General features: G+C 51.6%; 56 protein-coding genes (1 of these 56 only partly in view). 25 read left to right on the top strand and 31 right to left on the bottom strand.

Translation table 11 applies throughout. The features are described from left to right. Positions 1-12 precede the first annotated feature (12 nt). The 6 genes from OGY71_RS16140 (at position 13) to OGY71_RS16165 (ending at position 6,196) form a co-directional block, all read left to right on the top strand. A complete protein-coding gene (locus OGY71_RS16140) occupies positions 13-240 on the top strand; it encodes a hypothetical protein (RefSeq protein WP_001216599.1) in 228 nt (75 codons plus the stop codon). After that, positions 237-479: a DUF5375 family protein gene (locus OGY71_RS16145; RefSeq protein ID WP_286613469.1), complete on the top strand. Its 243-nt coding sequence runs from the start codon at positions 237-239 to the stop codon at positions 477-479. Before OGY71_RS16140 ends, OGY71_RS16145 begins: the two co-directional genes overlap by 4 nt. Before the next feature lie 14 nt (positions 480-493). Beyond that, entirely contained in the window at positions 494-2,827 is a 2,334-nt protein-coding gene (locus tag OGY71_RS16150; protein WP_286613470.1) for a primase-helicase zinc-binding domain-containing protein, read from the top strand. A 492-nt stretch (positions 2,828-3,319) separates the two neighbouring features. Then, complete coding sequence (locus OGY71_RS16155; protein ID WP_003844494.1) at positions 3,320-4,132, top strand: hypothetical protein; 813 nt, start codon at positions 3,320-3,322, stop codon at positions 4,130-4,132. Positions 4,133-4,335: 203 nt separating this feature from the next. After that, positions 4,336-5,046 (top strand): pentapeptide repeat-containing protein, encoded by a 711-nt coding sequence (locus tag OGY71_RS16160; protein ID WP_286613471.1) that lies wholly within the window; start codon positions 4,336-4,338, stop codon positions 5,044-5,046. A 463-nt stretch (positions 5,047-5,509) separates the two neighbouring features. Further along, positions 5,510-6,196, top strand: coding sequence for a nucleotidyltransferase domain-containing protein (locus OGY71_RS16165; RefSeq protein WP_286605689.1), 687 nt, complete (start codon positions 5,510-5,512; stop codon positions 6,194-6,196). 5 nt (positions 6,197-6,201) lie between these two features. Here OGY71_RS16165 and OGY71_RS16170 read toward each other — a convergent pair whose 3' ends face one another. Beyond that, positions 6,202-6,372 carry a YlcI/YnfO family protein gene (locus OGY71_RS16170; RefSeq protein WP_286605687.1) on the bottom strand — a complete coding sequence of 57 codons (171 nt, stop codon included), beginning with the start codon at positions 6,370-6,372 and terminating at the stop codon, positions 6,202-6,204. A 128-nt stretch (positions 6,373-6,500) separates the two neighbouring features. Between OGY71_RS16170 and OGY71_RS16175 the strand changes: the two genes are divergently transcribed. Beyond that, on the top strand, positions 6,501-6,791 hold the full coding sequence (locus OGY71_RS16175) for a SymE family type I addiction module toxin (protein ID WP_286605685.1): 291 nt from the start codon (positions 6,501-6,503) through the stop codon (positions 6,789-6,791). Positions 6,792-7,443: 652 nt separating this feature from the next. Then, positions 7,444-7,860 (top strand): Rap1a family protein, encoded by a 417-nt coding sequence (locus tag OGY71_RS16180; protein WP_286605681.1) that lies wholly within the window; start codon positions 7,444-7,446, stop codon positions 7,858-7,860. A 115-nt stretch (positions 7,861-7,975) separates the two neighbouring features. On the opposite strand, the gene misL is transcribed toward OGY71_RS16180, so the two are convergent. Both misL and OGY71_RS16190 read right to left on the bottom strand, forming a co-directional pair. Next, on the bottom strand, positions 7,976-10,756 hold the full coding sequence (gene misL, locus OGY71_RS16185; RefSeq protein ID WP_267440997.1) for an intestinal colonization autotransporter adhesin MisL: 2,781 nt from the start codon (positions 10,754-10,756) through the stop codon (positions 7,976-7,978). A 75-nt stretch (positions 10,757-10,831) separates the two neighbouring features. Then, entirely contained in the window at positions 10,832-11,449 is a 618-nt protein-coding gene (locus OGY71_RS16190; protein WP_193134855.1) for a helix-turn-helix transcriptional regulator, read from the bottom strand. Between the two features lie 577 nt (positions 11,450-12,026). On the opposite strand from OGY71_RS16190, the gene OGY71_RS16195 reads away from it, so the two are divergent. The 3 genes from OGY71_RS16195 to OGY71_RS16205 all read left to right on the top strand — a co-directional run bounded on the left by OGY71_RS16195 (position 12,027) and on the right by OGY71_RS16205 (position 15,100). After that, positions 12,027-12,800 (top strand): winged helix-turn-helix domain-containing protein, encoded by a 774-nt coding sequence (locus OGY71_RS16195; protein ID WP_063941178.1) that lies wholly within the window; start codon positions 12,027-12,029, stop codon positions 12,798-12,800. Next, entirely contained in the window at positions 12,797-13,261 is a 465-nt protein-coding gene (locus tag OGY71_RS16200) for a YqeJ family protein (RefSeq protein ID WP_003827183.1), read from the top strand. The genes OGY71_RS16195 and OGY71_RS16200 overlap by 4 nt, the downstream gene beginning before the upstream one ends. A gap of 342 nt (positions 13,262-13,603) precedes the next feature. Then, positions 13,604-15,100, top strand: coding sequence for a C69 family dipeptidase (locus OGY71_RS16205; protein WP_003827181.1), 1,497 nt, complete (start codon positions 13,604-13,606; stop codon positions 15,098-15,100). Between the two features lie 36 nt (positions 15,101-15,136). Here the strand turns inward: OGY71_RS16205 and OGY71_RS16210 are convergent, their stop codons facing one another. Further along, positions 15,137-16,039: a LysR family transcriptional regulator gene (locus OGY71_RS16210; protein ID WP_148361308.1), complete on the bottom strand. Its 903-nt coding sequence runs from the start codon at positions 16,037-16,039 to the stop codon at positions 15,137-15,139. 104 nt (positions 16,040-16,143) lie between these two features. Between OGY71_RS16210 and OGY71_RS16215 the strand changes: the two genes are divergently transcribed. The 3 genes from OGY71_RS16215 (at position 16,144) to OGY71_RS16225 (ending at position 18,639) form a co-directional block, all read left to right on the top strand. Next, positions 16,144-17,151 (top strand): zinc-binding alcohol dehydrogenase family protein, encoded by a 1,008-nt coding sequence (locus OGY71_RS16215; protein WP_193134856.1) that lies wholly within the window; start codon positions 16,144-16,146, stop codon positions 17,149-17,151. 16 nt (positions 17,152-17,167) lie between these two features. Beyond that, positions 17,168-17,458, top strand: a complete 291-nt coding sequence (locus OGY71_RS16220) for a putative quinol monooxygenase (protein WP_231133702.1) — start codon at positions 17,168-17,170, stop codon at positions 17,456-17,458. Positions 17,459-17,958: 500 nt separating this feature from the next. Next, entirely contained in the window at positions 17,959-18,639 is a 681-nt protein-coding gene (locus OGY71_RS16225) for a hydrolase (RefSeq protein ID WP_003827172.1), read from the top strand. A gap of 70 nt (positions 18,640-18,709) precedes the next feature. On the opposite strand, the gene OGY71_RS16230 is transcribed toward OGY71_RS16225, so the two are convergent. Then, entirely contained in the window at positions 18,710-19,486 is a 777-nt protein-coding gene (locus OGY71_RS16230) for an SDR family NAD(P)-dependent oxidoreductase (protein WP_003827170.1), read from the bottom strand. 146 nt (positions 19,487-19,632) lie between these two features. Here OGY71_RS16230 and OGY71_RS16235 point away from each other — a divergent pair, with 146 nt between their 5' ends. Together OGY71_RS16235 and OGY71_RS16240 are read left to right on the top strand one after the other, a co-directional pair. Continuing rightward, positions 19,633-20,577 carry a LysR substrate-binding domain-containing protein gene (locus OGY71_RS16235; protein WP_063941261.1) on the top strand — a complete coding sequence of 315 codons (945 nt, stop codon included), beginning with the start codon at positions 19,633-19,635 and terminating at the stop codon, positions 20,575-20,577. 25 nt (positions 20,578-20,602) lie between these two features. Further along, positions 20,603-21,505, top strand: coding sequence for a carboxylate/amino acid/amine transporter (locus OGY71_RS16240; protein WP_003827166.1), 903 nt, complete (start codon positions 20,603-20,605; stop codon positions 21,503-21,505). Positions 21,506-21,533: 28 nt separating this feature from the next. Here the strand turns inward: OGY71_RS16240 and nlpA are convergent, their stop codons facing one another. From nlpA to OGY71_RS16290, 10 genes are all read right to left on the bottom strand, one after another. Continuing rightward, the gene (gene nlpA, locus OGY71_RS16245; protein WP_063941181.1) at positions 21,534-22,352 is read right to left on the bottom strand and encodes a lipoprotein NlpA; all 819 of its coding nucleotides are present in this window, start codon (positions 22,350-22,352) and stop codon (positions 21,534-21,536) included. Positions 22,353-22,475: 123 nt separating this feature from the next. After that, entirely contained in the window at positions 22,476-23,402 is a 927-nt protein-coding gene (locus OGY71_RS16250) for an Rpn family recombination-promoting nuclease/putative transposase (RefSeq protein WP_284962200.1), read from the bottom strand. A gap of 210 nt (positions 23,403-23,612) precedes the next feature. Next, positions 23,613-24,356 (bottom strand): 2-dehydro-3-deoxy-phosphogluconate aldolase, encoded by a 744-nt coding sequence (gene dagF, locus OGY71_RS16255; protein WP_003827160.1) that lies wholly within the window; start codon positions 24,354-24,356, stop codon positions 23,613-23,615. Then, positions 24,343-25,452 (bottom strand): D-glucosaminate-6-phosphate ammonia lyase, encoded by a 1,110-nt coding sequence (dgaE, locus tag OGY71_RS16260; protein ID WP_164562346.1) that lies wholly within the window; start codon positions 25,450-25,452, stop codon positions 24,343-24,345. Before dgaE ends, dagF begins: the two co-directional genes overlap by 14 nt. A 3-nt stretch (positions 25,453-25,455) precedes the next feature. Beyond that, positions 25,456-26,316, bottom strand: coding sequence for a PTS system mannose/fructose/sorbose family transporter subunit IID (locus OGY71_RS16265; RefSeq protein WP_005121522.1), 861 nt, complete (start codon positions 26,314-26,316; stop codon positions 25,456-25,458). Beyond that, on the bottom strand, positions 26,313-27,062 hold the full coding sequence (locus OGY71_RS16270; protein WP_003023960.1) for a PTS mannose/fructose/sorbose/N-acetylgalactosamine transporter subunit IIC: 750 nt from the start codon (positions 27,060-27,062) through the stop codon (positions 26,313-26,315). The genes OGY71_RS16265 and OGY71_RS16270 overlap by 4 nt, the downstream gene beginning before the upstream one ends. A gap of 25 nt (positions 27,063-27,087) precedes the next feature. Then, the gene (locus OGY71_RS16275) at positions 27,088-27,573 is read right to left on the bottom strand and encodes a PTS sugar transporter subunit IIB (RefSeq protein WP_003023959.1); all 486 of its coding nucleotides are present in this window, start codon (positions 27,571-27,573) and stop codon (positions 27,088-27,090) included. Between the two features lie 12 nt (positions 27,574-27,585). After that, entirely contained in the window at positions 27,586-28,011 is a 426-nt protein-coding gene (locus OGY71_RS16280) for a PTS sugar transporter subunit IIA (protein ID WP_003827155.1), read from the bottom strand. Between the two features lie 120 nt (positions 28,012-28,131). Further along, entirely contained in the window at positions 28,132-30,930 is a 2,799-nt protein-coding gene (dagR, locus tag OGY71_RS16285; protein ID WP_003827153.1) for a transcriptional regulator DagR, read from the bottom strand. Between the two features lie 90 nt (positions 30,931-31,020). Further along, on the bottom strand, positions 31,021-31,437 hold the full coding sequence (locus OGY71_RS16290; RefSeq protein WP_003827152.1) for a GNAT family N-acetyltransferase: 417 nt from the start codon (positions 31,435-31,437) through the stop codon (positions 31,021-31,023). A 130-nt stretch (positions 31,438-31,567) separates the two neighbouring features. Between OGY71_RS16290 and OGY71_RS16295 the strand changes: the two genes are divergently transcribed. Both OGY71_RS16295 and gmuD read left to right on the top strand, forming a co-directional pair. Beyond that, positions 31,568-31,861: a YicS family protein gene (locus OGY71_RS16295; RefSeq protein ID WP_003827149.1), complete on the top strand. Its 294-nt coding sequence runs from the start codon at positions 31,568-31,570 to the stop codon at positions 31,859-31,861. 94 nt (positions 31,862-31,955) lie between these two features. Then, positions 31,956-33,338, top strand: a complete 1,383-nt coding sequence (gene gmuD / locus OGY71_RS16300) for a 6-phospho-beta-glucosidase GmuD (RefSeq protein ID WP_003827147.1) — start codon at positions 31,956-31,958, stop codon at positions 33,336-33,338. Between the two features lie 46 nt (positions 33,339-33,384). Here the strand turns inward: gmuD and nepI are convergent, their stop codons facing one another. From nepI to OGY71_RS16315, 3 genes are all read right to left on the bottom strand, one after another. Then, the gene (gene nepI / locus OGY71_RS16305) at positions 33,385-34,578 is read right to left on the bottom strand and encodes a purine ribonucleoside efflux pump NepI (protein ID WP_003827145.1); all 1,194 of its coding nucleotides are present in this window, start codon (positions 34,576-34,578) and stop codon (positions 33,385-33,387) included. A gap of 141 nt (positions 34,579-34,719) precedes the next feature. After that, complete coding sequence (locus tag OGY71_RS16310) at positions 34,720-35,244, bottom strand: SRPBCC domain-containing protein (RefSeq protein WP_003827143.1); 525 nt, start codon at positions 35,242-35,244, stop codon at positions 34,720-34,722. Positions 35,245-35,343: 99 nt separating this feature from the next. Beyond that, entirely contained in the window at positions 35,344-35,796 is a 453-nt protein-coding gene (locus OGY71_RS16315) for a DUF1198 family protein (RefSeq protein WP_286613472.1), read from the bottom strand. A gap of 105 nt (positions 35,797-35,901) precedes the next feature. On the opposite strand from OGY71_RS16315, the gene OGY71_RS16320 reads away from it, so the two are divergent. Next, positions 35,902-36,807: a LysR family transcriptional regulator gene (locus OGY71_RS16320; protein WP_149335686.1), complete on the top strand. Its 906-nt coding sequence runs from the start codon at positions 35,902-35,904 to the stop codon at positions 36,805-36,807. Positions 36,808-36,854: 47 nt separating this feature from the next. On the opposite strand, the gene uhpT is transcribed toward OGY71_RS16320, so the two are convergent. The 7 genes from uhpT to rbsK form a co-directional block, all read right to left on the bottom strand. Continuing rightward, positions 36,855-38,246 (bottom strand): hexose-6-phosphate:phosphate antiporter UhpT, encoded by a 1,392-nt coding sequence (gene uhpT, locus OGY71_RS16325; protein WP_003827137.1) that lies wholly within the window; start codon positions 38,244-38,246, stop codon positions 36,855-36,857. A 142-nt stretch (positions 38,247-38,388) separates the two neighbouring features. Continuing rightward, positions 38,389-39,717, bottom strand: a complete 1,329-nt coding sequence (locus OGY71_RS16330; protein ID WP_003827135.1) for an MFS transporter — start codon at positions 39,715-39,717, stop codon at positions 38,389-38,391. Between the two features lie 9 nt (positions 39,718-39,726). After that, a complete protein-coding gene (gene uhpB / locus OGY71_RS16335; protein ID WP_063941188.1) occupies positions 39,727-41,229 on the bottom strand; it encodes a signal transduction histidine-protein kinase/phosphatase UhpB in 1,503 nt (500 codons plus the stop codon). Beyond that, positions 41,226-41,819, bottom strand: coding sequence for a response regulator transcription factor UhpA (gene uhpA, locus OGY71_RS16340; RefSeq protein ID WP_126317196.1), 594 nt, complete (start codon positions 41,817-41,819; stop codon positions 41,226-41,228). Before uhpA ends, uhpB begins: the two co-directional genes overlap by 4 nt. A 153-nt stretch (positions 41,820-41,972) precedes the next feature. After that, positions 41,973-42,986: an aldose 1-epimerase family protein gene (locus OGY71_RS16345; RefSeq protein ID WP_149384356.1), complete on the bottom strand. Its 1,014-nt coding sequence runs from the start codon at positions 42,984-42,986 to the stop codon at positions 41,973-41,975. 11 nt (positions 42,987-42,997) lie between these two features. After that, positions 42,998-44,314, bottom strand: a complete 1,317-nt coding sequence (fucP, locus tag OGY71_RS16350; protein ID WP_003827126.1) for an L-fucose:H+ symporter permease — start codon at positions 44,312-44,314, stop codon at positions 42,998-43,000. A gap of 27 nt (positions 44,315-44,341) precedes the next feature. Continuing rightward, positions 44,342-45,262 carry a ribokinase gene (rbsK, locus tag OGY71_RS16355; protein ID WP_149335688.1) on the bottom strand — a complete coding sequence of 307 codons (921 nt, stop codon included), beginning with the start codon at positions 45,260-45,262 and terminating at the stop codon, positions 44,342-44,344. 324 nt (positions 45,263-45,586) lie between these two features. Between rbsK and OGY71_RS16360 the strand changes: the two genes are divergently transcribed. Further along, positions 45,587-46,372, top strand: coding sequence for a DeoR family transcriptional regulator (locus OGY71_RS16360; protein WP_286613473.1), 786 nt, complete (start codon positions 45,587-45,589; stop codon positions 46,370-46,372). A gap of 1 nt (position 46,373) precedes the next feature. Here OGY71_RS16360 and ilvN read toward each other — a convergent pair whose 3' ends face one another. The 3 genes from ilvN to ivbL form a co-directional block, all read right to left on the bottom strand. Further along, on the bottom strand, positions 46,374-46,664 hold the full coding sequence (gene ilvN / locus OGY71_RS16365) for an acetolactate synthase small subunit (RefSeq protein WP_003023914.1): 291 nt from the start codon (positions 46,662-46,664) through the stop codon (positions 46,374-46,376). A gap of 3 nt (positions 46,665-46,667) precedes the next feature. Then, positions 46,668-48,356 carry an acetolactate synthase large subunit gene (ilvB, locus tag OGY71_RS16370; protein ID WP_240389501.1) on the bottom strand — a complete coding sequence of 563 codons (1,689 nt, stop codon included), beginning with the start codon at positions 48,354-48,356 and terminating at the stop codon, positions 46,668-46,670. A 107-nt stretch (positions 48,357-48,463) separates the two neighbouring features. Further along, positions 48,464-48,562, bottom strand: a complete 99-nt coding sequence (ivbL, locus tag OGY71_RS16375; RefSeq protein WP_003827118.1) for an ilvB operon leader peptide IvbL — start codon at positions 48,560-48,562, stop codon at positions 48,464-48,466. Between the two features lie 522 nt (positions 48,563-49,084). Between ivbL and tisB the strand changes: the two genes are divergently transcribed. The 3 genes from tisB (at position 49,085) to emrD (ending at position 51,507) form a co-directional block, all read left to right on the top strand. Further along, positions 49,085-49,174, top strand: coding sequence for a type I toxin-antitoxin system toxin TisB (gene tisB / locus OGY71_RS16380; RefSeq protein WP_003023909.1), 90 nt, complete (start codon positions 49,085-49,087; stop codon positions 49,172-49,174). A gap of 123 nt (positions 49,175-49,297) precedes the next feature. Then, entirely contained in the window at positions 49,298-50,131 is an 834-nt protein-coding gene (locus OGY71_RS16385) for an EamA family transporter (RefSeq protein ID WP_003827115.1), read from the top strand. Positions 50,132-50,322: 191 nt separating this feature from the next. Continuing rightward, positions 50,323-51,507 (top strand): multidrug efflux MFS transporter EmrD, encoded by a 1,185-nt coding sequence (gene emrD / locus OGY71_RS16390; RefSeq protein ID WP_218667087.1) that lies wholly within the window; start codon positions 50,323-50,325, stop codon positions 51,505-51,507. On the opposite strand, the gene OGY71_RS16395 is transcribed toward emrD, so the two are convergent. Both OGY71_RS16395 and dsdC read right to left on the bottom strand, forming a co-directional pair. Next, entirely contained in the window at positions 51,434-52,516 is a 1,083-nt protein-coding gene (locus OGY71_RS16395; protein WP_286613474.1) for a cellulase family glycosylhydrolase, read from the bottom strand. The genes emrD and OGY71_RS16395 overlap by 74 nt on opposite strands. 78 nt (positions 52,517-52,594) lie before the next feature. Beyond that, entirely contained in the window at positions 52,595-53,521 is a 927-nt protein-coding gene (gene dsdC / locus OGY71_RS16400; RefSeq protein ID WP_003827110.1) for a DNA-binding transcriptional regulator DsdC, read from the bottom strand. Positions 53,522-53,750: 229 nt separating this feature from the next. Here dsdC and dsdX point away from each other — a divergent pair, with 229 nt between their 5' ends. Beyond that, positions 53,751-55,088 carry a D-serine transporter DsdX gene (gene dsdX, locus OGY71_RS16405; protein WP_126956560.1) on the top strand — a complete coding sequence of 446 codons (1,338 nt, stop codon included), beginning with the start codon at positions 53,751-53,753 and terminating at the stop codon, positions 55,086-55,088. Positions 55,089-55,105: 17 nt separating this feature from the next. After that, positions 55,106-56,428, top strand: coding sequence for a D-serine ammonia-lyase (gene dsdA, locus OGY71_RS16410; protein WP_003827105.1), 1,323 nt, complete (start codon positions 55,106-55,108; stop codon positions 56,426-56,428). A gap of 12 nt (positions 56,429-56,440) precedes the next feature. Here dsdA and OGY71_RS16415 read toward each other — a convergent pair whose 3' ends face one another. Further along, positions 56,441-56,796: the 3' portion of a radical SAM protein gene (locus OGY71_RS16415; RefSeq protein WP_286613475.1), read on the bottom strand. Its footprint extends 157 nt past the window's final position; the window shows 356 of its 513 coding nt (coding positions 158-513); the start codon falls outside the window, past its right edge; its stop codon occupies positions 56,441-56,443.

The raw sequence follows: 56,796 nt of genomic DNA on the forward strand, positions 1-56,796 counted from the left end.
GGAGGTGCGCGCATGAGACACACCACCATTACCGCCCGTGACCTCGAATGTCTGGAGCATATGCGCAACGTCGGCCAGCTCGTCGGCGACCTGATGCAGGTGCAGGACTGCGCCACCGTTCGTCGTGACCCGGCGCAGCAGTTACAGCTCACCTCCGTGATTTACCTCATGACCGCCCAGCTCGACGGCGTGGTCGAACGCTGCAATCAGCAGTGGCTTACCGGGGAGGGTAACGTATGAAAAAGCCATTACCGCCCGTATTACGCGCCGCGCTGTATCGTCGCGCAGTGGCCTGTGCATGGCTGACCCTGTGCGAACGCCAGCACGGCGAGGAAAAAGGCCGTCAGATTGCCTGTGCACTGCTGGAAGATTTAATGGAAGCCGGACCACTGAAAGCCGCCCCGTCGCTGTCCTTTCTCGGGCTGGCCGTGATGGATGAGCTTTGCGCCCGTCATATCACGTCGCCGGTACTGCACTGAGGGAGAAAATAACCATGAAAATGAACGTAACAGAAACCGTAAAACAGGCGTGCGGCCACTGGCCGAACATTCTCCCGGCACTGGGTGTGAGGGTGATTAAAAACCGCCATCAGTCCTGCCCGGTATGCGGCGGCTCTGACCGTTTCCGCTTTGACGATAAAGAGGGGCGCGGGACGTGGTTCTGCAATCAGTGCGGTGCAGGTGACGGGCTTAAGCTGGTAGAGAAAGTATTTGGCGTGACCCCGTCAGAAGCTGCCGGAAAGATAAACGCCGTGACCGGCAACCTGCCGCCGGTTGCCCCGGAAGTGATTGCGGCCGCAGAGGCTGAAACGGAGGCCGACCGCAAAGCGGCGACCGCGCTGGCCGTCAGGCTCATGGAGAAAACCCGACCGGCCACCGGCAACGCCTACCTCACCCGCAAGGGTTTCCCCGCTCTGGAATGTCTGACGCTCACCGTCATACATAAAACCGGCGGCGTGACGTTCCGCACCGGTGATGTGGTTGTCCCGCTGTATGACGATACCGGCGCACTGGTTAACCTTCAGCTTATTAATGCTGACGGTCTCAAACGCACCCTGAAAGGCGGTCAGGTCAAAGGGGCATGTCATGTCATCGAAGGGAAAAAACAGGCCGGAAAACGCCTGTGGATTGCAGAGGGTTATGCGACCGCACTCACCGTGCATCACCTGACCGGGGAAACCGTCATGGTGGCGCTGTCCTCCGTGAACCTCCTTTCTCTGGCTAGCCTTGCCCGTCAGAAATATCCGGCCTGTCAGATTGTCCTCGCCGCCGACCGTGACCTTAACGGCGACGGCCAGAGCAAGGCCACAGCGGCCGCAGATGCCAGTGAAGGCGTTATTGCCCTGCCGCCGGTGTTCGGTGACTGGAATGATGCGTTTATACAGTACGGCGAGGAAGCCACGCGCAAAACTATTTATGACGCCATCCGGCCACCGGCGCAAAGCCCGTTCGACACCATGAGCGAGGCGGAATTTACCGCCATGAGCGCCAGCGACAAGGCTTTGCGGGTGCATGAGCATTACGGCGAAGCGCTGGCCGTGGATGCGAACGGCCAGCTCCTGTCCCGCTATGAAAACGGCATCTGGAAAAATATCCCTGCCGCCACTTTCTCACGAAATGTGGCTGACTTATTCCAGCGCTTACGCGCCCCGTTCTCATCCGGGAAAATTGCCTCGGTGGTGGAGACCCTGAAACTGATTATTCCGCAGCAGGATACACCGGCACGTCGTCTGATTGGCTTTCGCAACGGGGTACTCGATACCCAAAGCGGCATATTCAGCCCGCACCACAAATCGCACTGGCTGCGCACGCTGTGCGATGTGGATTTTACCCCGCCGGTGGACGGGGAAATGCTGGAGACGCACGCGCCGAACTTCTGGCGCTGGCTCGACCGTGCGGCCGGTAAAAATCCACAAAAACGCGACGTGATTCTGGCTGCACTGTTTATGGTGCTGGCGAACCGTTACGACTGGCAGCTCTTTCTCGAAGTCACCGGTCCCGGCGGGAGCGGCAAAAGTATTCTGGCCGAAATCGCGACCCTGCTCGCCGGGGAAGATAACGCCACGTCAGCCGATATCGACACACTGGAAGACCCGCGCAAGCGTGCCTCCCTGATTGGCTTCTCGCTTATCCGTCTGCCAGACCAGGAAAAATGGAGCGGTGACGGCGCAGGGCTTAAGGCCATCACCGGCGGCGATGCGGTCTCGGTTGACCCGAAATACCAGAACCCGTATTCAACACATATTCCGGCGGTGATTCTGGCCGTGAACAATAACCCGATGCGCTTCACCGACCGCAGCGGCGGTGTGTCACGTCGCCGGGTGATTATTCACTTCCCGGAACAGATTGCCCCGGAGGAACGCGACCCGCAGCTCAGGGATAAAATCGCCCGCGAGCTGGCCGTCATTGTGCGCCAGCTTATGCAGAAATTCAGCGACCAGATGACCGCCCGCGCACTGCTCCAGTCGCAGCAGAATTCCGACGAGGCGCTCAGTATCAAGCGCGATGCTGACCCGACATTTGATTTTTGCGGCTATCTGGAAATGCTCCCGCAGACCAACGGGATGTTTATGGGGAATGCCAGCATCATCCCGCGTAATTACCGTAAATATCTCTATCATGCGTATCTGGCCTATATGGAGGCCAACGGATACAGAAACGTGCTCAGCCTGAAAATGTTCGGGCTGGGGCTGCCCATGATGCTGAAAGAGTACGGCCTGAATTATGAGAAGCGGCACACCAAGCAGGGGATACAGACTAACCTGTCGCTGAAAGAGGAAAGCTACGGCGACTGGCTGCCGAAGTGCGACGAACCCGCAGCAACATAACCTCACTCAGACCGGCAACAGCCGGTCTTTTCCTTTCTGGCCATTGCCACAAGGTGAACAATCCACTGTTCACCCCTCACCGTATACCCACCCTGTATCACCATGAAATCATTGATAAAAAACCAGAGGTGAACAGTGTGAACAGTAAAACCTGAAAAAACTTTTTATCACCCCGCGCATCGCCCGACCGGACAGATCCAGAATGAGCAAAAATCACAAAGGTGAAGAGTCGACTGTTCACTCTTCACCAACTCATCACCACCTAACCACATGATATAAAATGATAAATAACCAAGGTGAACAGTGTGAACAGTTAAATGCAAAAAAACTTTTTGTAACCATAGTCGAAACTAGTGCTTGAATGGAAAGCACTGCGTGCCCATAGTAACTAAAATGTTAATCCTTGATAGAAATCTCAATAATCGATTCATCCTTATGTTAAACAAGCATATATTTTAAGTATTATCATGCGACATAAAAGGAATCATTTAAATGGATGATGATAATTTTGATATTATTGATTTTAGAAATGAAATAGATAGTTTAAACCCTTCTAATAAGAAAAGATTAGCAGAACAGTTCGCTCTTGCAGCATTAGGGAGCATACCTTGGATTGGAGGTTTTTTAGGTGCTATTGCAAATTTTAAAAGCGAAGAAGGCAATATAAAATTAAACTCATTACAAACAAAGTGGCTTGAAGAACATCATAAAAAACTAGAAAATTTAAATTCAACTTTAAATGTTATAGCAAAGAGATTTGAACAACTAGGCGAGGATATCAACGAAAGACTTGAGTCTGAGGAGTATCTAGATTTAGTTCGCAAAAGTTTCCGAGTATGGAATGATGCTGATACACAAGAAAAAAGACAACTAGTATCTAATATGATAACTAATGCTGTCAGTTCTAAAATATGTTCTGATGATATTATTCGTTTATTTATAGATTGGCTTAACATTTATCACGAAGTTCATTTTCAGGTTATCAGGATTATTTATCAAAATCCTGGCGTAACCCGTTATGAAATATGGATGGAATTGCATGAAATAATTCCGCGCGAAGATTCGGCTGAGGCTGATCTCTACAAAATGTTAATTAGAGATCTGTCAACAGGTGGAGTGATTAGGCAAGCACGTAATACCACAGAAGATGGTCAGTTCTTAAAACAAAGGCATGCTCCGCAAGCCAAGCGAGGCACATCAACGCTTGAGTCTGCTTTCGAGAACACAAAATCTTATGTACTGACCGAACTAGGAAAGCAATTTGTGCACTATACAATGAATGAAGTAGTGACCAAGTTGGATTGAGCCGGAGTTACATTGCTATACACTGTGCCACAGCACATGTGTATAGCAATGTGTATAAGCACATCAGAATCAAGAAAAAATAACAATATAAAACATCAGCTTATGAATCAATACGAACTCCTGTGATCTTCCGCCAAAATACTATAATTTCTGATGTTAATTATTTCATCTTTCTAATCCTTTTACTTAAACATTATTGAAAAATGACTACATCACGACTAATACAAACTAATACTGATGAAGCGCAAGCGCTATCATTTGTAGACGATCATCGACATACCTGCTATTGGGAATCTGTGTATGATTTGAATGTTAACCTTGAAAGATTCAAATTAGTCAATATCAAAGATGTAAATAGCATCAGAAATAATGGTGATCATTTAAAAAATTATGTTATCGATTTAAATACACAACCTCAAGAAACAGCAGAAAAACCTAATACAAAAAGAATAGTAATTGAAGATGCAATTTTTGAAAACTGTGATTTCAGAGGAAATAATAAAGACCAAAAAATAACATTTAAGAATTGCGAGTTTAAAAAAATATATTTTGGTCACTCTGAATTACATTATGTCAATTTTGATAATTGTATGTTTAATGAAAGTTCATTCTCACTAGCCAAATTCTATACCTGTGCTTTTAATGATTCGTGTAAATTTAGAAAAATATCCATTTCTGGTGGGAAAACTAATTTTGAAAACTGTATAATATCATCTGGAAACTTACTTCTTAACTCTTTCAAATACGCTACTTCAGAATATTGTAAAGAGCATAATTTGAATAAAGAAGACCAAGTCTATAGAATGTATCTATCTCAAGTGAACTTGCACGGAACATACTTAATTCGGTTTCTATTATTGGAGATGACGATATTTATTACAATGCAACAAAAACATTATTTAAACTACGATTAAAAGAAAGAGAATCAAAGATCAAATTAGCCGCCAGCCATTATTTCGATGCAGCCAAGAAAGGAAATAAAATCAAAAACATTTCTTTCTATTTATATAAAAAAGCACGTTCATTATTATTTCCGATCGAGAAAACAATGCTGAATTGCTTTGGCTTAATTAATGGGTGGGGTAGTAACTTTCTAAGATGTGTCTTTTTCGGCGGGATAATTTTCACAATTTTTACAGCTGTTTACTATTTCCAACTACCAATTATTCCAACATCAGATAGTCCATGGACTCAAAATCTTCTTAAAAGTATGATCCAAAGTCTAGATATTACATTTCTTGCTGGATACACAAAATATTCTCTTGCCACTGACCCACCAAATCAACAGCTTATATTATTATCAAATATGATTCTTGGTTTATTTTGGTATGGTGTCAGCTTGCCCACATTAATCAATAAAATTAGCGTAGCTCGGTTATGATATTTGAAGATGAAAATCTAAAATGCCTAATTCTCTTCGGCAGCCATGCCAGAGGAGATCAGACTATTGAATCCGACATAGATTTATTAGGCATTAACGAATCCAAAAAATTTACCGTAAGAAATATCGATAGTGTGAATTTTTCATTTTACTCCCCAACAAAAGCATTAGATATGTCATGTAATGGTGATTTATTCTTTTTACATATAATAAAAGAGGGGAAATGTTTATTTAATGAAGTATTTTTCACACAACTGAAGTCATCCTTTAGATTTAAAAATAGTTATATAGATGAGGCATCGGTTGCATTTTACTTAGCGCTAAAAATATTTGAAAATAAAGATAAAATTATTAACTGGCCAGTGGCAAATAAAAGAATATCATGGTGTGTAAGGACAATACTTATTGCTTTGAGCGCTGAAAATAAGACCCCATACTTTTCTAAATCACAGTTATCACTAGCATTGATTAATAATGGATTCTCTTTTGAAGACTCTATTTTATTGATAGATGCAAAAAATAAGAAAGAAAAAAGTGATTACATACTAAATTTACTTTTATATTTCACAGTTAAATACAGTTTTTTGAAAAGCAAAATCAAAAAAAAGGATTTCTATTCAAGTAGTATAGTCCACGTTACTCTTGATACTATCATAAACAGTATTCCAGTTAACTACGAATAATAGGATTATTTTTTTTCAAATAATTTAAGGCGTGCCAGGCACGCCTCTTTCACCCACTTACTAAAATTTCCTTTCCCCGCAGCTTTCTCGATTTGTTCCAACAGCTCATCCTCAAAACGGATGTTCTTCATGGTGCTTTTAGTGCGGTCAAAATTTGGTTTCTTTTTTTCTTGCATGGTAGGTACCAGTTAGGTTAATTTACACACATGTGGTACCTACCACATGGAATCTAAAATTAAGCAACGCCCAACAGTGCTGTCACACCAAAGGGCGTCTAACCTCACCAACTATCAAGGAGTTGATTATGGCTGATTCGCATTCTACCCCAGACACCGACCAATCCGGAACCGAACGTTCGGTAATTGTGGGATATCGCCCGAATGTTTTCGACAAATCCACACCCAAAATTATTCTTTCCGGCAAGTGGCTACGCGAAGCGGGGTTTGATACCGGCCAACAGATTACCGTAAAAGTGATGAACGGTTGTATCGTCCTGATGGTCTATGGCGAGCAGGAACAACGGTTGCTGGATGAGTTGAAAGAGGCACATCAAAAGTTGAACAGAATTGAGAGCACGCTGGCGACACTCCAGTGAAGTACGGCTGAACCTGCAAGCGGTACTTACAGGTTCACCTAGTGCCGGATGGCGCTGACGCGTATCCGGCCTACTCTCCTGGAAAATGAAGCCAAAGTGTAACGGAAACCCAAACAAATGAATCACCATGAAAAACCAGACTCAATCTTTTCGATTGACGACGATGAAAAAGTCGAAGAAATAAAAATTCAGTTACTAAAAGCCAAGATTCAATGTGCAAAATGTGACATTTATTCTGACAATATTGTTAATGGAGACAATTTCTTTGATGAATTATTGGCTCCAAATAAATAAAAATTTATTATAAACTCATGGAGAAGAACAATAATTATGATATTTGAAATTTTAGTTTATTATCCATGAATCGGCAACGCATCAGGGATTGTTCAATCACTACACGAAAAACCATAATGATAATACTATCCTGATGGCCTATGCCAAACGATAAACATGACAGCACAATAAACACCATATTATAATCCCGCTAAAAATACACGGGCATTTTTTCTTTAATCAGGAAGGGACAGCCTCATTTCTAATAAATTAATTATTGGGTTACATATGAAAAATTTATTCATGGCAATGGTTATAGCTTTCGTCACAATCACCACCTCATCCGCCGCTTTTGCATGTCCAAAAGGCGAACATCCGCATGGTGGTACAGGTTCACATCATAAGGGTGGTTGGTGCTCGTATGATCAATAAAATTTCCATTCCTGTCGTGTTATTGTTCTGCCTTTCAACATCAGCACTGGCAAAATCGACCTTGAATATCGACGGCAACTCGCTTTATCACGGCTATCAATTGTATGAAAAAGGTTTTGATTATTTGAATGTTCAGGATGAACAGATTGCTGTGATGTATATGTCTTTTGTCGCAGGAGTGGCAGGCACATTATCACAAGAGAATATCATCTGCGGTGAGAGTATAACCATTGGGCAGGAGGCCGATATTGTCGGGAATTACCTCCAAACTCATTCTAAGGAACGAACAAAATACACACCTTCAGCCCTGGCTATGATTGCGTTAGGCAAAGAACTCTCTTGTAGTAAAAAAAGTAATAGTTAGCATAATTTCCAGCTTTTGGTGCCGGATGGCGCTAACGCTTATCCGGCCTACGATTCCCCCAAAAAATAAAGCCGCTGATCGGTTAATCAGCGGCTTTCTGTTACCTGCAGTTACGTCAGAAGTTATATTTCACACCGAGCATACCGCGGGTATCGCTGTAGCCTTTGTCACCAACCTGTTGGGCCACGTTGCTCCACACATTGAGGCGCGGAGTGATTTGACCTTCAACGCCGACTTTCAGCTCGCCGATGTTTTTGGTGCCGCGCATGTCGTTGCTCACATCGTCCATTTTCACGCTGGTTGTCTGCGTATTGTGGATCCAGTTGGCTTCGACAAACGGCTGGAACTCGCGAGATTTACCGTCGTCGATGGCGTTGTGACCATTGATAAAGGCTTTTACCCCCAGACGGGTCATCAGGTTGCCATCGGTGTTGTCCTTCACGCGGGTACCGTTCGCTTCGCGGTGGCTGTCGGCCTGCACGTCCATCCATACCACCTGCGCTTTCGGTTGCAGCCAGTAGCTATTGCGTTCGTTTTCACCCAGTTTGAAGCTGTATCCGGCTTCAACAGAAGCAGTTATCCCGCTGGATTTGTATTTCTCTGCTGCCTGCTCCTGGCCCATCACTTTATTATCAAACCAGTTGTACAGCGCCCAGGTATCTACGTAGGTGCCGGTCTTGTCGGTGTCATTGGCATACCATGTGCCATACAGCCCCACGCTGTAACCAGTGACCTGGCCACGTGAATGGTAGCCGGTCAGGCTGGACTGCGTGCGGTTCTGGCTGTTGGCATAACCTGCCATCGCGCCGAGGTGCCAGCGGTCGAGACCGTCGCTACTCCACTGCGCCAGGTCGCCGCCTAACTGCATCACATAACTGTTGCTTTGGGTTTTCAACTGCCCGCTACCGTCTTTGAAGCGGGTATGTGCCCCAACGTTACGCATCCACAGGCTGGTAACTTTCTTCTCACCTGTCAGCATATCGACGTACTGCGTTTCACCCAGACGATCGTGCAGTCGGGTCATAAACAGCGTGTTAGCCGCGTAGTTGTTTGCCAGATAACTGCCTGCTTCCGGACGGTATTGCTGCTCAGTGACAGGAGGCGCAACGGGTTCTTCCGGCTCAGGGATAATCGGGTCTACAGGATCGACCGGGTCTGGATCAATAGGGTCAACCGGGTCCGGATCAACAGGGTCAGGGTCTTCCGGATCCGGCGGAGCAGGAATAAAACTGGTCAGATACCAGTTGCTGCCCTTCTGCACAACGTTATAGTCGTACGCTCCGGCAACAATACGGCCCGCTTTCTCAAAAGTACCGTCAGAATTACCGGCCACTTCGATGATCTCAATACCTTCAATGGTCTGCGCCCCGGTTCCACCAATGTTATTCACCGCCACGAACGCATTACCCGCGGTGTTGCCGAGCACTTTCAGCTTATCGGTTTCGGAGGTATCGTCATTCAGAACGGTATTGAAAACCAGTTTACCGCCGTTCCCGGTAAAATCTTCATTGATGGTAAGCGTCTGCCACGGTTCGCCGTCAGCATGCCCAAAGTTCACGACTGACCCGCCGTTCAGCGTCAGGTCGGTGAGCGTTGAGCTGTTGGTCATGTTCCAGGTCGCGTCGCTCATTTGCAGCGAGATAACGCCCGTCCCGGCAGTGGCGCTGGTGATGTATGACGCTCCGCTCCACAACGAGTTGTCGGTCATGTTGAGCTTAATGGTACTGTTTTGCTGCGGCAGACTGCTGGTTGCGGCAGTCGCGCCTGCGGCATGAAGATCGCCATCGATGAGGAAGCGCCCGCCAGTAGAACCGTCTACGATGCCACCCGTTTCGGTGCTGATGGCATAACTTTCGTTGCTGTGATCGCCCGCCATGGCAATGGCGGCACCGCCTGCCAGGTTTATCGCCCCGCGTGAAGTCGCATACAGGCCGCGTGGCGCTTTGCTGTATGACGCAGCTTTCGCCGAACTGTTCACGTTGATCGTTGCGTTTTCACCGAGATTCACGGTCGCGTTGGTGGAGTAAACCGCGTGTGCGCTGACGCCGTTGACCGTAATCGTCGCGTTGTTGCCCAGTTCCGTTTTGGACGATGAGGCGGCATAAATCCCCGTTGAAGAAGCACCCGAAGTCTCGATGGTGGCGTCATTGCCAAGCAGGATTGAGGAACCGCTCTGCCCGGTGCGAAGACCTTCTGAGCTATCACCGATCGTCACAATGTGTGCCCGGTCGCCGACCACAATTGTATTTTTGGCCTGCGTGGCGTCTTTCATCGCGTTGGCTGTGATACCACGTCCCTGGGAACCGGTGGTTTGAATATACAGATCGTCGCCGACGTAAATGCTGGCCGAGCCCTTCCAACCCTGGCTATAGGAGTTGTAACCGGCGTTAATACCGTCACCATCCTGACCGTCCACATAAATACTGGTGCGATCCCCGGTGATGATAAAGACCGGGTTATCCGGCGTATTGGCCCCGTGCGTGCGGATACCGTCAACATCTTTACCATTATTGGCGGCATTCTTCGACTGCGTACGAATCGTCAGGTCGTCCCCAAAAATAACGCCCGGACTACCCGTTGTACTGTTCTGAATAACGGTAACAGAGTGCTCAAAAGCTTCAGCACCGGGTCCATTAATCGTTAATCCATTGCCATAAACAGGAATCGTGCCCGCACTCCATTGATAAACATAATTCGGCATGGCGCTGGTTTTAGCGAAACTGGCATTTGCCTGCGCTGGAATTATTGCCTGCAATTCCGGGGGCAGACTACTAACCAGTCCGCTGGAAGGTAGACTATCAACGTCAACCCATGCCGCATGAGCTGAAAATACCATAGAGGTTAATGCGGCTGAAACCGCTATGGCAATACGAGAATAAGATTTGGGATTTGGCATATTAGCCTCCTGCTTTCAGGCGTAGAGCGTCCACCACATCGCAAGGATGTGAAAATAATAAAACTCAAAAATACGTTATAAAATGTTCGACAATATTTGATGAATACTATGGCCTAACTTATCTTCAAGTCTGAGCTTGTAGACATATATTTTCTTAATATCGATATTATCTATTTTGGTAATTTGCTGAATACTTTTCCCTGACACAAAACGCTTCAGTAATATCATTTCAGTATAGTTAAGTGAGCGTCCACGTTTGCTGTTGGCGAGATGGCCAGTAAAGAGTCGCCTGATTTTCTGATGTTGAACTTCGTCATCATCATCGGAATATATAATCCCTTGTATTTTATTGCTTTTGGACAGCCAGTAGTTGGCTAATGGCGCCAGATTCCTGTCAGCTATCAACACAATATGCATACCGCTGTAGGCCAGCCGGTCAACCCATTGCGGGTCGGAAAACAGGCGTAGATTAGGGAAAGAAAAATCCACAAAAATAAACCCACGCGACAAATGGTTCTGATTATTAAGCAGAAGCTTTTCAATAATTCCTTTTTGCAGAAAGCCATTCCCCTCAGGCCAGATAGCAAAAGCGGCACGGTGACAGTAACTGGCGCGAACCGCAGTATCTGGAAATAATTGACAGGATAATTCACAGCTTATGCAACGAACAATCTGTGACGGTGATCTCTTCATCAAAAATGACTCCTGTTATTTTTCCATAAATATTTCATTGGTAAATAAATGTGTCAATCCAACACGTAGTACGTTCCTTGTCAGTTAATAACAGTGGCGCTAATAAAATGTAATAAACTCCTGATGCACTAATATGTATGGGCTGTGAGTAATACGATTGCGCTAAGCTTATTTACACTTTATCTCAGAATAACAACCTATGCTTTAGGAATTTTATGCATAAATTCAGATTCTAAGATAAACAGTAAAAAAGCACTATTTGCTAAAAAATAACCTGCATAAAGGTTGCTTACTAATTACGTAATTCTGATAACTCAATCACCCTTGTCATGTTGTGGACAAATATAAAGATAATTCAGATAAAACTGTAATGAATTCTCATTATTTAACCTTAGGTAATTTTAACCTAAGAAATAAGATTTCTAACATGTTGTATTTAAAGGATTTTTAATAATTAAGCAAAATTCTTATCTTCAATCATGAACAAAGAGTGAGGCGTATTATCGATTTGGATGTAAAATTTAAAGGATGCGTTAGCACACGCTGTGATTCGTTTTGGTTACTGAGGGCTGGGCAATTGTACCTTATCAATCAGTTGGTCGAATTTAATCCTGATAGCAAAAGTCTGGTCAATCGTCAGACCGGGCGAGCAATTCAGCTCCAGCTCCCTGCCTCGCTCTGTTTTCTCTATTTAATTACTCACGCAAGTGACATTGTTTCCCAGAACACGTTGATGACAATTGGTTGGGGTGAAAGAAATAATGTGACCACCACCAACACATTTTACCAGGCTATTCTGACACTACGTAACGCGCTGGCGGACGTGGGGTTGCCTCGTGATACGGTGAAAACTATTTCCCGACGCGGGCTCAGATTAAATGAGAATACGCAAGTAGAGACAATAACGCTTCAACAGAGTGAAGTTTCCCCGCCGCCGGTTATTGAAGAAATCACCCCCGCAAAGATAATTCCTTCGACACCACAACAAACTACGCAGATACCCTGGTTTGAGGTTTTATTTAGCGCCAGTGTCGTGATTGCCACGTTGATCATCTGGTTGGTGTGGTATCAAACGCGCCCTGTTATGCCGTTTAGTAAATTTGTCCAGGCTTCCATGCAGACCCCATCACGGCAAAATTGCAAAATCTATTACTCACCAAATGAACACGACCAGCAAGGCTATTTCAATCTGATGCAGTTACATCCCTATCTCTGTGAAAACAACAAGCACGTGTTTCTTACCGGTTACAGCAAAGCGGAAAGGATCGTGGCATTTGTCTGTGATAAAGATGCACGGGTGGATGCTAACGCATTTTGTACTACTCATTATTACTGGATGCGCGGGCAATGAAAAAAACACGCCACCTTATAGTGCTCGTGGCCGGGCTGGTTACTGTACTCGGTTCAGGGGGATGGTTATGGCATTCACGCTATGCCGACAAACCGCTGAATTGCATCGGTAACATGGAATGGAATATTGGCAGCAACCGCTTTACCGGTACGTTATCGTTTCGGATGTACAACAGTGAAGGCCTGGCCACTATTACCGGCAAACTGTACGGGCGTAATACCTCCGACATTAGCAGGAACATCTATTTTAACTACACCCAAAAGCGCGATGCCCGAGTGCTACAGGCGATGCAGGTCGTCAAAACCTTCGCTGACACCGCTGATGAAGCGGATATTAACGACACATTACCTGGATTTTACCGCCAAAGCGGACGAAGCCTGAGCCTGGTCATGGAGGAGTATAAAGGTGCATGGATTTTTGCCAGCTCCAATGTGCCCTCGCTGTATTGCCGCAAAAGGTAACGTCATATCCGGAAACAAAAAGTACGGCCCCTCAATGAAATTCACATTTGTCATCATTAACTTACGCGACATGGGTCACTGAATCCACACATAACCCATTGCTATTCTTCATCGCGAATCAGGAAACATCCTGAATATCATAATATCCGTTGCGAAATAATTAAGCGGAATGGGCGTTATATTTTGCCCAGAAGACTTCAACCTACGGATGGATATTTGGAGAAGACGTGGGCAGGGGCGTTTATCTCTCTCGCGAGCAATGTCTGAGCATTCAGGCGTTATCGCATTTCAGGAAACGGTGTGTTTCCGGTGTATTTTTGGCGTACATATGAGGGATACGTAATGTTTACTTTTAAAAAGTGCCTGATTGCACTTTCTATAAATTTGGCCGTTGTTTCATCAGGTTTTGCTTGTACGACCCTTCTGGTCGGCAACGAAGCATCAGCGGACGGCTCCATGCTGGTCGCCCGTAGCGCAGACAGCGATGCTCTGAAAGCACAGCATTTTGTCATTCATCCGGCAAAGCAAAATCAGACCGGGGTATACAGCACCAAAGCACATAATGGTGCGAATGATTTTACCTGGCCACTGCCGAAAAACTCTCTGCGTTATACCACTGTCCCAAACTGGAAAACCCAACTGCACGGCGCGACCGGGTTTAACGAGCTGGGTGTCGGCGTGAGCGGTACAGAATCCATTTTTGCCTCACCGAAAGCACTGGCCGCCGACCCGTACGTTGAGGATAAAGGGATCACCGAAGACGATATCCCGGATATTCTGCTGTCACAAAGTAAAACCGCACGTGAAGCTGTGGCGCTGTTGGGCCATATCGTTGAGACCGTCGGCGCAGGCGAAGGTTTTGGCGTTGCCGTCGTCGACGATAACGAGATCTGGTACCTGGAAACCGGTAGCGGCCACCAGTGGATGGCGCAGCGTCTGCCGAATAACCAGTATTTTGCCACCGGTAATCAGGGCCGCTTACAGGATTACGATCCTAAAAATCCGGACATGATGGCGTCAAAAAACCTGATTCAATTTGCGACTGAAAAAGGACTGTACGATCCGGCGAAAGACGGTAAATTCAACTTCTCCAAAGCCTATACCCGTGATGACGAGCGTGACCGCACGTATAACGACCCTCGTGTATGGACCATCCAGAAAGAGTTCAATCCTTCCGTAAATCAGGATATGGCCAAAGGGCGCGAATTCCCGGTCTTCATGACGCCAGAGAAGAAAATGACGCTGGACGATGTGAAGGCCGTGTTGCGTAGTCACTATGAAGGGACCAGCCATGACCCGTACACCAACGGTCTGAACGGCAAAGAGCCATGGCGTCCGGTAAGCGTTTTCCGTACCTATGAAGCGCACGTTATGCAGGTCCGTCCGTGGTTGCCAAAAGAGATTGGTGAAACGACCTACATTGGCCTGGGCATGGCTGACCTCACCGCCTTTGTTCCGTACTACAGCGGCCTGAAAGCGTATCCGGCTAACTACACGATGGGTACCGATAAAGCGGACGATCAGTCTATCTACTGGAAATATCGTAAATTACAAACGCTGACGATGACCGATTATCCGAAGCTCGCGCCAATCGTCAAAAAAGCCTACAAAGCGTGGGAAGACAAAGTGGCGAAGGAGCAAAAAGAGGTCGAAGCAGAGTATCTGAAGATGGCGAAAACCGATAAACCCGCCGCGGATAAGATGCTGAATGACTTCAACCTGCGCATCATGGCTGACGCCGAGAAGCTGACGGAAGATCTAACCAATCAGCTATTTACCATCCGCACTAAAGACATTCAGTCTGATATTTTCTTTGCGAATGCAACGAAAAAAGACTGAGTAACGACGCGATAGTATTCTGGCGTAAAGCGCTTATTAGCTTTGCGCCAGCATTTCACACCGCGCCTTCACCGCCTCGTGCAGAAGGCGTACCGCGGTTGAAAGCTGCTTCCGATGCGGGCAAATCATATTCAGCGGGACTTTCTCTCCCTGATAATCCGACATCAGCAGTTGTAATCGACCGTCACGCACATCCTCGCTGACATCCAGCCACGACTTGTACGCCACACCTTCTCCGGCAATCGCCAGGCGCCGGATCACTTCCGCATCGTCACTCATAATGGTGCCGTTAACCTGCACACTACTGACCTCGCCGTTGCGCGTAAATGTCCAGCGATCGTGCAGGCGGCCGCGTAATACGAAAGTCATGGCGTTGAGCTGTGTTAAATCATCCAGTTTTTGCGGCGCGCCGTTTTGCTCAACCCATTCCGGTGATGCCACCAGCACGCGTCGGTTACCCGGTGCAACCGGCAGCGCAATGTAAGACGCGTCTTCGGTGTTGCCATAGCGAAACGCAACATCGACGGGGTCTTTAAAGACATCCGTTACCTGGTCGGAGAAAAAAATCCGCAGGCGCAGCGCGGGATAGCGGCGTCGAAACGACTGAAAGACCGGTAGCAGCAGGTTACGACCGAGATCGGAAGGCACGGCGATTTGCAGCGTGCCTGATACTTCATCTTCCGGGGTCTGAATTTTTTGCAACCCGGCATGCATTACATCCAGCATCTGGCGGGCATAGGGTAACCAGACTTCACCTTCTGGCGTCAGGCGCAGGCTGCGCGTGGAGCGGGCGAACAAGCGGATAGCCAACGTAGACTCCAGGCGCTTGATAGCTGAACTGACCTGAGCAGGCTGAACGCCGACTTCGCGCGCGGCATCGCTAAAACTATTCAGCGCCGCGGCGCGGACAAACAACGTGAGATCTTCAAGCCGGAACATTTTCACTCCCCGAGTATAAGTCCTGTCGCCATAGGGCTATTTTTCCCGTTCTGTTACCGGTTTACCATCGAATTATTCAACTGATTCCTGTAACCGGAGAGACCATGAAAGCCATCGCCATCACCCGCGCCGCGACCGACGGCAATAACATTGAATTTTTACAAGAGATTGACCTGCCCATGCCAGTCGCTACCGGGCACGATCTGCTGGTTGAAGTGAAAGCCATTTCCGTCAACCCCGTCGATACCAAGGTCCGCGAAGGTTTTAACGCTGATGTGCCGCGCGTACTGGGCTGGGACGCAGTTGGCGTGGTGAAGTCCGTGGGTGAAGCCGTCACCCTATTTTCACCCGGCGATGAAGTCTGGTACGCCGGAGCGCTCGGCCGCGCTGGCAGTAACAGTGAATTTCAGCTGGTTGATGAACGTATTACCGCGCTGAAGCCAAAAAAACTGGATAATGCTTCTGCTGCGGCGCTGCCACTAACCGCTATCACCGCCTGGGAAATGCTGTTCGACCGTCTGGGCGTAGAGGAAAATGGCAATGAAGATGATGTGTTATTGATTGTTGGCGCGGCTGGCGGCGTCGGTTCTATTCTGACGCAACTGGCCAGTAAGCTGACCAAAATGACCGTCATCGGTACCGCATCACGCCCGCAGAGCCAGAAATGGGTACGTGAAGCGGGCGCTCATCATGTGATTGACCACAGCAAGCCGTTGACGGAAGAGCTGGCACGGATAGGCATTAAAGAGGTGACGCACGTTGCCAGCCTGAACAATACCGAGCAGCACTATTCGCAAATTATTGCCGCACTGGCACCGCAGGGCAAACTGGCGCTGATTGACGATCCGCAAACTCTCGATGCGCGCCCGCTGAAGGCCAAAAGCATTTCGCTGCACTGGGAGTTTATGTTTACCCGTTCGATGTTTACCACCCACGACATCATTGCGCAGCATCAGTTACTGACCCGTGTGGCGCAGCTGATCGACGACAGCACCCTCCGTACCACGCTGGGCGAACATTTTGGCGCGATTACCGCGGCAAATCTGCAAAAAGCCCACACACAAATTGAAACCGGTCGCTCGGTCGGCAAGATTGTGCTGGAGGGGTTTTAACATGTCTGATTCTGACGTGATTTCAATTATTGCGGTACTGAAAGCCAAACCGGGGAAAAACGACGCACTGAAACAGGCGCTACAAGCTCTGCTGCTGCCCACGCGCCGGGAGCCGGGCAATATTGAATATGCCCTGTTCCAGTTACGCGACACGCCGGATGTGTTCTACGTACGCGAATCCTGGCGCGGTCAGGCCGGTCTGGATGAGCATATCGCTCTGCCGCATTTCCAGGCGTTCATTCTACAAATGAACGATCTGCTAGCCGAACCGCTACGGCTGGATTATCTGACGCCGATTGAGGCGTAATATTAATACCGTGCTCCTCTGATGTTCGGGGAGCACAACAAATATCAACATGAGAATTTACCTAACTCAATAATAACTTGGAAAATAAAATAGACATGATCGTTATCCTCTAGAAAACCGTAGTATTAGTCACAAAATTAACATTGAAGATATATCGTTAATATTCATTATATTTCACAATAATAATAACAATATAAAAATAAGTCAGTCAGAAACATCAACTGAATTTTTACCCCTTACTTCCAGTACATACCATAAAATAATATGAATGCAGAAATATAATTTCATAATAACAGGCATTGTTATTTTAATGCGGTGGGAAGAAACTAAGCTCACTAAGGAAATTCTTATAAGAATAACTTTAGTCTCCCCCTGAAATTAACCATGATGATGTCAATAATGGTTAATTAGCTGTAGCTCAAAAATGGATATCGCCCAAGCGATTATAGACTTTACTGCGGGTTAGATAACCCGCAAAAAGCAACAACAAGGAATGGATCATGTCTACACCCGCTAATTTTAATGGCCAACGCCCAGTGATTGATGTCAATGACGCAGTTATGTTGCTTATCGATCATCAAAGCGGCCTGTTCCAGACCGTTGGCGATATGCCAATGACTGAACTGCGTGCAAGAGCAACAGCGCTGGCAAAAATCGCCACCTTATGCAAAATGCCGGTGATTACCACCGCCTCTGTGCCGCAGGGGCCAAACGGTCCGCTTATCCCGGAAATTCATGAAAATGCCCCTCATGCACATTATGTCGCGCGCAAAGGTGAAATTAACGCCTGGGATAACAAAGAGTTTGTTGCTGCGGTAAAAGCGACAGGCCGTAAGACGCTGATTATTGCTGGTACCATCACCAGTGTATGCATGGCATTCCCGGCCATCAGCGCGGTAGCAGAAGGATTTAAAGTCTTTGCCGTCATCGATGCTTCCGGTACTTACAGCAAAATGGCACAGGAGATCACCATGGCCCGCGTCGTACAGGCTGGTGTCGTGCCGATGGATACTGCCGCGGTTGCGTCTGAACTGCAGAAAACCTGGAATCGGGAAGACGCAGCGGAATGGGCTGAAGTCTATACCAAAATCTTCCCGACTTATCAGTTACTGATTGAAAGCTATACCAAAGCCCAGGATGTTGTGAAAAATAACGAGCAGTTGGACTCTCAGCGCGCTTAACTTTTCCAATCTTTCACAAACGCCTGTTTAGTATAAGCAGGCGTTTTGTAATACGCAGCATCAGCCTCTGTCAGCCATTACGTCCGGCCATTACACCGCCATCCACATCCCAGATGGCGCCAGTTACCCATTGCGCTTTATCTGACAACAGGAACGCGACGGATTCAGCCACATCACACGGCGTACCGACCCGACCAATCGGATGGAAGCTGTCAAAGCTGCTCATCACACCTTGTACGTCTTCTTTCGGGATAAATCCTTCGTAGATAGGTGTATGCACGACTGCTGGCGAAACGGCGTTGACGCGAATCCCATTCGCCCCCAGCTCAATGGCCAGATTTTTAGTTAATGCATGCAGGCCCGCTTTTGCCATTGAGTACGCTGAAGAAGGTGTTGCGCCAATTGCCTGTTGTGCCCACATCGAACCAATATTCACGATGGCACCCTGGATGTTAGCCGCCACCATATTACGCACGACATCGCGAGTGATAAAAAACGTCGCGCGGTTGAGGCTCATGTACAGTTCATAATCTTCAACTTCATGATCAGTGAAAGGTTTTGGGAAGAAAACCCCAGCTGCATTTACTAACAGGTTGATGTCTTTGTGCTCAGCATTCACCGTTGCCATCACCTGCTTAACGCCCGCTTCTGACATCAGATCCGCCACAATGACAGAGACGTCACCCAGCTCCGCCAATGCCTGACGGGCCCGTTCTGCTTTCTCGGCACGATTGCCAACCAGCACCACTCGACCACCACCCTGGAGGATCAGTTTTGCGGTTTCAAATCCGATACCACTGGTGCCGCCCACCACTAACAGTTTTTTGCCGACAAATAATGTGTTCATCGCTAGCCTCGTTTCACGTATTCGTTAATGTGCTAACAATGCCACTCCCCTGAGGTGCTGACGAATGAGAAGAAATAGCGAACCGAGAAAGAAAATCTATCTCGATGGCATATACTGAAGATATTCACAAAACGGGAAATGACCTGATGCGCTCGCTTAATCGGCTTAAATGGTTACACGCTTTTGAGGCCACAGCCCGCCACGGCAGTTTTACTGGTGCGGCGCAAGAACTGGGGGTCACTCCGGCTGCCGTTGGGCAATTGGTTCGTGCGCTGGAAGACTGGGTTGGCCACCCGCTGCTGCATCGTACTCGTTCAGGCAAAGAGCGTCTCACGCTGGTCAGCGAAGCACAGGACGCGTTGCGCGAGATAACCCAGGGACTGGATAGTCTGGAATCTGGGCTGAACAAGTTACGCGGTCGGCGAGCACGCTCGGTGGTGATTATCACGGCCTCTCAGGTACTGGTGATGAACTGGCTGATGAGCCGCCTCAATCGTTTCTCACAAGCGCATGAAAACATAGAATTACGCCTGAACGTGACGGAAAAGCTGATGGATGTTGCTCATGGCGAAGCGGATTTGGGCGTGCGTTGCGGCAAAGGCGACTGGCCTGGGGTAAATAAAACCTGGCTGATGGATGAAGAAGCGGTTCTGGTTTGTAGCCCACGTATTGTGCCAGTAGATAAAATATCCTGTAGAGAATGGTTGGCCGCACAGAAGCTTATCCATGATGACACTCCCCACCCCGGCGCCAATTTCCCGGACTGGAATGATGTCCTGACCGCCACCCAGGCACCTGTCGTTCGCGACAGTGGATTGCACATCAACTCTACCTCTGCGGTGATTCTGGCGGCGCTCAGTGGTCAAGGTGTCGCCATTGTGCGTAGGGCATTGGTGCAGCAGCTACTGACAGACGGGCAACTGGTTCAGCTTCATCCCAACACCCGCTGGCCTCTGGCGTGGTCTTACTACATTGTTACGCCACAGCACGCGGTAATGCGTCCGGAGGTAAAAGTCTTTAATGACTGGCTGATTGCGGATGTGCTGGCAGAAATCACAACCATCTCTGCTATGATGCCTGCACACAAATAAAACAAAACAACATGCCGAGGGAAAGATGAGTTCCACCAGAAGAGGGATGATGAACGTCCTGATTGCCGCCGTATTGTGGGGAAGTTCAGGCGTTTGCGCGCAATACATCATGGAGCAAAGCCAGATGTCGTCGCAGTTTCTGACCATGACGCGCCTGATTTTCGCCGGGCTCATTCTGCTGATGCTCTCTTTCGTTCACGGCGACAAAGTGTTCTCCATTATCAAAAACCGCAAAGACGCCATCAGCCTGCTGATTTTTTCCGTGGTTGGGGCGCTCACCGTACAGCTAACCTTTCTGCTGACTATTGAAAAATCCAACGCCGCCACCGCGACGGTGCTGCAATTTTTGTCACCGACCATAATCGTGGCGTGGTTTTCCGTGGTGCGCAAAGCACGACCGGGGATTTTAGTGCTGACTGCGATCTTCACATCGCTTATCGGCACCTTCTTGCTGGTCACCCACGGTAACCCGACGTCGCTGTCTATCTCACCTGCCGCGCTGTTCTGGGGAATTGCCTCGGCGTTTGCCGCCGCGTTCTACACCACCTACCCCTCAACGCTTATCGCGCGCTACGGCACGCTGCCGGTCGTCGGCTGGAGTATGTTGATCGGCGGCATGATCCTGCTGCCGTTTTATGCCGGACAGGGCACTAATTTCGTGGTGAATGGCAGTTTGATTCTGGCGTTTTTCTATCTGGTGGTCATCGGCACATCGCTGACGTTTAGCCTATACCTGAAAGGCGCACAGATGATTGGCGGACCGAAAGCGAGCATTTTAAGCTGCGCGGAACCGTTGAGCAGCGCGTTGCTGTCCCTGCTGCTGTTAGGTATTACCTTTACCCTGCCAGACTGGCTGGGCACGCTTTTGATCCTCTCTTCGGTAATACTTATCTCAATGGATTCACGTCGCCGCGCCAGAGCGGTTTAACACCAACCGGCGCGGCAAAAGGTCATGATTACCAGCCCGGAACCGCGCCACCGTTAAAGATAGTTTCGGCCGCCTTCGCCACTTCAGGTGATTGATAAGATTGCAGGAACTCTTTCACATTCTCGGCATCTTTGTTGTCTTCTCGCGCCACCAGAATGTTCACATACGGTGAGTTTTTGTCTTCAATAAATACGCTATCATGTACCGGGGAAAGCCCGGTTTGCTGGATGTAGGTGGTACTGATAATCGCCACATCCACTTTCTGATCGTCCAATACGCGCGGCAACTGTGCGCCTTCCAGTTCCATAATTTTCAGATGCCGCGGATTATCAGTGATATCCAACGCTGTTGGCAGCAGGCCGGTATCCGCTTTCAACGTAATTAACTTCTCTTTTTGCAGCAGCAACAGCGCCCGACCCAGGTTGGTCGGGTCGTTAGGTATCGCAATCGTTGCACCGTCTTTTAGTTCAGCAACAGTTTTGATTTTCTTCGAATACCCTGCCATCGGGAACACAAAGGTATTGCCCACCGCAACCAGCTTATAGCCGTGTGCTTTATTATCTTGTTCGAGGAACGGACGATGCTGGAAGACGTTGGCATCCAGCTCACCATGATTGGTGGCATCGTTGGGCAGCAGAGAACCGCTAAACCCCACCAGCTCCACCTCAAGGCCATATTTTTCTTTAGCGACTTTCTTCGCGACCTCCGCCACATCCTGCTCAGCACCGTTAATTACACCCACTTTGATGTGCTTTGCATCACTGCTCTGTTGATCGCATCCTGCCAGCAATAATCCCGCCAGTAATACCGCCGCCCCGGTCCCGAAATAAGGTATCTTCAGCTTCACGTTTTATCCTTTTGCAATAACCGCCTGATGAGTAATGAAATGACTATAGCGGGAAGGTCGCTGCGGTTTAAAAAACGAAAAAGCATCAGCAAGAAGAAAAAAGCATAATGGGGCTAAGATAAATTAGTCGGAAGATACCGTTAGTTCATCAATTGCAAGCCCGGTAATAATTAGCACCAGTTCACGATCGATCCCCTTCTCAAGCATGGCATGGGCTATCCGCAACGCTTCGTCCTTTTTGCCTTCTAGCAAACCCTTTTGCAGTCCCTCCTGCAGGCCACTGCGATGACCCGACTCACGTAAGCATTCTGCAATCGTCATTAATCTCTCCTTATGTTGGGGAACGCGCAGGGCAACCTGTCGAATAAACGCCTCAAAACGCGGTGCGCTGCCAGACTGCACCAGGTAATTAAATAGCGTTTCTACCTGACTGTCATTAGCGTATCCCTTAATCAACAGGGCAACCAGTTTATCGACCAACACCATCAAATCACGCTCGCGTATATGCTTCTGGACAAGTTCCAGGAGCGCCACTCGCCGGTGCTGCATAATCTCATCATCAGAGACCACCGTGATATCGACCAGCGGGAAGGCAGCGCCATAAAGCTGCCGCGCAGTTTCTGGATCGTCAAATTCATCCAGCCAGCACAGTGAAAAAGGGTACGGGCTGGCGATGCCATGATAAAAAAGTATCGGAACCACCAGCGGCAGTGTTTTGTGGCCGGCATCAAGGTGATTCTGCATCGCGGCAATGGCATAACGCATCATCCGAAATGCCATATGGGCATCCGGTGAACTCTGGTGTTCAATCAACGCGTAGATATAGCCTTTACCGGTTCTCGTTTTTAGCGACCACAGAATATCGGAATAACTGGCACGCAGGTCTTCCTCAATAAAACTCCCTGGCTCCAGCTTCAGTGTGTTCAGATCGCAAAGTTCACGTAATGGTGCGGGGAGATAGCTATCAAGAAAATCTCGTGCCGTTTCTGGGTGGCTTAAGAATTTTTTAAATACCGCATCATGCGGCGTAGAAGTTGTTGGTTTTTTCATGGCGGTCCGTCACCAGAAGAACAAGATGACGGAACCTTACCCGCCAGTCGCACACACAACATCTGGGAACTTTTCTATCTGCGAGGCGGCTTGGCGGATAAATACATACTTTTGCAATGTATTCATTTTCAGGGAATAGCGTTCGCAAAAATGCCCGGTAGGCGCACTCACCTCCGGGCATTTTTTATGGGCCATCCGGCGATAGCAACATCACACCAGGGCTTTGACTATCTCCATCAGCCTGATGACATCTGCAGGCCGGGTATTACCGGTCTGTGGGTCGATAATCGAGCTGTAAACATGCGGCATGACGCGCGGTACTCCCGCCTCCAGACAGGATTGCAGGATAACGCCGAAGTTATCGAGATCGATACCGCCGGTCGGCTCAATCAATGTCATGCCGTTTCGTGCCGCTGTCGTCGCCAGTGCGTACAGCTCAGGCAGTGACTGCTCACCGCCCATTGGGAAGAACTTCGCCGCATGGGCTCCTGAATCCAACATCATACGGACCGCTGCATCGCAGGAAACGCGGGCTGGCGTGCCCTGGCTGCTGCTGACGCCGGTCGAGATCAACACGTCCCCCGGCGTGCCAGTGGGACTGACTAACGCGTTGATATGGGTCTGTTCACCACCCGTTGCCGCCAAGGCGCCTGCCGCAAACCCGCAACCGGTAAAGGTCTGGTTGACGTGTGCTGGATGTACCTGCGAGGCAATCATCGCCGCTTTGTAATACTGCGCCGGGTCACCGGCCCCCAACCCCACAGAAATCGACGGCACGTCGTTCATCCAACGTTTTACTTCCAGAACCCCTTCCTCAACCGAGGAAAACTGCGCAGAAAGAATGCCAATCACCGCGTGGCCTTCGGCAGCATCATAGATTTCCCGCGCATTGGCGATATCCTTCGCCAGCACGTTAATAGCCACTTTATTACGATAAAAATTAATGTGCTGCATGTTCTGCAATCTCCTTTAATCGGGCCACGATCAGCGCCATTTCCCCTTCTGCGACCGTGCGCGGGTCAAGGCTAAAGACACCCTGATGAAGGTTGTAACGGCGAGCATAGATCGCGATATCACCCTCTCGCAGTTGCGCTTCTACGGCGTAGGCATCCATTCCCAGCACCTGCGCATTCACCCGAATTCGAATCCGCCAGATGGCGCGTCCGGCCTCATCCTGCTCGATATCCGCATCCAGTCCGCGAATCTCTGAAATCGCCTGCGCCACGGGGCGGAGCGCTTCAGCAGTGACTACGGTTTGTCCCTGATGGTAGTTTTCCAGGGCATAAACCAACCCAACCATATTCTCTTTGCCGATTTTCATCGCCCGGGCAATGCCGTGGTGCTGCGCTTTACACGCGGCAATCCACTGTTTCTTCCCGGTGATAAATCCGGAGGTCGGCGCGTTAAAAGCTTTTGCCCCGCTGTAGACCACCATATCCGCTCCGCTTGCTACCCAGGCTTGCAAATCTTCCTCGGCGGCGGCATCGACAATCAGCGGCAGGTTGTGAACCTGCGCGACCTGCACAAAATCCGCGATGCTCAACATGCCTTTCTGCACGCAGTGGTGCGATTTCACGTACAGCAGCGCGGCGGTGCTATCGGTAATCGCGCTCTCCAGCTGCCAGCGGGCCGCCAGATTACTTGAGCCAACCTCCACCACCCGCCCGCCGCCCAAACGGATGGCGCTGGTGATGGGCGCACCGTAGTCAACGTTATGCCCGCGCAGCATGACCACTTCATTGGCCATTCCTGCGCTGTCCGGCATCAGCGTGACTCGCGCCTGGTCACCACGGGTAATGGCGGCGGCAACAGCGATAGCAATGCCCGCCGATGCACAGGAGGTGACGTAGCTGTCTTCGGCCCCGGTGTAGCGGGAAACCAGTTCTCCAGTTCTGTCCACCAGCCGATCAATTTCAACAAAGGCTGAAGCAGCCCGTGCGGTGGCCTGCATTACTTCCGGCGCTACGCTGGAAACACCCAGAATCGTCATCTTGCCGCAGGCGTTAATGACCTGTTTTAGCCCCAATTGTTGGTAGATATTCTGTGTCATGGCTTACAGCACTCCCAGCAGCGAACAGACCACGCTGAGCGCGACAATCGACAGTAAAATCGTTGTGTAACGCGGCCCTTTCTTCACCAGATAGAAATAGATGGCGAACACCGCCGCCAGCGGCAACAGGCCGGGTGCAATAGAGTCGAGGATTTGCTGGACCACCACTTCAGAGCCTTTCAGGGCGCTAAGTTTTAACGGCGTGGTGATCTTGACGTAGCTTGCAGAAAGCGCGCCCATCATGATCAAACCCAGCACGTTAGCGCCGTAGATAAGTTCCTTTATTCGCCCTCCCTGCAGCAGGCCAATTATCGAGTCACGCCCCAGCGTATAGCCTTTGTGAACCATGCCATAGCTGATTGCCAGCGTAATAGCAGGATAGAGAATTAACGGTACAATTCCGCCCATCGCGCTGCCATTCGCCGCAAACGGGATGAATATAGCAATTAACAGCGGCATCACGGCGGCCCAGATGATGGAGTCCCCCATCCCGGCCAGTGGTCCCATCAACCCGGTTTTAATCCCGGTAATTGAGGCGTCGCTGATCGGCTCGCCGCGGGTTTTCTGTTCCTCCATCGCAATGGAGATCCCCTGAATCACCGCCCCGAACGTCTGCTCCGAGTTGAAGAAGTTCAAATGGCGTTTCAGCGCTTCAACCTGCTCCTCTTTTTGCGGGTAGAGTTTTTTGATGATCGGCGTCATTGAGGCGCAGAAAATAAGGCTTTGCAAACGCTCATAGGAGCTGGAAACTTCCGCGCCTAGCCAGTAGATAAACCATGCTTTGGTGATGTCTGCTTTGGTCAACGTGCCGCTTTCACGCGCGCGCTCCACCAGTTCATGCTGCATTACGTCGCTGCTCATCATGCTGCTCCTTCATTTTTCGCCAGACCTTTAATGAGGAAGGCCACGCAGGTACCAAAGATTGCCATCGCCATGATGTCTACCTTTAGGTACAGCACCGCAAAGAAACCGCCGATAAACCATGGCAGCAGGCTCTTTTTACCGATCACCATAATGGTGATGGCGAAGCCCAGCGCCGGCAGAATGCCGCCCATAATTTCAAAGGAGTGCGTCAGCCAGTGCGGCATCAGCTTAAGGAAGCTTTCCACAACGTCCTGACCAAAATAGTTGGCGGCGAAGACCACCGGGAAACGCAGTACCAGTCCGAGCAACGCCGGGTAGAGGAACGCACAGCGCATAATGCCCGCCATGTTTGCCGTTTCCGCATGCTTGTCGGCCATATGTACCCACGCTGCGTTTAGCGTGCGGCGCAACTGGTCGAGGAACACGCCGATAACGCCAAAAGGGATCGCCAGTGCGATAGCCAGGTTCGGGTCCATTCCGGCCTTCACGGCGATCGGAATTGAAATGCAGGCAGCCAGCGCCGGATCCGACGGGACGTTGCCGCCTGGCGTGGAGGTCACGCCGAGATAAACCAACTGCATACCTGCACCGATGATCATCGCCGTTTCCATGTTGCCTAACAGCAGACCAACGAATACGGCAATCACCACTGGCTGTAGCAGCATGGCGGAGAAGGTGTAGCCAAGGCGTAATCGGGCAAACCAGTAATACAACCCCATCAGGCTTGCGAAGACTAAAGTATCCATAATTAAGTACCCTGTTATCAAAGAATTAGAATTTTTTCAGGATATCGTCCAGCGACTGCGGCTTATCTTCCGGGATAGTCTGGAAGAACACCTGAATCCCACGATTTTTCAGGTCGCTCAGAATGCCGACGTCTTTTTCATCCAGCGTAATGTTCTGGAATACCGCTTTGCGGTTTGGCCCACCGCCCAGCCCACCGACCTGAATGGTGGTGACATCAAAACCCAACTGGACCGCTTCCTGAACCGCCGCCAGAGAGGGGAACAGCACCAGCACTTTGCCGTCACCAAGCTGGTTTTCTTTCCAGGCAGCCGCAAAACTTTGGTTACCGAAACAATCCACTTTGATGTTCGGCGGCGCGGCCATCAGGTAGATATTTTTCATAAACGGATCGGCATCCAGCTCATCGCTGACCACTGCAATCCGATTTGCCTGAGATTGCCCAACCCATTTGGTCACCACTTGTCCATGAATCAGACGGCTATCGATACGACATAAAACGATGTTTGCCATGATGTTTATTCCTTATTGTGATTGTTGTAATTGACGTACGTGGGCAACAACGTCCAGGCAGCTACTACGCCCGGCCTCGACCAGATCGGCCACGCAGGTGGTCAGTTGGCCATGCTCGCGTTTGTCGAGCGCCTCCAGTAACAAAGAGGCGTTGAGCCCGGAAATCACTGCCACCGGGTAATCGGCGCTCAGCCGTGCCGCCACGTTAGACGTGGTGCCGCCAATAAAATCAGTCAGGATCAGTGAGCCTTCCGGCATAGCTTTCACTACGGCTTCGACGCGCTGATAAAATTCGCCGAGCGTATCAACGGGCATTAGCGGAATTTCCGTCACGCCTTTGATTTCACCCATCACCATGCGCAGGCTGTTGCAAAGCTGTTGCCCCCAGCCGCCATGGGTCAGCAGCAGGATCTGGGGCAAGGATTCAGTGGTAGTCAAAATGGCCTCCTGGCTCGATTACATAGACATAGGTAAACAGAGCAAAGGCTGTGCCAGAATTTGTGTCACGCGGGGGAATTGTGGGTGTTGGCGGGGCGCAAAGCCCCACCAGACAAGGGATTAGCTATACAACAGTTCGTAGATATAAAAATATTCCGCGTCCGATAACCGAATGGCATAGGCCTCTTCGATCGGCAGGAAAGCCGATTTAATGACACTAAACGCACGAATATCCAGATCCGGCTTGTTCTCCAGCGCCATCTGTAACGGTTTGCGGTTAATCACGATACGCTCGACCATACAGCAGCAGTGGATCAGGAAGCGCAGTGTCACCTGGCGGCTCGGTTTCAGCGAAAGCGCAGTGGTCAGATGATTCAACACACCTTCCATCTCTTTCAGAATACGCTGTGGGTTGAGCACCGAAATATGGTTAATGATGCTCTCCATGGTCAACGCGCTGATAAAGCGCATCGCGCTGCGCTCCATCTCCAGTCGGCGTTCGCTGCTGGAGAGATCTGGCGTCAGCAGGCTGAGCACCAGCTCGGGGCCTTGCTCAGAGAACAACTCTTCGAGCGAGATAAACGGAATATCCGGCAGTCCCGGCTGGAAAGTACCCACGATTCCCGCCAGACGTTCACTGGCGTTAATCGCCTGCTGAACACGTTCCAGGCTGCGAACTTCGTTGTAATCGAGGATCACCATCCGCGTATCCTGCGACATCAGTTCGCCGAAGCTCTCTTCCAGCACCTTTTTGATTTTTTCTGCCGTTCCCATCCCGGTGATGCAGGAGATAACCAGCACTTTACCGCTGTTTTCCTGCTGCGGCGTACAGAGCTGACAGGGAATATTTTTGCTCTGCATCAACGCCGCCAGCTGCGGTAAGTCACTGGTTTCGTAGCTTAAATCCAGCCCTATCTCCAGCAGACTGGTGAGCGTGATATTGGGCATCAGCAGAACGTCTATCTGGAATAATTTGCTGATCGTACTGCCAAAATGGACCAGCGAGCCAATATCCACCATCAGGATCAATCGGCGATATTGCCGGGTCTGGATCATCTGCGTCAGGGCCTCCAGCGTGTCATGCACCGACTGCTCGAAAGGCATATCAATAGCGCTGAACACCTCGCGCTCCAGCACGCGATTCACGTACTGCGCCTGGCTTGTGGCGGTCGTCGCGCCGTGGGCAATCAAAATCACCCCGCAGTCAGGACTGGCGTCAATCCGTTGGCGGTAATGGCGGCACTCTTTGAGGAACAGGCACAGCCAGACCACCTCCGTCGCCGGACACTGAATATGCAGCAGTTCATTGATTTTTCGGCATAACAGCGTGGCGTTTTCATATTCATCTTTGCAGCGATCGAGGATCAGGCTGGAAGAATAAAGTTGCGGAATAAGGCCGCGCTGCACGTAGCCAATCAGCGCCAGAAAGTGTTTGCGCAGCGGGTTAACCAGATTTTCCGGCAGCGTAAAACCAAGCACCTGCTCAACGCAACCGATCAGCAGCGTGACCCGCTCTTCAATCTGATCGCCATAGCGCGGGGGATGCGCCACGCTGTCGCGGCTGTAGAGACCATATTCAAAAATCGAGCTGAGCTTGTTTTTGAGGATTGCCAGCGTTTCGGCTGGCGGTACGTTGCTGTTACGCAGGTTGATGTATTCCCGGGTCAGGAAGCTGTAAAAGAGATCGCTCTCTTCAATTTCGGCTCCGGTGGCCAGCGAATTTTTCAGTGCCGGCAACGTGCGGGCATCGATGCTCAGGTGTTCTTTGCCTTCGAACAGCGCCCCAACCAACAGACGTTGTTCAGGCGTGGCGTTAAAGGGGATCTCGGTCAGACGTTTATCCAGCTGTAGCGTATCACTGTGCTCCGTCATCCCCGAGGCCCAGGCCTGGGCGCAGAGAAACTGAATGTCGCTCTTGAGCTGACCAATATTGCCTTCCAGCGGCTTGTTCAGCAGCCAGAGCAGCAGGGTACGGTCGATGCTTATCGTACGCTCGATTTTGCGGCTCTCACGCTGTAAGAAACCAACGATCAGCTCAACCTGCTCTTCCACCGAACGCTGGCGAATGCCGGGGAGATCGATACATACCTGAATACGTCGCTGGAAAGTGCGCAGCAACGCCGAACTTACCGGTTCGGTGGTCGCACATATCAGGCGAACCGAGATTGAACGCGCCACGGCGCTTGAACCCAGCGGCCGGTATTCACCTTTGTCGAGAATAGAGAACAGCTTTTCCTGACCTTCATACGGCAGACGATGCACTTCATCGAGCAGGAGATAGCCGCCATCAGCCTGTTCGACCAGACCGGGTTTATTCTCGTTTGCACCGGTAAACGCTCCCTGTCGATGACCAAACAGGTGCGATGAGAGCAGCTCCGGGTTATGCGCGTATTCCGCGCAGTTGAAATAGACCAGCGGTGGAGGCGTTCCCGCTGCACGTTCGCAGGCGAAACGGTGCATCAGTTCGGCAAAAAAGGTTTTACCCACGCCGGAGGGACCGGTCAGCAGAACATGTAGCCCGTGGGGATACAGCACCGCCGCGCGGCCTTTTTCCACCGCATCGCGCAGGCTGCGATCGTAACCAATCAGGCTGGAAAAGGGATCGTCAGTCGCCTGGTTTTCCTGAACAGGCAACAGGTCGGCAACGGTTTGCACTTCACGCTCGGACTCATCCAGTTTGCGCCCCAGCAGCGTTTCAATCGCCTGACGATGCAGAAAGAATACCGGACGCCCGCGGCTTTTAATCGCCAGGCCGTCGTTCCAGAGCTGATTGAGATCTTTACTGACTGAGTTGCGCGCCAGCCCGAGGTTAAAGCCGATGGCCTCCGCTGTGAACGCGGTTTCCTGCGCCAGATGGGCAAGATTCAGGCCTCGCGTCAGCCGTTCCAGCTCTCCCAGTATTATCTCAATCCGTCTCATCTCTTTACCGCTTAAGAAATAAATGATTGTTCAGAACATACACTATTCTGCTGCTCAAGAAAGTGAGGCGGCATCCAGACCTTCCGGTCATCAAAACGTTTTCGACAAATAATGGCGCGCGGAACCGGTTTCCGGGAAGTTATCGAGGGTCATTTGCAGCTGATAGCCGTTTTTCTGATAAAACGGCAGCGCCTGGAAACTCATGGTATCCACCAGCGCATGCAGGCATCCTCTCTCACGCGCCGTCTGTTCTGCGGCCTGCATCAATTTTGTGCCGTAACCGCCTTTGCGCAGCGAGTCATGCATCCACAGAAAATCAATGCACAGCCATTCGCCTTTGATTTTGCCGATCAGCCCACCCAGAATGTCATTGCGCTCATCGCGCCAGTACACCGCCAGGTCGCCAAAATTGGTGGTTCTAAGAAACTGCCGGTTGTAAGCGCGCAATCCGGCAAGTAGGGCATTTTGATCGTCTTCGGTAATCGTATCTGTAATCTGTATTTGCATCCTATCCTCCTGAAATAACTACAACTTCTGGCTGATTTATTTTTAGACATTAACACAGGGTGATGAGTGAGTCGTATGCCGTCTACACTTACTCTTGAGATGATGCGCATAGACAACAAGGATTATTATCATGAAACGAGTCATTTTTCCGATTATTGCCGTCCTTTTCACGCTACCCGGTCTGGCGCAAGCCGACTCGGCTTATGGCAGTCTGCAGGCTGTACACGAAAAGAATACCGTTATGAAGGATTTACGTAAGATTTGCACCCCGCAAGGGTCACCATCGGATGAGGTGTGGGAAAAAACGATTATGGCTGATACGCGTAATCAGCAGCACATCCGCGAAGCCATTCTGGCAATTCAAAGAAACAATCAAAACAACTACTGGGAAGCGCTTGGCAAAGTTGAATGCCCGGATTTATAGGCATTTGGTTGAGAAATGAGTACTGTAACCGGTTTCTGTATCGCAAAAACACGTATTGTTGCCAGAACGTATAAATAGCAATGGAGCAACAACAATGCGATACCGTTTTCCAGAAAACTTCTGGTGGGGCAGTGCCTGTTCGGCACTGCAAACCGAAGGGGATAGCCTGAACGGCGGCAAAAGCCAGACCACGTGGGACGTGTGGTTCGATCGTCAGCCAGGTCGTTTCCATCAGGGAGTTGGCCCGGCAACTACCTCGACCTTTTATCAGCACTGGAAACAGGACATCGCACTGCTCAAACAGCTGAAGCACAACAGCTTCCGTACGTCTCTGAGCTGGTCGCGCCTGATCCCGGACGGTACCGGCGAGGTTAATCCTGAAGCCGTCGAGTTCTATAACAACGTCATCGACGAGCTGCTGGCACAAGGCATTACGCCATTTATCACCCTGTTCCACTTCGACATGCCGATGGTGATGCAGGAGAAAGGCGGCTGGGAAAACCGTGAAGTGGTCGAGGCGTTTGGCCGCTATGCACAAACGTGTTTTACATTGTTCGGCAACCGGGTTAAGCACTGGTTTACCTTTAACGAGCCCATTGTCCCGGTTGAAGGCGGCTATCTGTATGACTTCCATTACCCTAATGTGGTGGATTTCAAACGTGCAGCTACCGTGGCGTATCACACCATACTGGCGCATTCGACGGCGGTTCGGGCATATCGTGCCGCAAACCATGACGGTGAAATCGGCGTGGTGCTGAATTTAACGCCTTCCTACCCGCGCTCACAAAATCCGGCGGATGTGAAAGCCGCACACTATGCGGATCTGCTGTTTAACCGCAGTTTCCTTGACCCGGTGCTGAAGGGTGAATATCCGGCGGATCTGGTTGAACTGCTGAAAGAGAACGATCAATTACCGGCATGCCAGCCAGGCGACAGCCAGTTAATCGCCGAGGGAAAAATCGACCTGCTCGGCATCAACTACTATCAGCCGCGTCGCGTGAAATGCCGCGATAGCGCCGTCAACCCGGATGCACCGTTTATGCCGGAGTGGCTGTTTGATTATTACGAAATGCCGGGGCGGAAAATGAACCCCTACCGTGGCTGGGAAATTTATGAGCCGGGTATTTACGATATTATTACCAATCTGCGTGATAATTATGGCAACCCGCGCTGTTTTATTTCTGAAAACGGTATGGGTGTCGAGAATGAGCAGCGTTTTATTCAGCAAGAGCAAATCAACGACAGCTACCGTATTGAATTTGTTTCTGAGCATCTTAAATGGCTACATAAAGGCATTAGCGAAGGCTGTAATTGTCTTGGCTACCATATGTGGACCTTTATTGATAACTGGTCATGGCTCAACGGATATAAAAACCGCTACGGTTTTGTTCAGTTAGATTTAGCAACGCAAAAACGCACGGTGAAAAAGAGCGGCGAATGGTTTGCCCAGACCACCGAAAATAATGGTTTTAATTAAAACCAACCAGGATGCCGGATAGCGATCCGGCATACCGTGTTTTAGTTTATTGCATATCTTTTATGCGTACTTTTGCGGCCACCAGAAGCGCCGTCAGCAGCATCAGGCTGCCGGAAATCATCAGAGGTGACAGCAGTCCGAGGGTATCGAGCGCATAGCCTCCCACCGCAGCCCCGCAGGTATTGGCAAGTTGGATCACGGCGACCTGGACGGATCCGGCTTTTTCTGCCTGATCGGCAAGCGAACGGGTGATCCACGTCGACCAGCCGACCGGTACCAGCGCAAACAACAGTCCCCAGATAATCGCAATACCCGCCGCCACCACTTTGTCGCTGCCCCACAGGATCAGGACCAGCGCACTGAGCGCCAGCACCAGTGGCGCACCGGCTAACGCCAGTTTGACCGAACGCTTCAGAATCATCGACGAGAACGACGTACCAACAAAACTGGCAATGCCGAAGCTCAGCAGCACCAGCGTCAAGCCATCAACGTCAAAGCCCGCCAGATTCATATAGATCGGGCGAATATAGGTAAAGAAGGCGAACTGCCCGGCAAAGGACATGAATATGGCAATCATCCCGGCCATCACCCCTGGACGCTGCAACAGGCTGAACATATTTTGTTTCTGATGTGAAGGTTCACCAGGCAGCGAAGGCAACGCTCTCACCACCCAAATCGTGCACAGCACGCCCATTACCGCCGCCGCATTAAACACGTTACGCCAGCCGATAATACCGCCCAAAAAGCTCCCCAGCGGCGCGGCAATTACCAGCGCAATAGAGACCGCGCCAAAAATAACCGACAGCGCTTTCGGCACCGTACGTGCAGGAACCAGACGCATGGTCAGCGACGCCGACATCGCCCAGAAGCCGCCAAGCGCCAGACCGAGGCAGGCGCGGCCAACGAGCAGCAGCGAAAAAGAATTGGCAAAGGAAACCAGCAGACAGGAAAGCGTCAGTAGCACCGAAAACAGGATCACCACATAGCGACGATCGGTCGCCTGAATAATTTGCGTCACAAACAGGCTGGCGAACATGGCGACAAATGCCGTCACGGTCACCGATTGTCCGGCCACGCCTTCAGAAATCCCCAAATCCTGCGCCATCGGCGTTAACAGGCTAACGGGGAGAAATTCAACGGTTATCAGGCAGGCAACGCAGAACGCCACGGCAAATACCGCCGACCAGTTCGGGCGGGAATTTGCCTCAGCGCGGGATTTTTGTTCAACAGCTTCACTCATTTTGTTACCTGCGTGGGGTTATTGTAGAAAAGTTACGCAGTGTAACATTAAATTTGTGACGTATTTAACGTTTTGACAACTATTCACCAGAGATCGGCTGCGCCTTATCCAGCCCAGGACAGAGTGCCCTTTCTGGCTCAATTAAGCGTCACGCGCAGCCCGGGCCAGGCCGGTTATCCACTCCTGATGACCGTTTATCATCGGATTGGGCAGCGTACGTGCCAGTTCTTGTGCCGGAACGCCAATTTGTGATTCCTGGGTCAGAATACGTACGCGCCCGCCGGGTAAATCCTCAAAGAGCCAGGCGTGGATCACATCCAGACGTGTAGTGGCGTCGCCTTCCGCCCAGCCATGCCAGGCAACACGCGCGGCCTGACCGTCAACCGGCGGCACATACTCGGTGATTTGCGCTTCGATGGGGAAACCAAAAGTCGTAAAACGAAAACGGGCATCCATGCTTAACAATGGACCGGAACCGTCGTGAAAACGGATATCCGCCACGTTGCTGTAATACGTCGGCCAGCGCGTTGTGTCATTAAGCTGTGCCCAGACGGCACGGGCGCTCAGTCCGGCAACGATAATTTCATTTGAGGCAAAGTTATCAGTCGTCCCCGGCAGATACGCTGCAGGCCAGATAATTGCACGTTGTTGAGTCGCTTGATTCATGATGTACCTCGTCGTGTGAGTTAACGAGGTACATCATGCTTTCGCGTAAGATATAAAGATAATGACGATTCAAAATAGTCGTCATCATAAATTTTGATATCAGTGCAGCCAGTGCACGCCATCCTCGGGCTGGAAAAAGGCGTTATAGCGCATCTGGAACGCATTAAGCTCCTGCATATCCGGCTCCATCTCGCGCAGAAAACCGAGCGCCAGACGCACCTGCGCGTCGGTAATCGGTGCAGCCAGCCGGGCTTTTTGCAGCCAGCGGTGCCATTGCAACAAGTTCTGCTCACTGCCGTCGACAATAACGATTTGCCAGATCAACAGCACCTGGGCAGCATTTTGTAGATGCGATTCATCAGGACGATGGAGGTACTGTAAAAAAGCCTCACCCTGTACTTTTCCCATCTGATCGATCATCGATTCTACCGGCACGACATCAATGTTCAGCCGCTCGCTCAGACGGCGAATTGCCCGCCGCGACCCGAACGTTAGCACCCGAAATCCCACCACAAAAACAACCACCAGCGTGGCCAGCATTATCCAAATCATGCGCACATCCATTACCAGACAGGACGCCCATCATAGCGGCAAATTCACCTCTGTCGACGACTGAACGTGTCATAATGTGACTTATCGAACTCGCAGGCAGACATCATGAAATCTGATATCAGAACGCTCGATCTCAATCTGTTAAAAACGCTGGATGCCCTGCTGGATGAACGCAGCGTAACCCGGGCGGCGCAGCGGCTGTCGCTCACCCAGCCTGCGGTAAGCGGTATGCTCAACCGCCTGCGCGACTATTTTGACGATCCGCTGTTTAGTCGCACACCGCATGGCATTGTTCCGACGCTGCGTGCCCAACAGTTGGCCGCCCCGGTCAAACAGATCCTCAGCGACATTGATATCCTGCTTAAACCGACACGATTTGACCCGCTCACCGCAGCGCTCACCTTTACCGTCGCCGCTACGGATTACGCGCTCAAAGCGGTTATCGTGCCATTTATTGCCGCGCTTCGCGTGCGCGCACCGGGCATTCGTGTACGAGTGATCCCGGTTGAGCCAGTGCTGCTCACCACACAGTTTGAGCAGGGGAAAATCGACCTGGCGTTGCTGACGCCGGATTCCACGCCCGACAACCTGCATAGCCGGGCGTTATATGATGAAGAGTACGTTTGTCTCATGCGTCATGCGCATCCTGATGCGGGGCAACCGCTGACGCTCGATCGCTTCTGCGCGCTGGAGCATGTGCTGGTTTCTTATGAGGGTGAAAGTTTCTGGGGCGTCACCGATGAGGCACTGGCAAGCGTCGGACGCCAACGGCAGATTGGTTTGTCGGTTAGCAGCTTCCTGGTATTGCCGGACATCCTCGCTATCAGCGATATGATTGCCGTTGTTCCTGCCCGTCTGGCGTATGACGACCCCCGTATGCACGTTTTACCGCCCCCGCTGCCCATAACCGGTTTTACAAAAAGCATGGCCTGGCATGAACGCACGCACCGCGATGCCGCTCATCAGTGGCTGCGCAATCTGGTACATGAAACCAGCCAGTTGAGAGCATAAAAAAGCCCGCCATTAAGGCGGGCAAAAGTTACCAATGCACACTTAACTTAAGCTACTTTCAATTGTTGAATCTTTTTCTCGCGGCGAATTTTACGTTCTTCAAACACGGCCACGATGGCCATCAGACAGATACAACCGATGGCGGCAGCATCCAGCGCGGCGAAAGTGCCCGCCCAGCCGGTCAGCCCGAAAATCGGCGTGCCGTCGGCAATCATCCCCAGACCGAGCTTGGCGAAGCTGTCACCAATCAGATAAGCGAAAGTGCCTTTAATCCCATCGGCTGCGCCGATCGCTTTTTTCGGCACAAATCCGACTGCCGCAACGCCGATTAACAGCTGTGGACCAAACACCAGGAAGCCCAGCGCAAACAGCGAAGCCAGATAAACGTACTGGTTGCTGGCGTGCTGATAAATGCCCAGGGTGGCGATAATCAACGCCAGCGCTACACAGGCCACCAGCGCACGACGACCGTTTGCCAGGTCGGAGAGCCAACCCCACATCAGCGTGCCAACCAGGGCGCCCACTTCAAACAGGGTAAAGCCCTGAATCGCCACTTCTTTGGAGAGCTTCAGCTCCTGGAAGGCGTAGACTGTGGACCACTGGTCGATACCGATACGCACTACGTACAGGAAGATGTTCGAGAAACATAACAGCCAGATCACTTTGTTTTTCAGCACGTACTCAACAAAGATCTGCCATTTGGTCATCTCGTTTTCTTCGGTTTCTTTGTCTTCTTCGCTGATCTCCTCACCGAACAGCTCTTCGGCTTTACCGAGGCCATAAGATTCCGGGGAGTCGCTGCCGTAGCGCAGGCCGATAAAGCCAACAATCAGAGCAATAATCGACGGGAAGATAAACATACCGATGACGTGACCGTCGAACAGATAGTTAGCGCCAAACAGCGCCACGCCCGCTGCACCCGCACCGCCGAGGTTGTGGGAGATATTCCACATACCGAGGTAAGAACCCCGCTTGCGACGCGGCGTCCATTTAGTAATGGTGGAATAGCTACATGAGCCGCCAGTACTCTGGAAGAAACCGCTCAGAGCGTAGAAAGCGATCATCAAAAACAGGCTGGTTGAACCCGCGCCCATGCTGGCGCTGAAGCCAAGCATACAGATGGCGGAGAGGATCAGCATAAACGGCAGGAACTGCTTGGTGTTTTTGCCATCCGCGTAGTAGGAAACCAGAGTTTTACCCACGCCGTAGGTGATGGAGAAGCCCAGGCCAATCATCCCCAGCTGCGTCATGCTCAGCCCGTAGGTGGAGATCATGTCGTTCTGCGCGATGTTGAAGTTTTTGCGGATCAGGTACATGGTCAGGTAGCCGATAAAGACCACCAGATAGGACTGCATGAATGGTTTGAACCACATTTTGCGCCGCACATCGAGCGGCAGATCCAGGGTCGGCTTGCGCACCTGGTTTAGAAAGGCCAGCATTTGACACTCCCGAGCTAATTTTTATACCTGCGAATGGCAGGCATTGTAAAAATCAGCCGGAAGACGCGCCTGAGACAGCGTCCAGGTGAAACCGGGAAAATTTCTTAGTTTTGCTTCACTCGGGGCAAAAAGGTGAGGTACATCACGCTTCGTTGAGTTCGCGCGGAGCCTGGGCGTTTAAAAACGGCAGCAGCAGCAGCGCGGAAATTCCCGCCGCAATAGCGATCACCACAAAGAATCCGGTCCAGTGCCAGACCTCCATCACCTTCGCCAGCGGCCAGCCGGAGAGCGATGCCCCCAGATAAGCAAACAGCCCGACAAATCCGGTTGCCGCGCCCGCCGCCTCTTTGTGCGAACACTCCGCCGCCGCCATGCCGATCAGCATCTGCGGGCCGAAGACGAAGAATCCGGTGGTGAAGAAGCACGCGGCCTGCATCACATAGCTGGCGAACGGCATCAGCCACAGCGAGCCAACGGAGAGCAAAATTCCGGCGGCGAAAATCAGGTTCATTGGACCGCGGTTGCCGTTAAACAGCTTGTCCGAACCCCAACCCGCCACCAGCGCGCCAACAAATCCGCCCAGCTCAAACATTGTCACGGCGGTATTGGCGGTCACCAGATCCACGCCGAGCGTCTCCGACATGTACAGATTGCCCCAGTCGTTAATCGCGGCACGGACCACGTACACCAGCACATAACACAGTGACAGCAGCCAGATATAAGGATTCAGTAGCACATAACGGGTGAGGATCTCTTTGCGGCTCAGCCCAGCACCTTCCTGCTGTTGGGCAATTTCCAGTTCGTCATGCCGCCAGTCGCCAATCGGCGGCAGACCAATCGCCTGCGGCCTGTCTCGCAGCCGCCAGCAGAGAAAAATCCCCACCACAATCGCCAGCAGCCCAGCGATCATCATCCCGGCGCGCCAGCCGTAGTGCAGCGCTGTTGCCGCCATCACGATAGGGATCAGCGCCCCGCCGACGTTGTGCGCGGTGTTCCATAGCGCCCACCAGCCGCCGCGCTCGGTACGCGAATACCACGCGGTCAATAAACGCGCGCAGACCGGCGATCCCCAGCCCTGGAAAAAGGCGTTCAGCGCCCACAGCACCGCAAAGGCCCATAGCGAGGTGGAAAATCCAAACAGAATGTTTACCACGCCGGTGGCAATCAGTCCGATGCCCATAAAATAGCGAGCGTTGGATCGGTCGCTGACGATACCGGAAACAAACTTCGACAGGCCGTAGGTAATGTAAAACAGCGTCGCCAGCAGCCCAATGTCGCTGCGGGTCAGTACACCGCTGGTCAGAATATCCGGCACCGCAGCGTTGAAGCTTTTGCGTGTGAAATAGAACAGCGCGTAGCCGAGCCAGATGGTGGTCAGGATATGCCGCCGCCAGTAGCGGTAGCGGGCATCCACTTCGCGCTTATCAGTAATGAGCGGCGCACTGGCCGGAGCTTTTAAAAACGAAAACATGACCGCGCCTTACACATATCGCTGGGGTAACGACACGTTGACCCGCGTGCCGTGCGTACAGGAAATCGAGAGCGACCCACCGAGGGCGCTAATCCGTTCACGCATCCCCGTAAGGCCAAATCCCTGTTGATTCGACCCCGGCGGCAGGCCGCTGCCGTCGTCCTCAATCACCAGCATTAGCCGTTCATCATGTTGCCAGCCCTGAAGCGTCACCGCGCTGGCGTTGGCGTGCTTAACGATGTTGTTCAGCCCTTCCTGACAGACGCGAAACAGCGTCACCCGCTGGCTTTCGCTAAGTGCAGATTCATCAATTCGCCAGTCGAGATGGCTGACGATGCCACGGCTTTCCAGCTCCATTTCGCGCATCAGTGAGCGGATGGCCTGCTCCAGCGTGAGATCGTCCAGTTGACGTGGTCGCAGGCGGCCTAACAAGCGACGCACCGAATCGTACACGCCGAGAGAAAGTTGTTCGATGTGCGCCCCGCTGCGCTTCACCCCTGCGTTTTCCGGCGCCAGCCGCTGGACAATGCCCGCCTGAGTGCGAATGGCGGTGATGGTCTGGCCGATATCATCGTGCAGTTCGCGCGCCACATCACGGCGCACGCTCTCCTCGGTCTCCAGCAGGCGTTCCGCCAGACGATGGTTGCGTGCTAATTCATTTTGCAGCGACTGGTTAAGTTCGCGCAGACGCTGAATACCCGCGCCGAGCAGCAGCCCGGTCAGGCTTTGCACCAGCAGCGAGAGCAACAGATCGACGGGATGATCGTGCCAGGTCTGGCTGGCAATCAGCGCGATGGCGTTCATCAGCGTCGCAATCAGTGCCCCCTGCCAGCCGTAGTGCCAGGCCAGCGCAATGATCGGCAACGCGAGGCAAAACGGCGTGAAGCGCGAAAGCTCGGCGGGTAACCCGAGCTGTAGCCACAGGCTGACGCTAAACAGCAGCAGGTACCAGACCAGATGCCGCCCGCGCCAGTTCACCGGCTGCGACACCACCGCCGGGCCCAGCGGCAGCCAGGTCGTGCTGGTCAGATAGTGCCAGAACACCAGGCAGATCGGCGCCAGCGTTAATCCGCCGGTGAGCGTCAGCAGCAGCGCGTTCCACGCCTCTTCGCCTTGCCCAAGCCAGGGCAGCGATTGCAGCAACGCCGCCGCCGTAAGCGCCGCGCCCTGCAACAGCAGCGTGCGCCAGTCGCGCTGATGGCGGTATCGCGAAATCAACATCACCGGGAGTAACGTGAGGAAGCTGCCGATCATCAAAAGTGGTAAATGGGCCAGCGCCACTTCCTGCGCCAGCCAGAAAAGAAGCAGCCATTCCGCGCCCAGCAGCACCGGCCAGTAGCCGCGCGGACATTGCAGCATCAACCCCAGACGCAGACCAAACGGAAACAGCAGTACCGCCAGCTCCGGGCGCTCAACCAGATGCAGGCTGATGCTCCACAGGCAAAACCACGCGGCAGAGAAGATAAAGAAGCAGGCAACAACGGTGATTAACCGGGAACAGAGCGTGTTCATTGCCAGCCGTCAAACATCCGGCGGGCCAGTTCGACGTCGTTGCTGACCCCCAGCTTTTCCATCAGGTTGGCGCGATGCACGTGCACCGTTTTCGGCGACAGACCCAGTTCAGCGGCAATCTCTTTGACCGCCATACCTTGCGCCAGTTTTTCCGCCACCTGACGTTCGCGTTTGGTGAGCGGATCCTGACGACCGGCCGCCAGTTTGACGGCGATGTCCGGCGTCAGGTAACAGCCGCCGGTCGCTACGGTATGCACCGCCGCGATCAGCTCATCCGGGCTACAACGTTTAGAAAGGAAACCACGCGCGCCCGCGTTGAGCGCCTGCTCCACCAGTGCCGGGCTGTCGTGGACAGAGAGCATGATAATCGCCATTCCTTTTGGCAACTGGCCTAACAGTTCAAGACCGGAGATATCAGGCATAGAGATGTCGCAGATACACACCTGCACGCCGCGTCCCGGTAATCCCGCCAGCGCCTCACTGCCTGAGCCAAACTCAGCGACCACCTGCAAATCAGGTTCCAGCCCCAGCAGTTGGGCAAAGCCGGAGCGGACGATGAGGTGGTCGTCAATAAGGGCAACGGTAATCATGGGTTCATCCTGGCGCTAAGGCATGCCTGATGGCGCTACGCTTATCAGGCCTACGGGCGGGTGCCGTTGTAGGCCGGATAAGGCATTAATGCCGCCACCCAGCAAAAGCGCTTACCTTAACGATAAGTGCTTTGGTGTTCAAGCCTTGAGCGATCAGGCTATGCCAGTTGTGACTGTAAATGTCCGGGTGTGCTGCGGTTCTATTTCAATCAAGGTGCCATTGCGTTGTGCTGCCAGGAATCCTTCAGGTCGACAGGTTGCAGGCAAGGCGAATGCCGCAACCTGCTGATCGCCGTTGTAGAGGATCCAACGCGTCACATAATTCAGCTCCGTGCTGGAGAAACGCGTAACGAATGTGGTGCCATCAGGCGCGATCATGCTAAATTCTGGCTTATCGGTGTACCTGTCCAATTGGTCAGCAAAGAAGACAATTTCCGGATCGTAAAAATGGGGTTCATTGAGCCGCGCCAGAGAAGCCTCGCCCTGTACAATCCGCTGATTAAACGCCAGCCACTGCTCAGTCGGTTTAACATGCGCGGGTATCGACTCACGCAGCTTCATGGCCTCATCCGGAATATTCTGGCTGAAGGTGGCTTCCGGTACGTAGGCATAGTTCATATGGCACATGTACTGCAACGGCATTGCCACTGAGGCAAGGTTGGTAACCGCCATCTGAATATCAAACAGCGCGCTCGCTTTGTGCATTACCACCGCAGGATGTGCCTGATAATGATGACCGAACCCCATCACATACTCATAGCGTCCGCCCACGCGCAAATTCTCACCCTCCAGCTCCAGCCAGGCTTCATCCATCGCGGCACAAGCCATTTCACCGTGCAAAGGATGTGAATCCTCTGGTGATGGGCAGCCATTTGCCAACAGACCTGAGTGGAAGGCAAAACAGCCGTAGGTCGCCACCACTTCCGCCGCCGGTTTCGGCTGACTGAACATGTTACGCATGGTCAGGTCATGGCCATCAAACTGAGCATCCCAGATCATCTGCCCCATCCAGGGCAGAATAACCAGATGTCCACGACTGTTTTCTACCTTCAGCCCTTCCACTCCACTGGCGTAACGAAATGCGGTAACCGTGAAGTCGCTATTCTTCAGTAAGATTCGCGGATGCTCTGCAAAGAGTTCCCGCCACAGCGTTATACGTGTTGTCATGCTCACTCTCCTCAGGAAACTGTCGCTTCAGCCAGGTTGTTGCGCACTTTGCTTTCACGCCAGAAGTAGATACCGACGTACACGAAGCACAGCATGGAGACCAGGAACGAAAGTTGCAATGAATGGAACATATCGGCCACATAGCCCTGAATCGCCGGAACCACCGCCGCACCGACAATCGCCATGACAATGACGGCACCTGCCATTTCGGTATGCTCGTTATCCACGGTATCAAGCGTACCCGCATAGATTGTCGCCCAGCAGGGTCCAAACAGGACACTCACCAGCACTGCGACATACACAGCGCTGAAGCTTGGCGCCAGTGCAACATAGACGAGGAACAGCGCACCAATAATGGAATAGAGAATCAGCACTTTTTCCGGATTGAAGCGCGTCATCAAAATGTTGGCGATAAACTTGCCGATAAAGAAGCAGGCGAAGCTATAGACCATGAAGGTTGAGGCGTCGCGCTCGTTGATATCACCTAATTCCAGTGCCAGACGGATGGTGAATGACCACACCGCGACCTGCATCCCCACATAAAGAAATTGCGCCACAATTCCACGACGGAAACGGGCATTGCTGGCCAGATAACGCAGTGTATCCATCGCTGACGGGCGTTTATGACTCGTGGTTTGCGCGACTTTACATGTAGGGAAGCGAGTCAGGAGGAATAACACCATCACAACAACCAGTACCATAATCATGTACTTGTATGGCTCAAGGGTATTTTCCAGCATCAACACTTTAAAGTTATGGATCTGCTCAGCGTTCATCCCGGCCATCTGTTTTTCCAGGCTTTCGCCCTCAGAGAAGACCAGATATTTACCTAGCAGAATGCCAGCAGCCGCACCAATAGGATAAAAAGTCTGACTGATGTTCAGGCGTAAAGTGGCATACGCTTTTGGGCCGATCATTGAGCTGTAGGTGTTGGCTGCTGTTTCCAGGAAGCTCAGACCAATCGCAATCGCGAAAATCGCCGCAAGGAACATGGTGTAGGTGGCCATGTGCGATGCCGGGAAGAAGAGCGTACACCCAACGATATAAAGGGTCAGCCCCATTAAGATGGCGACTTTATAACTGGTCTTTTTAATCACCAGAGATGCTGGAATCGCAATTAAAAAATAACCGCCATAAAAGGCACTCTGAACTAATGCCGAGGCAAAGTTGCTGAGTGAAAATACGCTTTTGAATTGCGTAATCAGAATATCATTTAATGCGGCTGCGCATCCCCATAACGGGAATAAACAGGATAACAAAATAAACTGGAACAGAGGGGTCTTATTCAAATAGCCGTCAGGCATCTGAATGATGTTTTTATCGTTCATAGTGCTACCTTTTACAGTGCAGGAGTATTATTCGTTTAAGGTAAGAAACTCATTAAATTGTTCGATGCTTGGATAAGATGATTGAGTGCCTTTCCCGGTAACGCTGAAAGCAGCGAAGAGAGCGGCTTTTTTCATGGCGGCTTCCACATCACCGCTTTGAACGTAATAGTGAGCAAAACAACCGATGAAAGCGTCGCCTGCGCCACTGGTATCGACAGCGTTCACTTTAAACGCTGGAACATGGACTTCCTGGTCACGCGTCATCCACAGCGCACCTTTCTCACCCATGGTGACGATAATATTGTTCAGACCTTTATCAACCAGAGAACGTGCCGCTGCGCGAATATGGTCATAAGTATCCACTGGCATACCGGTTAATATTTCCAACTCGGTTTCATTCGGCACAAAAAAATCACATTTACAGGCATAAGACATATCTAATTCCCGTAATGCAGGGGCGGGATTTAGTAACACTTCAATACCGTGTTTTTTGCCAAATTCAATCGCGTGATAAACGGTTTCCAGCTGCACTTCCAGTTGCAGGACAATAAGCTGACATTTTTTCAGATCTTCCGCCGCACGATTGATATCTTCCGGGGAGAGAAATTTGTTCGCTCCTTTAATAATCAGAATACTGTTGCTGGAGTTCGCATTAACAAAGATCGGTGCGACACCGCTGCTGGTGCAGGGTACCTTTTCGACATAGGTGGTATTAATTCCCCAGGATTCAAGATTGCGAATAGTGTTATCCGCAAAAATATCATCACCGACTTTTGTCAGCATCAGCACTTTAGAATTGAGCTTAGCGGCCGCAACGGCCTGATTTGCGCCTTTGCCCCCGCAGCCAATTTTGAACGCCGGTGCTTCCAGCGTTTCCCCTTCTTTGGGCATCTGGTTGATGTAGGTGATGAGATCCACCATGTTGGAGCCAATAACCGCGATATCCATTTTACTACCTCTCAGAAACAATCACACAACAATGATATTAAAATAACATTATCATGTTACTTTCGTATCATTTGTGACTAGGATCGCGATTGGAAGATCATTTTGTTGTTTATTTATTGCGCTAAATGTTGCATCCACATCACACTACAAATGATGAAGTTGCTTACAATTGACTGAAAGTTAACTGGATATAATCAATAAAACGTGAAAAAACACGCTTTTATTTCCGAATAGTCAGACGTATAGTAATGCGGCAATGCCATGTTCTCAGAAACACAAAAATGTTACTGAAGGAACATGGGAACATGATTCGTGGAGAAGCACATGGAAACTAAGCAAAAAGAACGTATTCGACGTCTGATGGAATTGTTGAAGAAGACCGACCGAATCCATCTGAAAGAGGCGGCACGAATGCTGGAAGTTTCCGTGATGACTATTCGTCGGGATCTCAGTCAGGATGACGAGCCGTTACCGCTCACGCTGCTCGGTGGTTACATTGTGATGGTGAACAAACCTGCCGCCATCGTTAACGCGCCACTCCCCGCGCAAAAACAGTATCACCGCGACGATTTACCGGTTGCCATTCTGGCTGCGGGACTGGTAAGTGAAAATGATCTGGTCTTTTTTGATAATGGTGCGGAAATGCCGTTGGTGGTCAGCATGATCCCGGACGATATTTCCTTTACCGGGATTTGCTACTCGCACCGGGTGTTCGTAGCGCTAAATGAAAAGCCCAACGCCACAGCGATTCTTTGCGGGGGGACCTACCGGGCGAAAAGTGACGCCTTTTACGACACCAGCAATCCCTCCCCGCTGGATGCACTCAACCCACGGAAAGTCTTTATCTCCGCCAGCGGAGTCCATGAGCATTTCGGCGTTAGCTGGTTCAATCCGGACGATCTGGCCACAAAACGCAAAGCGATGGAACGCGGATTACGCAAAATTCTGCTGACGCGCCACGCCCTGTTCGATGAGGTCGCCCCCGCCAGCATTGGTCCACTCTCCACCTTTGACGTACTGATAAGCGACCGTCCGTTACCGGCAGATTACGCAACCCACTGCCGGAACAGCTCTGTCAAAGTGATCACCCCGGATTCAGACGGCGACTAACTTACTCAAAGAACACGGTGATTTTGTTAAACATCGACGGATCGGACTGGTTGCGGGCCACTTTCACCACATCTTCCAGCTTGTCGATCTGGCTTATCATCTGCTCAAGACGTTGATCGTCGTTGACCAGTAGCCAGATGCGGCTCTTATCGCTGTCCTGAATCGGTAGACAGAGAATGCCTTCTACGTTGAACGCGCGGCGGGCGAACAGCCCGCAAACGTGAGTCATTACGCCCGGATGGTTGCGTACGGTGAGTTCCAGGATTACGTTGTCATGAGTCTGCTGTTGCATGGCTTATTCCCCCACCATTTCTGTGTTTGCCGCACCCGGCGGCACCATCGGGTACACTTTCTGTTCGGCATCGATGCGCACGTGGATCAGCGCAGGTCCAGGGCGATTAATAATCTCCTGCAACGCTGCCTGTGGGTCCGCTTCGTTATTCAGATCGCAGGTTTCGAGACCAAACCCGGCGGCTATCTGCATAAAGTTAATCATCCCCGGATAGGTCGCGGCAAAAACACCCTGCTTATAGAACAAACTCTGCTGCTGATATACAAGACCCAACGCTTCGTTATTCATCAGGATGATTTTAATATCCAGCTGATTTTCGCTGGCTGTCGCCATTTCCTGAATATTCATCATCAGGCTGCCGTCGCCGGAGAAGCACAGCACTTTTTTGTCTGGATTGGCCAGCGCTGCACCAATTGCCGCTGGCAGGCCAAAGCCCATGGTCCCCAGACCGCCGGAGGTCAGCCACTGACGCGGACGGTTCAGCGGATAAGCCTGTGCCGCCCACATCTGATGCTGGCCTACGTCGGTGGTGATAATGGCGCTGTCGTCTACGCAGGCAGCCACGGCGTTGATCAATCCATAATGGCTGAGCGGGTCGCTTTCCTGCGGAATAGTGCAAGGGAATTCACGTTGTAAATCGGCCACCGTCTGATGCCACGACTCTCGCGGCTGCGCGTCAATTAATGGGATCAATTGCGCCAGCACCTCATCGACATCCGCCTGAATCGCCACGTGCGGTTGTTTGATTTTACCCAGCTCCGCGCGGTCGATATCCACGTGAATGATTTTGGCGTTCGGGCAGAACTGCTCGGTTTTACCAATCGCCCGGTCATCAAAACGTGCGCCCAGAACAATCAATAAATCCGCTTCTTGCAGAATAAAGTTAGTGCTGCGAGCGCCGTGCATGCCCAGCATGCCTAACGACAGCGGATGCGCTTTCGGCAGCATACCGAGCGCCATTAAGGTCATGGTGGTGGGCAGCGTCGCTTTTTCTGCCAGTTCGCGCACGCGCTCAGGTGCGTTAATCACGCCGCCGCCGAGGTACAGCACCGGACGCTGTGCGGCGTTAATCATGGCTGCGGCATCGCGAATGCTGTCCTGGCTGAACGCTGGTGCCTCCATTTTCTGTGCAGGCTCCGGCATCTCTTCAATGTCAAAAACGGCGGTTTGAATATCCTTAGGAATGTCTATCCACACCGGGCCTGGACGTCCAGACTGCGCAATGCGGAACGCATCGCTCATGACCTGCGGTAATTCACTGATATGGCGGACCAGATAGTTGTGCTTAGTGATGGGGATAGAGATGCCGTAGGTGTCGACTTCCTGGAAGGCGTCGGTGCCGATCATTGAAGCCGGAACCTGCCCGGTGATACACACCAGCGGGATGGAATCCAGACGCGCATCGGCAATGGCGGTCACCAGATTGGTTGCACCCGGTCCGCTGCAGGCCATACAGACGGCGGGTTTGCCATCAGTTCTCGCCATTCCCTGCGCGATAAACCCTGCTCCTTGCTCGTGGCGCGCCAGGATATGACGGATTTGCGTGCTTTGACTTAAGGCGTCATAGACGGGAAGAATCGATCCGCCGGGAATACCGGTAACAACCTGAATACCCTGGCGTTCCAGGAAATGAACGATGAATTCTGCGCCCGTAAAACGCGTACGCTTGGATGTTATGCCCGAACTTGCCATGCTCCAGTCCTTTTATTCTGGGCCTTTGCTCCGGGCAGGTCTCTGAAACGAAAAACCCCGCCCGGTTTGCGCCGGCGGGGTTTTGGAATCGTGTGTTGATTCGGACCCTACGGCGCATTGCCGACGACCACCACCACACGCACGACGACCGCTGCGCGAGATGGCGCAGTTTTTAGTAGGGTCGCAGTCAGCATGGAAGGGTTCATTAGGGACCTGTCTGTTTGTTGATTAACTGGATTTATACAAACACAGGTTTTTCAGCGTGACAATGGAAAAATTTTCATCTGCATAAAAATGCGTCAATGATCACATTTCGTTGTGCATTGCTGAAAAACAAAAAACCCCGCCGGAGCGAGGTTTTTTTCAGTGCTGTGCGGTTGGTAGCCGCCGAACACACTGTGTTATGTCAACGAAAAAAGTATACGCGTTCTGCGAAGAACACGCAATTTCGGCACGAATTTTGATGGTTTTGAGTATGGAACATGAATAGCGTAACATCCATAAAATACTGTTAATTTATACAGTATTTATCTATAATGTCTCGGTACGCAAGGTGTTATGCGGGGGCCGCATCGTAAACTGGCGCATCAAAGTCCTGGCTGAAACGGGTGGTGCCGTCAGCGCCTTAACCCCCGTGTGAGCACACTGTGTTATGTCAACAAAGGTGCTGGCAACAGGCAGCGGCGAGGTACGTCAGCACCGTGCTCCTTGTACCAAAAGGAGAGCGTATGAGCCTCGTGGATATCGCTATTCTTATCCTCAAACTCATTGTTGCAGCACTGCAACTACTTGATGCCGTTCTGAAATACGTTAAGTAATTCAGATTCAAGTCGCACCTAAGGGGGGCGGGTAACACTCCGCTCCCCTTTCACCTTCTCCCTGGTGCTTGTGTCGCGCCAATATGTTACGTTTTTATGACATTCTCAGGGAAGAATTCCACCATGACGCTTTCTGTTTTCTGCATTTTGCTGTTCGCCGCGCTGTTGCATGCCAGCTGGAATGCCATTGTTAAAGCTGGAAACGATAAACTGTACTCAGCGATCGGTGTCAGCGGTTCTGCTGCAATTATGGCATTGATTTGCTTACCCTTTGCGCCGCAACCTTCCGCCGCCAGCCTGCCGTTTTTAGCCGTCTCAACTGTGTTGCAAATTGTATATACCGTCCTGGTCGCCAAAACCTATCAGGTTTCGGATATGAGCCAGACCTATCCGTTAATGCGCGGCACAGCGCCGCTGCTGGTCGCAATTATCAGCGTCCTGTTTCTTGGCGATAGCCTCTCTGTTCTAGCCTGGGTGGGGATTGCCACGATCTGTCTGGCGATCCTCGGCATGGCGTTTAACGGACGCAGCAGCTCGCAACGCGGGATCGTGCTGGCGCTCATTAACGCCTGCTTTATCGCCGGATATACGCTGGTTGATGGCACCGGCGTACGTTTATCAGAAACCGCGCTGGGTTATACGCTGTGGACCTTCTTTCTGAACGGCTCCTGCCTGCTGGGCTGGGCGATGATTGCCCGACGCCGGGAAGCGTCACGCTATCTGGTACAGCAGTGGAAGAAAGGTATTCTTGGCGGAATTGGCACAATGGGTTCTTACGGTCTGGCGCTGTGGGCCATGACTCAGGCTCCGTTGGCGGTAGTCGCTGCGCTGCGTGAAACTTCCATCCTGTTTGGCGCGCTGCTCGCGTGGCTGCTACTGAAAGAGAAGGTTGCCGGAATACGTCTTGTTGCGGCTGGAGGCATTGCCATAGGCGCAGTTTTGCTACGCTTATCATGACCTCTGTAAACCCGATGCAATCCGGCAACATTTGTTGCCGCTTTTTGTTTACATTTCCTGCCGTTCATCGTTTAAACATTCCAGCCCACTATCTGGCCTTCTTTTTCTGTTGTGGTAGATTCCACGCGCATTTACGGGAAAGTGCAGCACCTTATTCTTATTTTTTCACTTTTTTAAAAGTAATCAGCGAAATGAAAAGGCATAGAAGCGTCAATTTGTTGTTGATGTTGGTATTACTGGTGGCGGTAGGTCAGATGGCGCAAACCATTTATATCCCCGCGATTGCTGATATGGCGCGTGAACTGAACGTTCGCGAAGGGGCGGTGCAAAGCGTGATGGCCGCCTATCTGTTGACCTACGGTCTGTCACAACTGATTTACGGCCCACTTTCCGATCGCGTTGGCCGCCGCCCGGTGATCCTCGCCGGGATGTCCATTTTTATGCTGGCTACGCTGGTCGCCATAACCACCCACAGCCTGACGGTATTGATTATCGCCAGCGCAATACAGGGGATGGGAACGGGCGTCGGCGGTGTGATGGCGCGAACGTTACCGCGCGACCTGTACGAAGGCACGCAGTTACGCCACGCTAATAGCCTGTTAAACATGGGGATTCTTGTCAGCCCACTGCTGGCACCATTGATTGGCGGTATGCTGGATACCCTGTGGAACTGGCGTGCCTGTTACATCTTCCTGCTGGTGCTGTGCGCAGGCGTCACGTTTAGCATGGCGCGCTGGATGCCGGAAACGCGCCCCGCAGGTGCTCCGCGTCCACGGCTTATCGCCAGCTACAAAACGCTGTTTGGCAACAGCTCTTTCACCTGTTACGTGCTGATGCTGATCGGCGGCCTGGCGGGCGTTGCGGTCTTCGAAGCCTGTTCCGGTGTGTTGTTAGGCGCGCGTCTCGGCTTAAGCAGCATGGTGGTCAGTATCCTGTTTATTCTACCCATTCCGGCGGCGTTTTTTGGTGCCTGGTTCGCCGGTCGCCCGAATAAGCGTTTCTCGACGCTAATGTGGCAGTCGGTTATCTGCTGTCTGGTCGCCGGTTTGATGATGTGGATCCCTGGTCTGTTCGACGTGATGAACGTCTGGACGCTGCTGGTTCCCGCCGCACTGTTTTTCTTCGGCGCCGGGATGCTGTTTCCGCTGGCAACCAGCGGAGCAATGGAGCCTTTTCCGTTCCTGGCCGGTACTGCTGGTGCGCTGGTTGGTGGATTACAAAACATTGGTTCCGGCGTGCTGGCGTGGTTCTCCGCCATGCTGCCGCAGACCGGGCAAGCCAGTCTGGGCCTGCTGATGACCCTTATGGGGATGTTGATTTTTGTTTGCTGGCTTCCGCTGGCGTCACGCGTGTCGCATCAGGGACAGGCGGTTTAAGCGTATGATGGCCCGGCTTCTCGCCGGGCTTTTCACACTCAGGGGCAATCATGGTATTCAACAACGGCTCCAGCGCCGGACGCCATGCCCCTTCCTCACCATCATAGAACTGCGTATCCGCATTGATAGCATAGGGAATTTTCGCTTTCTTCAGCTCGCAAGCCATAAAGCGGGCAAACGCCATTTGCGAGGCAGAAGGCGCGTTCCTGATGGTTTCTCCCGGCGACCAGCCTCCTACCCAACTAACATGACCGGTTTTCTGCTGCCAGTGAATGGCGGTATTGATACGGGCGCGAATGGCGGCCTTTTCTGCCGCTGTCCCTGAGGTCCACGGGTATTTACCGTTATTTTTCAGCGGCCCCCACGGGAAGATATGCCATTGAGCCAACACGGTATTCTGACTTTGCGGCGGCAACTTTAGGTTGGGCAAATCTTCCGGAGCGGCATGCAGTTTCGGCGCGATAAATATCATTCGCTGTGGATCGATGGCATGGATGGTACGGATGGTTTTGTCATACACCCTATTGAGCGACGCCTGATTATGGTTGAGCTTACCAGAGGGTTCATATATCAGGTCGAAACCCAGCAACGGCGAACTTTGACCAAAGTAATGCGCCACCGCCACCCACCAGTTAACCACCTCTTTTTCGTTACTGGCACTGGGGTCTTTTTTATACTCGTCAGCCTGATAGGCGATTATCGGGATCACGCCATACTGCTCGCAGGCTTCCACCAGCTTGCGCAGATGAATGAGCCGCGCCTCCGTAGGCTCACCCGCCACGCGAATGCGCACGTGGGTCAACCCTTTCGCCTTATAATCCCTCACCACCAGCGGATCGAATTCACGGATGCCCCGATCGGTACGCGCCCAATCTACGTCCATCCCAACCCCAAGCTGCTGCACATACTGCGCCGCCGTCAACGCAGGTTGCGCGGCACACACGGTGGCGCTGGCCAACAGTAAAAGGGAAACAATCGGCTTTAACACGGTCGTCCTTACGCAAATCATCAGGAGTGATATCACGTATTTAGCACGCTTTTTCACTTTCCGTGTAGAGCGAAAGCGTAAAAAATATTCGCGACCCGCTTATTTAACCTGCTCCTGTAGCCAGCCAATAAACGCCTCGATTTTCGGCCACTGCCTGCCGGGCAGCGTAGTGATGTAGTAATGTTGATGGCATTTCAGCGCCATATCGCCAAAAGGCGCAATCAATTCTCCGCTGTCGAGGCGTTTTTGCACCAGCCGTTTTCGGCCCATCGCCACGCCGATATGGTTCATTGCCGCAATCACTGCTAAATCAGAACGATCAAAACCAATCCCCGACGATGTCGGCAAATTCGCCGCAAAATGCTGCGCCCAACTGTGCCACTCATCGGTCCCGGAATCGTTACTCCACGCCTGTCTGTCGTGCAGCAACGTACAGTGCGGCAAATTCACCAGCGAACCGGTAAGGTCATGGCGGCGGGCGTAGTCCGGGCTGCACACCGGCAGGATCTCTTCATCCATCAGGAAGTGATGCGTGAGTTGCGCGGAGGGTGCATCGTCAAAATAGATGGCGAGATCGATACCCGCACGCTGTAGATTGACGTTGTCGTTCCCGGTCAACATGGTTAGCGAAATTGACGGATAGCGACGGGTAAAGTCGCCGAGCGCCGGAACCAGCCAGCACTGGGCGATAGAAGGCCGTGAGTAGACGGTGAGCGTCCCCGAGAGCTCCTGATTCTTAATATCAAGAATCTCCTGGTTGAGCGTGTCCAGTGACGATTTCAGCGCCCAAAATACCCGCTTACCCTCATGAGTGAGTTCCACTTTGCGATGAGAACGAACAAATAATTGGATGCCAAGCTCATCTTCAAGCTGATTTATGCGATGGCTGACGGCGCTGGGACTCAATGACAGCTCGTCTGCTGCCAGCGCAAACGACTGATGCCGGGCCGCCACTTCAAAAGTATACAGCTTTGACAGCTGCCAGCCGTTGAGCAGCCGGTTTCTGACTTCGCGTAGGGGATCCATTCTCACCTCCTTTCCTTCTGATTCATGCGCTGGAGTGTAAAAAAGTTCGCTGCAAAAATCAGCTCAAAGGTGAATCAAAGTGAACCATATCGCATAAGCAAAGCGCAATTAGACATAAATCACTCATTTGATGCAATCTGGCTCATGTGAAGGGGGATTTATATCGTTTGTCAGACCATGCCTTATTTTTGTCCAATAACCCTATATTAATCACAGGGCAAGGTGAGTTATGCACTCTCAAATCTGGGTTGTGAGCACGCTGCTGATAAGCATCGTGTTAATCGTTTTGACCATCGTGAAGTTCAAATTCCACCCGTTTCTGGCGCTGCTGCTAGCCAGCTTCTTCGTGGGTACAATGATGGGCATGGGGCCGCTGGATATGGTCAATGCCATTGAGAGTGGCATCGGCGGTACGCTGGGCTTCCTCGCCGCGGTTATCGGCCTTGGGACCATTCTGGGCAAAATGATGGAAGTGTCCGGCGCGGCTGAACGCATTGGCCTGACGCTCCAGCGCTGCCGTTGGCTATCCGCCGACGTCATAATGGTACTGGTTGGGTTGATTTGCGGGATCACGCTGTTTGTGGAAGTCGGCGTGGTGCTGTTGATTCCGCTGGCTTTTTCGATTGCCAAAAAGACCAATACCTCACTGCTGAAGCTGGCGATCCCGCTGTGTACGGCGCTGATGGCGGTGCACTGCGTCGTCCCGCCGCATCCGGCTGCCCTGTTCGTGGCGAACAAGCTGGGCGCGGACATTGGCACGGTGATTGTCTACGGCTTACTGGTCGGCTTGATGGCCTCGCTGATCGGTGGTCCTCTGTACCTGAAATTCCTGGGTAACCGTCTGCCGTTTAAACCGGTTCCGGCTGAGTTTTCTGACCTTAAAGTGCGTGACGAAAGTACGCTACCGTCGCTGGGTGCTACGCTGTTTACCGTTCTGCTGCCGATTGGCCTGATGCTGGTAAAAACCGTCGCTGAGCTGAACATGGCGAAAGGCAGCACGGTGTATACGCTGCTGGAGTTTATTGGTAACCCGATCACCGCGATGTTTATTGCCGTTTTCGTGGCCTATTACATCCTCGGCCTGCGTCAGCACATCGGTATGGGTACGTTGCTGACTCACACTGAAAACGGTTTTGGCTCCATTGCTAACATTTTGCTGATTATCGGTGCAGGCGGCGCGTTCAACGCTATCCTCAAGAGCAGCGGGCTGGCGGATACTCTTGCACTGATCCTCTCGAACATGCATATGCACCCGATTCTGCTGGCGTGGCTGGTGGCGTTAATCCTGCATGCCGCAGTGGGCTCCGCCACGGTGGCGATGATGGGGGCGACGGCTATCGTGGCACCGATGCTGCCGCTCTATCCTAACGTTAGCCCGGAGATCATCGCCATTGCCATCGGTTCCGGCGCTATTGGCTGCACGATCGTGACCGATTCCCTCTTCTGGCTGGTGAAGCAGTACTGCGGCGCCACCCTGAATGAGACGTTCAAATACTATACGACCGCGACATTTATCGCGTCCGTGATTGCACTGGTTTGCACATTCCTGCTTTCCTTTATTATTTAAGCGCAAAGAGACTGACTATGGAAAATATTCAAACACTTATCGCCCAGTATCCTTTAGTGGAAGACCTGGTCGCTCTCAAGGAGACGACCTGGTTTAACCCTGGCACCACCTCTCTTGCGGAAGGTTTACCGTACGTTGGCCTGACTGAACACGATGTTCAGGATGCCCACGCCCGTCTGACGCGCTTTGCTCCGTACCTGGCAAAGGCATTCCCGGAAACCGCGGCCACCGGCGGTATTATTGAATCTGAGCTGGCCGCGATTCCGGCCATGCAAAAGCGGCTGGAGAAAGAGTATGGGCAGCGCATCAATGGCGAAATTCTGCTGAAGAAAGACAGTCACCTGCCAATTTCTGGTTCGATTAAAGCCCGTGGTGGCATTTATGAAGTACTGACCCATGCGGAAAAACTGGCGCTGGAAGCCGGTCTGCTGACCACACAAGACGATTACAGCGTTCTCCTTTCGCCCGAGTTCAAACAGTTCTTCAGCCAGTACAGCATCGCGGTAGGCTCCACCGGTAACCTCGGCATGTCGATTGGCATTATGAGCGCCCGTATCGGCTTTAAGGTGACGGTGCATATGTCTGCCGACGCTCGCGCATGGAAAAAAGCCAAACTGCGCAGCCACGGTGTGACGGTCGTGGAGTATGAAGAAGATTACGGCGTGGCGGTTGAACAGGGCCGTAAGGCGGCGGAGTCCGATCCAAACTGCTTCTTTATCGATGATGAAAACTCGCGCACGCTGTTTTTAGGCTATGCGGTGGCCGGACAGCGCTTAAAGGCGCAGTTTGCCCAGCAGGGGCGCGTGGTGGATGCAGACCATCCACTGTTTGTTTACCTGCCATGCGGCGTCGGCGGTGGCCCTGGCGGCGTGGCGTTTGGCCTGAAGCTGGCGTTTGGCGATAACGTGCACTGCTTCTTCGCCGAACCAACCCATTCACCGTGCATGCTACTGGGGATTTATACCGGGTTGCACGATACGATTTCCGTGCAGGACATTGGCATTGACAACCTGACGGCGGCGGATGGGCTGGCTGTCGGCCGTGCGTCTGGCTTTGTTGGCCGGGCAATGGAACGTTTGCTCGACGGTCTGTACACCCTGGACGATCAGACTATGTACGATATGCTGGGCTGGCTGGCGCAGGAAGAAGGTATTCGCCTCGAACCGTCAGCGCTGGCAGGGATGGCCGGTCCGCAACACGTTTGCGCCTCTGCTGACTATCAGCACATGCACGGCTTCAGCGCGGATCAGCTCAATAACGCTACCCATCTGGTGTGGGCGACCGGCGGCGGAATGGTCCCGGAAGATGAAATGGCGCAATATCTGGCCAAAGGACGTTAAATACCGCTGAGCTTAACGCAGCATCGCCATCAGCTCCATCGGTGAGCGATGCTGCTTAAGCAGGTCACGCATCACGCGCATATGCGGTGCGGTATGGCTGAAGAAAGCCTGATAGCCTGCACACAGCACGCCCTTTCCATTTTCCTCGCAGTACGCAGGACAATCACCGTGGTAATACTGAAACAATGAGCATGTCTGGCAACGCGTATTCATTGATGACATGGTCTGTCGTTCAATCTGTGCCGTCAGACCACACCACTGGCGAAGCGTTTTATCGAAAAGCTGGATAGATATCTGATTAATATCTTCACGTACCCAGATATCAAATATCGTAATTAAAAATCGGCCCCACGCCTCAGACGTAACCG

The sequence above is a fragment of the Citrobacter sp. Cpo109 genome (assembly GCF_030332565.1).
Classification (GTDB): domain Bacteria; phylum Pseudomonadota; class Gammaproteobacteria; order Enterobacterales; family Enterobacteriaceae; genus Citrobacter; species Citrobacter portucalensis.

Coding starts and splice junctions, on each gene's coding strand:
- OGY71_RS16330 (WP_003827135.1), bottom strand. CDS start 39,717: ATGTTTTCGTTTTTAAAAGCTCCGGCCAGTGCGCCGCTCATTACTGAT.
- OGY71_RS16225 (WP_003827172.1), top strand. CDS start 17,959: ATGTCTACACCCGCTAATTTTAATGGCCAACGCCCAGTGATTGATGTC.
- OGY71_RS16265 (WP_005121522.1), bottom strand. CDS start 26,316: ATGATGAGCAGCGACGTAATGCAGCATGAACTGGTGGAGCGCGCGCGT.
- OGY71_RS16320 (WP_149335686.1), top strand. CDS start 35,902: ATGAAATCTGATATCAGAACGCTCGATCTCAATCTGTTAAAAACGCTG.
- OGY71_RS16175 (WP_286605685.1), top strand. CDS start 6,501: ATGGCTGATTCGCATTCTACCCCAGACACCGACCAATCCGGAACCGAA.
- OGY71_RS16385 (WP_003827115.1), top strand. CDS start 49,298: ATGACGCTTTCTGTTTTCTGCATTTTGCTGTTCGCCGCGCTGTTGCAT.
- OGY71_RS16230 (WP_003827170.1), bottom strand. CDS start 19,486: ATGAACACATTATTTGTCGGCAAAAAACTGTTAGTGGTGGGCGGCACC.
- OGY71_RS16310 (WP_003827143.1), bottom strand. CDS start 35,244: ATGAATCAAGCGACTCAACAACGTGCAATTATCTGGCCTGCAGCGTAT.
- ivbL (WP_003827118.1), bottom strand. CDS start 48,562: ATGAACCCTTCCATGCTGACTGCGACCCTACTAAAAACTGCGCCATCT.
- rbsK (WP_149335688.1), bottom strand. CDS start 45,262: ATGGATATCGCGGTTATTGGCTCCAACATGGTGGATCTCATCACCTAC.
- emrD (WP_218667087.1), top strand. CDS start 50,323: ATGAAAAGGCATAGAAGCGTCAATTTGTTGTTGATGTTGGTATTACTG.
- OGY71_RS16155 (WP_003844494.1), top strand. CDS start 3,320: ATGGATGATGATAATTTTGATATTATTGATTTTAGAAATGAAATAGAT.
- OGY71_RS16315 (WP_286613472.1), bottom strand. CDS start 35,796: ATGATTTGGATAATGCTGGCCACGCTGGTGGTTGTTTTTGTGGTGGGA.
- OGY71_RS16270 (WP_003023960.1), bottom strand. CDS start 27,062: ATGGATACTTTAGTCTTCGCAAGCCTGATGGGGTTGTATTACTGGTTT.
- uhpA (WP_126317196.1), bottom strand. CDS start 41,819: ATGATTACCGTTGCCCTTATTGACGACCACCTCATCGTCCGCTCCGGC.
- uhpB (WP_063941188.1), bottom strand. CDS start 41,229: ATGAACACGCTCTGTTCCCGGTTAATCACCGTTGTTGCCTGCTTCTTT.
- nepI (WP_003827145.1), bottom strand. CDS start 34,578: ATGAGTGAAGCTGTTGAACAAAAATCCCGCGCTGAGGCAAATTCCCGC.
- OGY71_RS16240 (WP_003827166.1), top strand. CDS start 20,603: ATGAGTTCCACCAGAAGAGGGATGATGAACGTCCTGATTGCCGCCGTA.
- OGY71_RS16180 (WP_286605681.1), top strand. CDS start 7,444: ATGGTGGTACAGGTTCACATCATAAGGGTGGTTGGTGCTCGTATGATC.
- OGY71_RS16360 (WP_286613473.1), top strand. CDS start 45,587: ATGGAAACTAAGCAAAAAGAACGTATTCGACGTCTGATGGAATTGTTG.
- OGY71_RS16145 (WP_286613469.1), top strand. CDS start 237: ATGAAAAAGCCATTACCGCCCGTATTACGCGCCGCGCTGTATCGTCGC.
- OGY71_RS16160 (WP_286613471.1), top strand. CDS start 4,336: ATGACTACATCACGACTAATACAAACTAATACTGATGAAGCGCAAGCG.
- OGY71_RS16165 (WP_286605689.1), top strand. CDS start 5,510: ATGATATTTGAAGATGAAAATCTAAAATGCCTAATTCTCTTCGGCAGC.
- OGY71_RS16210 (WP_148361308.1), bottom strand. CDS start 16,039: ATGTTCCGGCTTGAAGATCTCACGTTGTTTGTCCGCGCCGCGGCGCTG.
- gmuD (WP_003827147.1), top strand. CDS start 31,956: ATGCGATACCGTTTTCCAGAAAACTTCTGGTGGGGCAGTGCCTGTTCG.
- dagF (WP_003827160.1), bottom strand. CDS start 24,356: ATGCAGCACATTAATTTTTATCGTAATAAAGTGGCTATTAACGTGCTG.
- dgaE (WP_164562346.1), bottom strand. CDS start 25,452: ATGACACAGAATATCTACCAACAATTGGGGCTAAAACAGGTCATTAAC.
- OGY71_RS16290 (WP_003827152.1), bottom strand. CDS start 31,437: ATGCAAATACAGATTACAGATACGATTACCGAAGACGATCAAAATGCC.
- dsdA (WP_003827105.1), top strand. CDS start 55,106: ATGGAAAATATTCAAACACTTATCGCCCAGTATCCTTTAGTGGAAGAC.
- OGY71_RS16150 (WP_286613470.1), top strand. CDS start 494: ATGAAAATGAACGTAACAGAAACCGTAAAACAGGCGTGCGGCCACTGG.
- uhpT (WP_003827137.1), bottom strand. CDS start 38,246: ATGCTGGCCTTTCTAAACCAGGTGCGCAAGCCGACCCTGGATCTGCCG.
- OGY71_RS16345 (WP_149384356.1), bottom strand. CDS start 42,986: ATGACAACACGTATAACGCTGTGGCGGGAACTCTTTGCAGAGCATCCG.
- OGY71_RS16275 (WP_003023959.1), bottom strand. CDS start 27,573: ATGGCAAACATCGTTTTATGTCGTATCGATAGCCGTCTGATTCATGGA.
- dsdX (WP_126956560.1), top strand. CDS start 53,751: ATGCACTCTCAAATCTGGGTTGTGAGCACGCTGCTGATAAGCATCGTG.
- OGY71_RS16395 (WP_286613474.1), bottom strand. CDS start 52,516: ATGATTTGCGTAAGGACGACCGTGTTAAAGCCGATTGTTTCCCTTTTA.
- OGY71_RS16170 (WP_286605687.1), bottom strand. CDS start 6,372: ATGCAAGAAAAAAAGAAACCAAATTTTGACCGCACTAAAAGCACCATG.
- OGY71_RS16190 (WP_193134855.1), bottom strand. CDS start 11,449: ATGAAGAGATCACCGTCACAGATTGTTCGTTGCATAAGCTGTGAATTA.
- ilvN (WP_003023914.1), bottom strand. CDS start 46,664: ATGCAACAGCAGACTCATGACAACGTAATCCTGGAACTCACCGTACGC.
- fucP (WP_003827126.1), bottom strand. CDS start 44,314: ATGAACGATAAAAACATCATTCAGATGCCTGACGGCTATTTGAATAAG.
- OGY71_RS16235 (WP_063941261.1), top strand. CDS start 19,633: ATGCGCTCGCTTAATCGGCTTAAATGGTTACACGCTTTTGAGGCCACA.
- OGY71_RS16250 (WP_284962200.1), bottom strand. CDS start 23,402: ATGAAAAAACCAACAACTTCTACGCCGCATGATGCGGTATTTAAAAAA.
- OGY71_RS16200 (WP_003827183.1), top strand. CDS start 12,797: ATGAAAAAAACACGCCACCTTATAGTGCTCGTGGCCGGGCTGGTTACT.
- dagR (WP_003827153.1), bottom strand. CDS start 30,930: ATGAGACGGATTGAGATAATACTGGGAGAGCTGGAACGGCTGACGCGA.
- dsdC (WP_003827110.1), bottom strand. CDS start 53,521: ATGGATCCCCTACGCGAAGTCAGAAACCGGCTGCTCAACGGCTGGCAG.
- OGY71_RS16295 (WP_003827149.1), top strand. CDS start 31,568: ATGAAACGAGTCATTTTTCCGATTATTGCCGTCCTTTTCACGCTACCC.
- misL (WP_267440997.1), bottom strand. CDS start 10,756: ATGCCAAATCCCAAATCTTATTCTCGTATTGCCATAGCGGTTTCAGCC.
- OGY71_RS16140 (WP_001216599.1), top strand. CDS start 13: ATGAGACACACCACCATTACCGCCCGTGACCTCGAATGTCTGGAGCAT.
- tisB (WP_003023909.1), top strand. CDS start 49,085: ATGAGCCTCGTGGATATCGCTATTCTTATCCTCAAACTCATTGTTGCA.
- ilvB (WP_240389501.1), bottom strand. CDS start 48,356: ATGGCAAGTTCGGGCATAACATCCAAGCGTACGCGTTTTACGGGCGCA.
- OGY71_RS16215 (WP_193134856.1), top strand. CDS start 16,144: ATGAAAGCCATCGCCATCACCCGCGCCGCGACCGACGGCAATAACATT.
- OGY71_RS16205 (WP_003827181.1), top strand. CDS start 13,604: ATGTTTACTTTTAAAAAGTGCCTGATTGCACTTTCTATAAATTTGGCC.